Origin of the sequence: Vulcanococcus limneticus LL, from assembly GCF_943369875.1 — a bacterium.
GTDB lineage: Bacteria > Cyanobacteriota > Cyanobacteriia > PCC-6307 > Cyanobiaceae > Vulcanococcus > Vulcanococcus limneticus_A.
Genome location: NZ_CALROT020000005.1, coordinates 53,979 through 107,494, shown reverse-complemented (window position 1 = coordinate 107,494; position 53,516 = coordinate 53,979). Strand labels below are relative to the sequence as shown.

The window sequence follows — 53,516 nt, the reverse complement described above, 5'->3', positions numbered from 1 at the left end:
TAGGTAAATAGTATTTCTCCAGGCATCAAGTCAGTACACTTTACGGAGTACCTGGCGCCCGGGAAAATACCTACTGCAGGGCCGCAGACTTCTAGCGACTCCGAGACGCCCCTAGAACGTATGATCAGCGGCGATTCATGTCCGGCCGAGACATAGCTCAAGCGCCTGAGGCCGTAATCATAGGCTCCTAGGAACATGGTGGCAAACATTGCCGATTGCCCGTGCTTTGCTGCCATATAGTCGTTGACCTGAGTAATAGACTTCTGGATTACTGTTGAGGATCCGGACTCTCCATGATCCCTGGTCTCTTCTAGGAGCGAATAATGCAGGAGGCTCTGAAATACAGACATAAATAGTGCCGACCCGATTCCCTTGTCGCAGACATCGGCGATGACAATATATGTCACGTCCCCAATGCTGATCGCGTCATACCAGTCAGCACCGACTTCATAGGCTGGATCAAAGTCTGCGGCCAATTCAACACGGCTCGTGGAGGGCAGTGTCTGGATGACGAACTCCTGCTGGATATCTGCTGCGATCTGTATCTGCTTATCGGTGACGGCATGGGCGAGCTTCTCGTTCAGCAGGCTCCTCAGGCTTCTGCCTGTCTGATTAATGTCAGCATAGAGTTCGCCAATCTCGTCACTGCGATCAGAGGCTATTTCAGCGTTGAAATTGCCAAAGCTGAATTCCCGCACGGCTGCAGCCGCTACTTGAACTGGTTTGGCGGCGTTGCGACAAACAATGATGATCACCAGTGTGATCAGTCCCAAAACGACAAGTTGTCGCGTTGCGCTCTGGATAACTTGTCGATATACCTTGTCTAGGGTCGATGCTTTATCGCTGACTGCAACGATGCTCCAGTTGGCATTTATGCTTCTTGAGAAAGTTAAAAACCAGTGCTTCTTCGACTCAATCTCTCGGAACTGACCTATTCTCGTTGACTGCTGGCCAGCCTTGATAAATGGACCCCAAGGGCCATTGGCAATCTCGCTGAGGCTTAGGGTCGAGATGCTGTCATTGATCGTGCTTAGCGGAAAGATTACATGACCATCTCTGCTGACCATCAGCACGTCAAGGCCTGTGAAGTCGTTGTTCTGCAGTGAAAGATCGTTCCAGTTCTCATTGGCGCTCTCAGCCCCTGCACTGGATCCTTTGTCTTCGCTCAGGCGTTTCGCTTCAGCGTCCATTCCTGAATCCCTGCCTGTATCGCCTAGTTGGATCACATTGGTGAGGACGCCAACTGGTTTCGCAGATGGCGTTGATAGCGGATTGGTGCCGACTGCAAATACAGGTGTGCTCTTGACGTAACAGGCTGAGCCCGTCAGGCAGTCGTTGAATATCCCCCATGCTGGTTTGCCCTGCATTGACTTCTGAAAGTAGGGTCTAGCCAAGATGTGTGTCCGTGCTGCTGGCCGCCTGATTCCTGTGGAGGCGATCAGCTCACCGTCGCGCGTCCAGAGCCGGAACGAGCGTTCTGGAAATACTCTTGAGATCCGATCGAAGATCATCTGGGTCTCCTGCTGATCCAGGCGTCTGACCGATGGTGTGAATGCAATGACTTCCAGTAGATCTTTAATGCTCTGCTGCCATCTTGTCAATGCAGAGGAGGCAAGTGTTCCCTCTGCACGAAGCCTCTGCTGTGTCGAGGTGATGGCGTAGTCCCGATCTCTGAGTACGCTATTGATATTGAACGGAATCAGGATGGCCCCCATGCCAAGCCAGATGCTGATGATCAGCTGGGCTCGCAGAGACTTGGGTCGATGGAACGTCTTGAGAAGATTAATCTTGCTGAGCCAGCTCTTCGTGGTCATTGCGAGCGTGATGGCTTGGATGATGATGTCGAATGCGATCCTGGAAGTTCCGTTCGCATTCTAATGGGTGCTGAGAATCCTGGTTCTGCAGTCTTCGGGAAGCTGAGCATTCCGGCGGGCGCGTCTATGCTGGGCCTGGATCTTCTTGGGCATTGACGTCAAATGGGTTTGCTCCCTGGGGTGATTGTGGCTTCTGGCTTCAGGGGGCGTTCCGGTCTGAGATGTTGTGCATCGGCAGCTAGTACTCCCGATTGTGCGTTGACCTGTCCAATCCTGATGCCTCCCCTAGCCCTACTTCTCCATGGCCTGCGGTTTATCATTCGCTTTGATCATTCAGGTTGCCCCGCTTTCGTGTCGCCTGTGCAGAGCGTCTGCTCGGATGCTCTGCGCAGTCTGGGCCCCGCGCTTTTGTGTGTTTTGGGGGCCGTATTAATCTCGACCCCGTGGTGTCGCTAGCCGTGTGGCTGAGGTAATCAGCCCGAATCAGTCAAGCAGGCTGACTCTCCCACTCTTGATATCAAAAAAGGCGCTCTTGATCGTCACCTTGCCGTTGGCCTGTGCCTCCTTGAGCACAGCACTGCGCTTGGTGAGCTGGGCGGCGGCAAAACGTGCATTGCCCTCAATCGCTTGGGTGAGATCGTCGCCGCTCTTCAGTGAGGCGCGGATTGGCTTCAGCAGATCTTCCAGCAGCGGCGTCAGTGGTTCGCTGGCCATGGCCGCTTTGACGGCGCCGCAGCCGCTATGTCCCAGCACCAAAATCAGGGGCACTTCAAGCACGGCCACGGCATATTCGAGTGAAGCGATTCCATCGTCGTAGGCGTTGTTGCCGGCCACGCGCACCTGGAACAGCTCACCTGAACCGGCTGAAAAGATCCATTCCGGGGCCACCCTGGCGTCGGCGCAGCTGACCAAGGCCGCCCAGGGTCGCTGTCCCTCTGCCAGCGCCATCCGATCAATCTGGCACCCCTCCTCAAACATCGAGACTTTGAGGGCCATGCGTTTCTTCGGGCTGACTCCCTCGCCTAGGGCCTGCCAGGCCTTGCTGAACCGCTTGTTCCGCTCCAGCAGGCCCTGCAGGGCATCGCCTGGTGGTGTGCAGGCATCAAGGCTTGTCTTCAGGCTGGGTGCCATGGCGTCCGCGGCGCTGGCGCCACCGGCCAGCAGCTTGGGAACCGCGAGCGCGCCGGCTGCCATACCGGCAGTCTGAAGCAGAAGACGACGTGAGAGTGGCATCCGGGTTGGACCGAGGATTCAGGGAATTATGAGTGGCATTTCGTTGCCTCTCCTGTTGAACCTAGATGCCCGTGTTGCTCCAGCGCTCGTCTTGGCAACTTAAGTCATCATTCTGGAATCGGCTGGGAAGTCCTTCGCTGTGTGTGCTCTGCCGACTGACGTCTGTGCATCCTCGATCCCTTCTTATGGCTGAGCCTCCTCTGTTCTACTGCCCTCTCCTTTCCCTTGGTGTCAGCTTTCGCCCGTCCGGCAGTCTTCCGGATGCGACGTCGTTCTTCCGTTCGACGGGCACTGATCTGGCCTGTTGTGTTCCACTCCAGACAGGTTCATGCGGGTCACAGGTCGCCTGGATCTCACCCCGCTGGATGCGATTGAGACTCGTCAGAGGCTGTGCGGCCTTTGGTCGCTTCGCCCCAGCGGCCGCTGCACCCCAGCAGGATCAGCAGCCAGAGGCAACTGATCCAAGTCCACAGCGGAGGCCTGGCTGATGACCCGATGCCGTATCTGGCTGATCGCTCTGCCCTCTCCCAAGGCTCCTGGCTACGACGTCGCGTCGGTCGCCCGCGTCGTCCAGCTGGAGCGACTGCTCGTCTGCTTCTTGCCCTGCCGTTGTTGCAGGACCGAAGGGCTCCTGTCGCCGTCCCCCCACAGGCCCCGAGCCAGGTGTACGCCGCTACAGATCCGGCCCCTTCGCCTGCCTAGAACCCGCCGAAATTCCGGCACTGCCATGACATCGGAACAGGCCGCCCAACTGATCGACGACACCCTGGATCTGGTGCACCAGCGCCTGCAGGCGCTGGAGGCGGGCGAGGAGCCCCGGGCCCACCGCGCCCTGGCCGAGGAGTTCCGCGAGTGGCGCCACCCCGCCGGCGGCCACATCGACCTGCTGGTCTGCCCCGGATTCCCGGCCGCCTGAGCCCACACTGGGGCCTGAGCCGCCGCCTGCCGCCTTGATCGACGACACCATCGCCGCCGTGGCGACGGCCGTGGCCGCTGGGGCCGGCAGCGTGGCGATCGTGCGGATTTCGGGTCCCCAGGCCGAGGCCATCGGCCGGCGGCTGTTCGCGGCACCCGGCCCGCAGCCCTGGGAGAGCCACCGGGTGCTCTACGGCCATGTGGTGGATCCGGCCAGCGGCGAGCGGGTCGACGAGGCGTTGCTGCTGCTGATGCGGGCCCCCCGCAGCTTCACCCGCGAGGACGTGGTGGAACTCCACTGCCACGGCGGCCTGATCTGCGTGCAGCGGGTGCTGGAGCTGGTGCTGGCGGCCGGGGCGCGGCGGGCCGGCGCCGGTGAGTTCAGCCAGCGGGCCTTCCTCACCGGCCGCCTCGATCTCACCCGCGCCGAGGCGGTGAGCGAGCTGGTGACGGCCCGCAGCCGCCGGGCGGCCCAGCTGGCGATGGCCGGCCTCGATGGCGGCCTGCAGCGCCGCATCGGCGGCCTGCGCGAGCGGCTGCTGGACCAGCTGGCGGAGCTGGAGGCCCGCGTCGATTTCGAGGAGGATCTGCCGCCCCTGGATGCCGCGGCGGTGGTGACGGAGCTGGAGGCGGTGCGGGGCTCCCTGCTGCAGCTGGTGGCCGACGCACAACGGGGGCAACTGCTGCGCGAGGGCCTGAAGGTGGCGATCGTGGGCCGCCCCAACGTGGGCAAGTCGAGCCTGCTGAACCGGCTCAGCCGCACGGAGCGGGCGATCGTGACCGACCTGCCCGGCACCACCCGCGACCTGGTGGAGAGCGAGCTGGTGATCCAGGGTGTGCCGCTTACCCTGCTCGACACCGCCGGCATCCGCGCCACCGACGACCGGGTGGAGCAGCTGGGCATCGCCCGCAGCCGCGCCGCCCTGGCCGCCGCCGATGTGGCGCTGCTGCTGTTCGATCTGGAGGCCGGCTGGACCGCCGCCGACCAGGAGCTGCGCAAGCAGGTGCCCCCGGACGTGCCCCTGCTGGTGGTGGGCAACAAGGCGGATCTCGCGGCGGGCCCGCCGCGCGCGGGGGCCACGGCCGGGCCCGCCCACCCCGCCGATGTCTGCATCAGTGCCCTCTCGGGCGCGGGCCAGGAGCAGCTGGAGCAGGCGCTGCTGCGCCGCTGCGGCCACGGCGGCGACCAGGGCCTGCAGGTGGCCCTCAACCGCCGCCAGCGCGACCTCGCCGCCACGGCCGCCGAGGCCCTGGCCCGCAGCCTCGAGGCCGCCCAGCAGCAGCTCCCCTGGGACTTCTGGACCATCGACCTGCGCGCCGCCGTGCGGGCCCTCGGTGAGATCACCGGCGAGGAGGTGAGCGAGGCGGTGCTGGATCGCGTGTTCTCGCGCTTCTGCATCGGCAAGTAACCCTCGCCGATACTGCCTCCACCGAGGGGCACCCATGGCCAACGCACAGAGCCGCACTCCAGGCCCGGCCGCTCGAGGGCTCCGCGGCCTCGGTGGCTGCCGCCCCCGTCGCTCCAAAGCCCTGCTGGGTCTGATGGCGCTGCTGGCCCTCGGGGCCGGGCCGGCCGCGGCGGTGGAGAACCTCAACACCTCCTTGGAGGAGATCTGCCAGCCGCTGCTGGAGCTGAACACCAAGCTCGGGGCCTCGGCGGCGCCGGGCTCGCCCGCCGGGGGCCTGATGCAGACCGAGCTCTCGCTCTCCGCCGCCCAGTACGGCGCCCTCTGGTCGCTGCTCAAGCTCACGCCCACCCCGGGCTGCAGCCGTCTCTACTGATCCAATGCCCCCGTCCTGCGCCGCCGGCCTGCTGGCCCACCCCGGTCTTGAGGCCCAGCTCCGCGCCTGGCTGAGCGAAGACATCGGCCGCGGCGACCTCACCGCCCCCGCCCTGCAGGGGCGCAGCGGCCGGGCCCTCTGGATCGCCAAGCAGGCGGGCCTGTTCTGTGGCGGCGTGCTGGTGGAGCCCCTGTTCCGGCTGCTGGATCCGGCGGTAGTTGTCACCGTGCTGGTGGCCGACGGCGAGCCGGTGGTGGCGGGCCAACGGCTGCTGGAACTGGAGGGATCGGCGGCGGCCCTGGTGGCGGGCGAGCGCACGGCGTTGAACCTGGCCATGCGCCTCTCCGGCATCGCCAGCGCCACCGCCGAGCTGGTGGCGCGGCTGGCCGGCACGGGCGTCGCCCTGGCCGACACCCGCAAGACCACGCCGGGCCTGCGCCTGCTGGAGAAGTACGCCGTGCGATGCGGCGGCGGCATCAACCACCGCCTCGGCCTCGATGACGCGGCGATGCTCAAGGAGAACCACCTGGCCTGGGCCGGCGGCGTGGCCCCAGCGATCGCGGCCGTGCGGGCCTCGGCCCCCTGGCCGGCCCGCGTGATCGTGGAGGCCGAGACGGCCGCCGAGGCCGAGGCCGCCGTGGCGGCCGGCGCCGACGGGGTGCTGCTGGATGAGTTCGACCCCGCGGTGCTGCACCAGCTGGTGCCCCGCCTGCGCGCGCTCGCCGCCGGCCGCGGCGCCCGACCGGATGCCCGCGGTGGGGGCCGGGTGGTGCTGGAGGCCTCCGGCGTGCGGCCCGAGCAGCTGGCGGCCTACGCCGCCACCGGCCTTGATCTGATCTCCACCAGCGCCCCGGTCACCCGCAGCGCCTGGCTGGATCTGAGCATGCGCTTCGAGGCCTGAGCCCGGCTCAATCCACCCGAAAGGTCACGGCCATCACGGCGGTGATGTCCTTCTCGATGGTGGTGGTGTCGTAGGAGCCCGTGTCACTCGTCTCGGTGGAATCGGGCACGGTGATCTGGAAGGAGCCGGTGTCGGCGTTGGTGATCGCGCCGATGCCGCTGCCCGCCTCGCGGGCGATGGCCTGGGCCCGCGCCCGCGCATCGCGGGTGGCCTTGGCCAGCATCTGCACCCGCTTCTCCGCCAGCTTCGTGAAGGTGTAGGCGGGGCGGTTGATCGTGAGGGGCACCCCCTGGCCGATCAGCACGCCGATCGTCCCGGCGATGCGGTGCACCTTCTCCACGTCGCGGCTGGCCACCTTCACCGCCTGGCGCGCGGTCCAGCTGGTGGAGCGCAGCTCGCCGGTGCGGGGATCGCGCACCTCCTCCTTCTCCGTGCCCACCGCGTCGAGCTCCAGTTCGCCGGCGGCGATGCCCTGGACCTTGAGGAAGGTCACCACCTGCTGCACCAGCGGCTGCAGGGCCTGGTAGGCCGCCTGCTGGCTGGCGCCCCCCTGACGCACCTCCACCGACCAGTCGGCGGAGTCGCTGCGGATCCGCTCGGTACTGGCGCCGGTCACGGTGATCGTGTCGTTGGCCTGGCGGATGCCCTTCACCAGCACGGCGCTGGAGGCGAGCAGGCCGGCCGCCAGCACCGCCATGGCGAACACCAGCGGCGGCGTGCGGCGCAGCAGCGCCCAGCTGCGCCCGGGCAGGGAGGAGAGCGTGGGCATCGCCGGCGGCCCCGGGGCCAGAACCATGGCCGCAAGCTAGGAACGCGGCCTGCCGGCGTCAGGCAGGGTGCAGTGGCTGGGCCGCCGCGGGATCCGGCCGGCGGCCCTTGTGTCCTCCGCCTCGGCGCCGTGAGCAGCCGGAGGCGTGAAGAAACTCCGGGCCCGGGCTCCCAGAGTCGGCGTTGCTTCACAAACTGAGCGCAGCCTCCGCCGCGCCTGCCTTGCCGCGACCTGCCGTGCTGCGCTCCCCTCGGGTGACCTCCCCCTGGCGTCGGGTCATTCCCACCGCCCTCGGGTTGCTGGCGGTCCTGGCGCCGGTGGCCCAGGCCCGGGCCGAGGGCGTGGTGGATCGGGTGGCCCGCAGCGGCCAGCTGGTGCTGATCGGGGATCCCGGCCTGGCCCCGATGCTCAGCCGCGACGCCCAGGGGCAGCCCCAGGGCTACGGGGTCGAGGTGGCCCGCCGGGTGGCCGCCGAGCTCAGCGCGGCCGTGGGCCGGCCGGTGAGCCTGCGCTTTGAGCCCGTGACCGATCCGGCGGCCCTCGGGCAGCGGATCGCCCAGGGCAAGGCGGATCTGGCCTGCGGTGTTCCCTTCTCCTGGGAGCGCGACATGACCGTCGACTACTCCCTGCCGATCGGTCTCTCGGGCCTGCGCCTGCTGGCCCCGGCTGGTCGCTTCGACGGTGCCCCGGAGGCCCTGGCCGGCCGCTCCATCGGCGTCGTGCGCGACTCCCTGGCCGAGACCGAGCTGCGGGGCATGCAGCCCGCCGCCCGGGCGGTGCCCTTCGCCAACCTGCCGGCGGCCGTCTCCGCCCTGCAGGCCGGCCGGGTGGAGGGGGTGATCGGCGACTCCTCGCTGCTGGCGGGTCTGGTGCGGGCCCAGGGGGCCACCGGTCTGGCGCTCACGCCGGAGGACCCCTACGAGCGCTACGCGGTGGCCTGTCTGGTGCCCGAGAACGATTCGGCCTTCCGCAACCTGGTGAATCTGGCCATCGCCCGCTTCCTGCAGAACTATCTCGACGGGCAGCCGGAGGCGGTGGCCGCCATCGACCGCTGGCTCGGCCCCGGCAGCGCCCTCCAGCTGCCCCAGGAGCGGATCCGCACCTACTTCGAAACGGTGCTGCTGGGGGTGGAGGCGCTCCGGCCCCTGCCGGCGCCGGCGCCCAGCGGCCGCCCCGCCCCCTGAGCTCCGGGCCCTCCGGGGCCCGCCGTCTGTCCCCTCCGTCCTCCGTTCCCCCGCCCGACTCCGGCCCCGCTGCGATGGCGTTCTTCTCCCGCTCCCGCCTGTTCGGCATCCTGCTGATCTCGGCCTCCCTGCCCTTCGACCCCGGCGTGGCGCTGGCCCTGGGGGCGGCGGGCGCCCAGGCGGCCAACCCCGACGCGGCCCAGCCGCCGCCCGACGGGGCCGATGCCAGCCTCGAGGAGCGGCTGCGCCGCATCGCCGCCGCCGTGCGGGAGCGCCAGGGGGAGACGGCGGAAGCGCCCCCCCACGGCCTGCCGGATGACGCCCAGGCCGTGGTGTTCGTGAACGGACCCGGCCTCGGCTGGGCCAACGGCGGCTTCCGCAACGGCGGCTTCTACAACGGCGGTTTCCGGAACGGCGGCTTCTACAACGGCGGCTTCCGCAATGGCGGCTTCCGCAACGGTGGTTGGCGTAACGGCGGCTGGCGCAACCGCTGGTGACGGCCGTGCCCACGCCCAATCCGGACGGGGACACGGCGGCGGGATTCGGCCCCGTGCGGCTGCTGGTGCTGCAGCCCACCCCCTTCTGCAACCTCGACTGCGACTACTGCTACCTGCCCACTCGCGACGACCGCAGCCGGCTGTCGTTCGAGGTGCTGGAGGCCGCCCTGGCGCGGGTGCTCGACAGCCCCTACCTGGATGGGGGCTTCGAGCTGCTCTGGCATGCGGGCGAACCGCTCACCATGCCGATCGCCTTCTACGACGCCGCCACCGCCCGCATCCGGCAGGCCCTGGAGCGTCGCGGCCTGCCGCCCCAGACGGTGCGCCAGTCGCTGCAGACCAATGCCACGGTGATCGACGCCGCCTGGTGCGACTGCTTTGAGCGCAACGACATCCACGTGGGGGTGAGCATGGACGGCCCGGCCTTCCTGCACGACGCCCATCGCCGCACCCGCACCGGCCGGCCCACCCACGCCGCGGTGATGCGCGGCATCGACTGGCTGCAGCGCCGCGCCATCCCGTTCCAGGTGATCTGCGTGCTCACGGCCGATGCCCTCGATCACGCCGACGCGCTGTTCGACTTCTTCGTGGACCACGGCATCACGGACGTGGGCTTCAACATGGAGGAGACCGAGGGCGAGAACGCCGCCTCCAGCCTGGAGCGCCCCGATGGCGAGGGCCGCTACCGGGCCTTCCTGGAGCGCTTCTGGCAGCGGTCGATGGCCGCTCCCGAGGCCCTGCGGCTGCGGGAGTTCGAGGGCATCACCGCCCTGGCCTGCAGCGACCAGCGGATGGCCGCCACCGACATGAACACCCCCTTCGTGATCGTGAACGTGGATGCCCGCGGCAACGTCTCCACCTTCGATCCGGAGTTGCTCTCGGTGCAGACCGACGACTACGGCGACTTCAGCTTCGGCAACGTGCTGCAGCACAGCCTGCGGGATCTGGCCGACAGCGACAAGTTCCAGCGGGTGCGGGCCCAGATCGACGCCGGAGTGGAGCGCTGCCGCCGGGAGTGTGCCTACTTCGGCCTCTGCGGCGGCGGTGCCGGCAGCAACAAGTACTGGGAAGCGGGCACGTTCGACTGCAGCGAAACCCAGGCCTGCCGCTACCGCATCCAGATCGTGGCCGATGTGGTGCTGGCCGGCATGGAGCAGGCGCTGGGCCTGGCGGCCTGAGGGTCCCGCACCGCCATCAGTTGATCCTCTTGAGGTGCAGGGCCTCGGTGCTCCCCTGGTGGCCCTGGTCGTAGGGGCTGGCCACGAAGCGGCCCCGCCAGCCGGGCGGCAGCTCCGCCAGCAGCGCCTCGGCGTAGGGATGGCGGCGGGCGTTGAGGGCGATGGTGTGGGCGGGATAGAGGCGCACCTGGCGGCTGCTCACCCGGCACAGCTCCGCCAGGGCCCGGCGATGCCAGGCCAGATCCAGCCCGGCACCGCTCATCAGCCCGCCGTCGGCCAGGGGGGCGTAGCTGAACAGCAGATGGCCGCTGAGCACCAGATCGAATTGGGCATCGGCGAAGGGGAGCTCCGGCAGGGCCGCCGCGCGGTAGCGATCCGGATGGTCACGGCGGTCGGCGAGAAAGGCCTCCAGGGCCTCGAGGTGCTCCCGGCGGCATGCCTCCAGATCGAAGTCGGGCCGCAGGTCGCCGCTGCTGGCCTGCACGGCCATGGTGTGCTCCAGATCCGCCAGGGCGCGCTGCTCGAGGGCGGAGGGGGGCAGGGCGTAGAGCGGATCCACCGCCGTCACGTCGCAGCCCTCCCGGCGCAGGCGAGCCGCGAGGGAGCCCGGACCGCCGGGGCAGTCGAGCACGGAACACCCACGCCACTCCTGCAGCTCAGCGCCGAGGTTGAACATGGCCAGGGCCTGCTCGCCCAGCCGCCCGTAGAAGACGACGCTCTCGAATTCCATGGCGTGGCGCTTCCATGACGTGCCGCACCCTGCGGGCACCGTCCCGGCAACCCCACTCTGCGCCTGCACCGTGACGAACCGTGGGGCACCGCCGCGGGGCGGGCCGCACCCCGCCCTCAGGGCGACGGGGGATGATCAGAGCTGCGCCTGCGTCGTGGGCGCCCCGCCGCCTCCCCTCGCCGCCCCATGCTCCGCCTCGCCCAAGCCCTGGACGCTCAGCTGCGCGCGGCGATGGAGCGGGCCTTCCCGGCGGCGGCCCAGGCGGCCGGCCAACCCCTCGACCCCCAGCTGGCGCCGGCGAGCAAGCCGGAATTCGGCGATTTCCAGGCCAACGGCGCCCTGCCCCTCGCCAAGCCCCTGGGGCAGCCGCCGCGGGCGATCGCCACGGCGATCGTGGAGCAGCTGGCGGCCGATCCAGCCTTCGCCGAGCTCTGCGAGCCGCCCCAGATCGCCGGCCCCGGCTTCATCAACCTCACCCTGCGGCCCGAGCGGCTGGCGGCGGAGGTGCAGGCGCGGCTGGGGGATCCGCGCCTGGGGGTGCCCAGCGTGGCCCAGGAGACCCAGGCGGCCGGGGGATCCGGCTCGGCGCTGGCCCCGGTGATCGTGGACTTCTCCAGCCCCAACATCGCCAAGGAGATGCACGTGGGGCACCTGCGCTCCACGATCATCGGCGACTCCCTGGCTCGGGTGCTGGAGTTCCGCGGCCACCCGGTGCTGCGCCTCAACCACGTGGGCGACTGGGGCACCCAGTTCGGGATGCTGATCACCCACCTCAAGCAGGTGGCGCCCGAGGCCCTCACCACCGCCGATGCGGTGGACCTCGGCGATCTGGTGGCCTTCTACCGCCAAGCCAAGGCCCGCTTCGACGAGGACGAGGCCTTCCAGACCACCTCCCGAGAGGAGGTGGTGAAGCTGCAGGGCGGCGACCCGGTGAGCCGCAGGGCCTGGCAGCTGCTGTGCGACCAGAGCCGCCGCGAATTCCAGAAGATCTACGACCGGCTCGACATCCGCCTCAGCGAGCGCGGCGAGTCGTTCTACAACCCCTACCTGGAGGGAGTCGTGACCGACCTCGACGCCTCCGGCCTGCTGGTGACCGACGACGGTGCCCGCTGCGTGTTCCTCGAGGGGGTGAGCGGCAAGGACGGCAAGCCCCTGCCGGTGATCGTGCAGAAGAGCGATGGCGGCTTCAACTACGCCACCACCGACCTGGCGGCGATCCGCTACCGCTTCGGCGCCGCCCCCGAGGGCGATGGCGCCCGCCGCGTGATCTACGTGACCGATGCCGGCCAGGCCAACCACTTCGCCGGGGTGTTCCAGGTGGCCCGCCGCGCCGGCTGGATCCCCGAAGGGGGCCGGCTCGAGCACGTGCCCTTCGGCCTTGTGCAGGGCGAAGACGGCAAGAAGCTCAAGACCCGCGCCGGCGACACCGTGCGCCTGCGGGATCTGCTGGATGAGGCGGTGGAGCGCGCCGAGGCCGACCTGCGCCGCCGCCTGGCCGAGGAGGAGCGCACGGAGGACGAGGCCTTCATCCAGCAGGTGGCCACCACCGTGGGCCTGGCGGCCGTGAAGTATGCCGACCTGAGTCAGAACCGGATCACCAACTACCAGTTCAGCTTTGATCGGATGCTGGCGCTGCAGGGCAATACGGCGCCCTACCTGCTCTACGCCGTGGTGCGCATCGCCGGCATCGCCCGCAAGGGCGGGGATCTTGGGGCTGCCACCGGTGGAGCTGCCGCCGCTGGGGCTGGCGCGGCTGGAGCCCTTGCCGGGGCTGGCGTCGGCCCTGAAGCCCTCCACTTCACCGAGCCCCAGGAATGGGCCCTGGTGCGGGAGCTGCTCAAGCTCGATGCGGTGATCGCCGAGGTGGAGGAGGAGCTGCTGCCCAATCGTCTCTGCACCTACCTGTTCGAGCTCAGCCAGGTGTTCAACCGCTTCTACGACCAGGTGCCGGTGCTCAAGGCCGACGAGCCGGCCCGCGCCTCCCGCCTGGCCCTCTGCCGCTTTACCGCCGACACGCTGCGGCTCGGCCTCGGCCTGCTCGGCATCCCCACCCTGGAGCGGATGTGATGGTCAGCCCGAGCGATCCCAACGCCAGGCCGTTCCCGCCGGCCCGTCCGGAGGTGGAGGGGCTGCAGGCCTACAGCGCGCCCCTGGAGGGGCGACGCGGCCTGCTGCGGCTGGACTTCAACGAGAACACGGTGGGCCCCAGCCCGACGGTGGTGGCGGCGATCCGCGCCATCCCGGCCGACCACTACGCCATCTACCCCGAATACGACGGCCTGCGGGAGGCGGTGGCGGCGGCGCTCCACAGCGAGGCGGCCCAGTGGGCGGGTGCTGCCGGGGCCCCCGCCCCGCTCCAGCCGGACCAGATCGGCCTGTTCAACGGGGTGGATGCCGCGATCCACGCCCTGTTCCACGCCTACGGCGCCCCGGGCGATCGGCTGCTCACCACCGCCCCCACCTTCGGCTACTACGCCCCCTGCGCCCGCATGCAGGGCATGGCGATCGAGGCGATTCCCTACCGCCTGCCCGATTTCGCCTTCCCCCTGGAGGAGGTCCGTTCGGCTCTGCTGGGCCCCGGCGGCGATGGCCGCCCCACCAGCGCCTGGACGCCGCCGCGGATCCTTCTGCTCTGCAACCCCAACAATCCCACCGGCACGCGCCTGGCGGCCGAGCGGATCCTGGAGCTGGCGGCCGCGGCGCCCCACACCCTGGTAGTGGTGGATGAGCTCTACGAGGCCTTCACCGGCGACAGCGTGCTGCCGCCCCTGTTGACCCGGCCAGCAGGCGATGCCGGCGCCAGCGATCCCTTCGCGGCCCTGCCCAACCTGCTGGTGCTGCGCTCCCTGGCCAAGACCGCCGGCCTGGCGGGCCTGCGCATCGGCTTTGCCATTGGCCCGGCCGCCGTGGTGGATCGCATCAGCCGCGTCACCGGCCCCTACGACATCAACAGCTTCGCCGTGACGGCCGCCCAGGCCGCCTTGGCGGACCAGGCCTATGTGGATGGCTATGTGGCCGAGGTGCTGCGGGCGCGCGACTGGCTGCTGGCCCAGCTGCGGGCCGCCGGTGTGCGGCACCACGCCGACGGGGGCAACTACCTGCTGATCTGGCCCCAGGCTGCCGTCGACGACGTGGAGGCCCGCCTGCGGCAGGCCGGCATCCTGGTGCGCTCGATGGCGGGCAAGCCGTTGATCGATGGTTCCCTGCGGGTGAGCCTGGGCACCACGGAACAGATGCGCCAGTTCTGGGCGGCCTATGCCGCGATCGAGGGTCTGGCGGCTCCCGCCAGCTAGCGCGCCGTTACGGCCTGCTGCTGCGGGGCCCGGATCCGGCCGGTGCGGGCGCTGATGGCGCGGCTGCGCTCCTGGTAGCGGTGCACCACCGGCAGCCGCTCGGCTTCGTAGGCCGCCAGGGCCCCCTGGGGGGCGCCGCTGCCGGCCAGGTGGCGGGCCAGGCTCACGGCGTCTTCAAGGCCGGCGGTCATGCCGCGGGCCTGGGAGGAGCTCATGGCGTGGCCGGCATCGCCGATCAGGGCCACCCGGCCGGCCACCAGCTGCGGCAGCGGTTCGATGTCGAACGACCAGTTGGCCACCACCCGCTCGGGCGGGGTGGCGCGGATCAGGGCCGCCAGATCCGCCGGGACCTTGGCCAGGGCCTGCTCGGGCACCGGCTCCTGCAGCAGCCGGCGCTGCTCGGCCCTGCTGGTGGGCAGGGGCTCCTCCTGGAAGAAGCCCCAGTGGGTGATCGGCGGGCCTCCCGCAGCGGGATCCTCCGGCCCCAGATCGAAGGCGTTGGCGTAGACGCCGCGGCCCCGGGCCACCACCAAGAAGTCGCCGGGGCCGAGCACCCGGCCATCGGCCACCACCCCGCGCCAGACCCGATCGCCGAGGTAGTGGAGCCGGCGCTGGGGCGCCAGCAGCGGCGCCACCCGCGAGAACACGCCATCGGCGCCGATCAGCAGATCGCCCCGCCAGTGTTGGCCGTTGCTGAAGCGCGCCTCCACGCCGTCCCCATCCTGCTGCCAGTGCTCCAGCTCGGTGCCGCCGCGGAAGCTGCCGGGGTCGGCGTGGCGCCAGAGGGCCTCGAGGATCGCCTGGCGGCGGATCAGCAGCGAGGGCAGCTCGCCCGGTTCCCGCTCGGCCGGACTGGTCTCGATCAGGTCGCCGCGCAGGTTGCGGATCACGAACTGCTCCACCGGCCGGCCGCCGGCCAGCAGGGCGTCGAGCAGGCCGGGGATGCCGGCGGCGGCGATCGCCTCCACCCCCGAGCGCACCAGCAGGATGCCGCAGCCCTCGCTGCGCAGCCGGGGCGAGCGCTCGAACAGCTCCACCTGGTGGCCCTGTCGCTGCAGGAGCAGCGTGAGCAGCAGGCCGGAGCTGCCGGCCCCCACCACGGCGATGCGCAGGGACTGGGCCGGTTGGGGGCGATCAGCGCTCACAGCAGGCCACGCGCGGGGGCACGACCCTAGGCAGGGCGGCTGGGTGGCTCTGTGCCTGCCGACACGGCTCCGGACGCGGTGTCGATCGGCTGGGTGGTCGGTCCCTGATCAGCGCACCGCCGGGATCAGCGCAGCACGAGCACCTTGGGCCCGTCGTCGAGCTTGCCGGGCAGGCTGACGCTGCGGCCGGAGCGCTGCACCGGCGTGCCGCCCAGGGCCTGCAGGAACGGCTCCACGCTGCCTTGGTCGCAGTTGGCGGGGGCCTTGCCGCTCACGTACTGCACCGGGATCACGCGACGCGGCTCCAGCTCCTTGACGACTGCCGCCGCCTCGGCGCCGTCGTACACCTTGGCGCCGCCGCCCACGCCGATGATCAGCACGTCGGGGCGGCCCAGCAGCACCCGGTCCTCGGGGCGCAGGCTGGCGGCGGTGCCGCCGAGGTGCGCGAATTCCAGCCCACCCTGCTTCCAGCGCCAGAGGGTGGCGTTGCCGAAGCGGCGGCCGCCGACCCGGTCGTGGGGGGCGGCGATGCCCTCGATCCTCAGGCCGGCGATCCGGTAGGAGCCGGGGCTGGCCAGCAGGCGGCCGCTGGCCACGTTGGCGCCCTCATCCAGCAGGCGGCTGCTGGCCAGGATCACGTTGGCGCTCACCCGAGGTTCGGCCAGGCCCGCGGCGCAGCCCACGGCCTTGAAGGGATTGAGCAGCACCGAGGCACCGCCGCCCTGGATCAGCAGGGCGCTGTGGCCGTAGCTGGTGATCGTCACCCCCGAGTCGGCGCGGCCCGCCGGCACCGATCCCGCCAGCAGGCTGGCCCCCAGAGCGGCTCCGGCCGCCAGGCCCGGGAGCCGGCCCCGCGTCAGGACACTCCGGCGGGACACCAGGGGGCGAAGCGACAGGGCCATGGCGAAGGCGCCGGCGGGCGGAGGTGGCGCGAACCTAGCAGCGTTGCCCGGCCTAGGCCGCCGCGGTCACGGGGGGGCGCTGGGCGGCAGCCTCGCGCAGGAAGTTGGCCAGCAGCCGGTGGCCCTCCTGGGTCAGCACGCTCTCGGGGTGGAACTGCACCCCCTGCAGGTGGGGATAGTCGCGGTGGCGCAGGCCCATCACCGTGCCGTCCTCCAGCCAGGCGGTGATCTCCAGGCAGGCCGGCAGGCTCTCCCGCTCGGCGATCAGGCTGTGGTAGCGGGTGGCGGTGAGGGGGTTGGGCAGGCCGGCGAACACCCCCTGGCCGCCGTGGTGCACGGGGGAGGTCTTGCCGTGCATCAGCTCCTTGGCGCGCACCACCTTGCCGCCGTACACCTGGGCGATCGACTGGTGGCCCAGGCACACCCCCAGGGTCGGGATGGTGGGGCTCAGCTCCCGCAGCACCTCCAGGCACACCCCCGACTGATCGGGGTCGCCGGGGCCGGGGGAGATCAGGATGGCGTCCGGGGCCAGGGCGCGGATCTGCTCCAGGGTCAGGGCGTCATTGCGCTCCACCCGCAGCTCGGACGCGATCGGGTGCTCCCCCGCCAGCTCCCCGAGGTACTGCACCAGGTTGAAGGTGAAGCTGTCGTAGTTGTCGAGAACGAGAAGCATCAGGCCCGGCCGCGGGATCTGGATTCAGCCAGGCCTCCATTCAAACGCGCCGCCCCGCAGTGCCGCCCTGCAGGTCCGCCCTGAGGTGCCGCCGGCTCAGAGACCCAGCCGCGCCAGCAGAGCCGGCACCAGCAGCAGGGCGGCGATCAGCAGCGAGGCCAGGGCGGCCACCAGCACGGCCGCAGCGGCGCAGTCCTTGGCGATGCGGGCCAGGGGGTGGAAGCGGCGGCCGATGGCCAGGTCCACCACGGCCTCGGTGGCGGTGTTGAGCAGCTCCAGCACCAGCACCGCCGTCACGGTGAGCACCAGCACCGCGAGCCGATCCAGGCTCAGGCCCAGCCACAGCCCCAGGCCGAAGGTCACCGCGCCGGTGACCACATGAATGCGGAAGTTGCGCTGGCTGCGGAAGCCGTAGGCCAGGCCCTGCGCCGCATAGCGGAAGCTGGCCGGCAGATCGCCCGCCACCTGCCAGGCGCCGAGGCGCCGCACCTTGGCCGCCGGCCGCTCCGCTCCTTCCACATCCAACTCCAGGGGCAGCTCCGTGCCGGCGGCGCGCCGTCGCCGCGGCGGAGGTGGAGTCTGGGGGACGAGCATGGCCACGGCGCCCGGATCAGAGTCCGGCTGCACCCTACCGCCGTTATCCGGGGGGGAAACCCCCTGGACCTCGCCGGCTCAGCCGGCGGCCAGCAGCTGCTCCTGGCGCGCCAGCATCGCCGCCAGGCTGGCGTCGTCCGGGTGATCCCAGCCCAGCAGGTGCAGCAGGCCGTGGCTGGCCAGGAACAGCAGCTCCCGCTCCAGGCCGTGGCCGTGCTCCGGAGCCTGGCGGGCGGCGGTCTGCAGGGAGATGACGATGTCGCCCAGCTCCAGGGGCTCGGCGTGGGCCTCCTCCTCCTCCCCGTCGTCCCCGTCGGCCCAGTCGGGCATCGGCATCGGCGGGGCGCCCTCCAGGCCGTCGTCCTGGGCGGCGAAGGCGAGCACGTCGGTGGGGCCCTGCTTCTGGCGCCAGTCGGCGTTGAGGGCGGCGATCTCGGCGTCGCCCACCAGGCTCAGACCGAGGCTGTAGGCCGGTGCCTGCAGCTCCGCGGGCAGCTCGGCGGCCAGCTGGTCCAGCCAGGCGCTGAGGCGCCCGTGCCAGAGCTCGGCGCCCTCCAGGGGATCGGCCCAGGTGCCGGCGGCCTGCAGCAGCTCCGGCTCCAGCTCCCCGTCGGCTGAGAACGCCAGGTCCAGATCCGCGCTGGCGGCCGGGCCCGGGGGTTGAGGGCTGGAGTCGATCGGTTGGTTCCGCTCGGCGGCCATGGCTCAGCCCCCCGGCAGCTGCGGCCGGCCCAGCCAGGCCACCAGCACGATGAAGCCGAGGAAGCCCGCGGCCGTGAGGCCCAGGTGGAACAGGCTCTGCTTCCCTTTGCGCACCATGTTGCGCATGGCGAGCTTGGTGAAGCTGGGGTTCTCGCCCTGGGCCGGCTGGCCGGCTGCGGGGTCGGATCCGGGGCCGGGCGCGCTGGTTGGGCGATCCGTGGGCTCAGTCATCGGCCGCGGCTCCTACCTCAACGCCGGCATGCAGCAGGCTCTGGATGAAGGGGTCGAGGTCGCCGTCCATCACGCCCTGCACGTCGGTGGTCTCGTGCTGGGTGCGCAGGTCCTTCACCATCTGATAGGGGTGGAAGACGTAGTTGCGGATCTGGTTGCCCCAGGCTGCTTCCACGATGTCGCCGCGGATGTCGGCGATCTCGGCGGCCCGCTGCTCCTGGGCGATCACCAGCAGCTTGGCCATCAGCAGGGCCATGGCCTTCTCCTTGTTCTGGAGCTGGGAGCGCTCCTGGGTGCAGCGCACGAACAGGCCGGTGGGGATGTGCAGGATGCGCACGGCCGTTTCCACCTTGTTCACGTTCTGGCCGCCGGCACCGCCCGAGCGGGAGGTGGTGATCTCCAGGTCCTTTTCGGGGATGTCGAGCTTCACCTCCGCCTCGATGTTGGGCATCACCTCCACGCCGGCGAAGCTCGTCTGGCGCTTGTCGTTGGCGTTGAAGGGCGAGATGCGCACCAGCCGGTGGGTGCCCTTCTCGTTGCGCAGGTAGCCGTAGGCGTAGCGGCCCTCGATCTCGATCGTGCAGCTCTTGATGCCCGCTTCCTCGCCCTCACTGAGCTCGTCCACGGTCACCTTCATGCCGTGGTCCTCGGCCCAGCGCGTGTACATGCGCATCAGCATCAGCGCCCAGTCCTGGGCGTCGGTGCCGCCGGCGCCGGCGTTGATCGAGATCACGGCGCCCTCCTTGTCGTAGGGGCCGCTGAGCAGGCGCTCCAGCTCCCAGCGATCCAGATCGGCCCGCAGCTTCTGCAGGGCCGCGTTGGATTCGCCCAGCAGCTCGTCGTCGGGCTCGAGGCCGTAGAGCTCGAGGGTGGCCTCGCCGTCGGCCACGGCGGTCTGCCACTGGGCCAGCTGCTCGAGCTGGGCCTTCACCTCATCGAGCTGGCGCATCTTGGCCTGGGCCTGCTTCTGGTCATCCCAGAAGTCGGGCTGGGAGGCGAGCTGCTCGAGGTCCTGCTGGCGGGCTTTCAGGGCAGGGACGTCAAAGACAGTCCTGGGCGTTGCCCAGGCGGTCAGTGAGCTCGGAGAGGTCGCGCTTGAAGTCGGTGAGGTCGAGCACCGGTGGGGCTTGAACGGTGGTCTGACCGTACTCAACGGCGTTGCTCCCGTGACAGTGATGGGCGCGGCCTGGCCCCGACGGCCCAACCCCTAACAATTGGGGCTGCCTCTGCCTGCTGCAATGGCATCCCTGTTCCCCAACGGCATCGCCAGCTACCTCGGAGGTGGACTGGTGATGGGTGCGGGACTGGCCCTGCTCTACCTCACCCTGGGGGTGAAGGCTGGTGCCAGCTCCTGTCTGAGCTCCACGCTCACCTACGTCACGCCGCTCACGGCCGAGCGCAGCTCCCGCGACTGGCGGTTGGCCATGGCCCTGGGCACGGTGGCGGGTGCCTGCCTCTGGGCCCTGCTGCACCAGGGCTTCTTCCACACGGCCGTGGCCCCCTGGCGGCTGGCCCTCGGCGGGGTGCTGGTGGGCTACGGCAGCCGGCTCTCCTCCGGCTGCACCTCCGGCCATGGCCTGATCGGCCTGGCCTCCGGCTCCCGGGCCTCGCTGCAGGCGGTGCTCGTGTTCATGGCCGTGGCGATCGCCACGGCCCAGGTGCTCTGGCACAGCGGGGTGCGGCCATGATCCGCCTGCTCTGCGCCCTCGCCGGCGGGGTGGTGTTCGGCTTCGGCCTGGCCTTCAGCGGCATGGCCCGGCCGGAGGTGGTGCTCAGCTTCCTGCAGCTGCGCGATCTGGGGCTGCTGCTGGTGATGGCGGCGGCGCTCGCGGTGCTGGTGCCGGTGTTCCTGCTGGCGCCGCGCCTGCGGCCGCGCACCGTGCTGGGGGAGGCCTTCTCCGCCGAGGTGAAGCCCTTCCACCGCGGCCTGATCCCCGGGGCGGTGCTGTTCGGCCTGGGCTGGGGACTCACCGGGGTCTGTCCCGGCGCCGCCGTGGCCAGCCTGGGGCTGGGCAATGGGCCGATCCTGATCGCCCTGGCCGGGATGCTGCTGGGGGCCTGGCTGCAGGGCCGGCGGGCGGCCTGATCGGGGGGGAGCGGGGTCCCAGCTTGCGCTGTCTAGGATCCGCCAACCTGTTCAGAGGCCCCGATGGCGGCGATGGTCGAGATCTACATCTGGCGGGCCTGCCCGTTCTGCGTCCGCGCCAAGGCCCTGCTCGACCGCAAGGGGGTGGCCTACACCGAATACGCCATCGACGGCGATGAGCGGGCCCGCGCGGCCATGGCCGAGAGGAGCGGCGGGCGCCGCAGCCTGCCCCAGACCTTCATCAACGGTCAGCACGTGGGCGGCTGCGACGACCTCTACGCCCTGGAGCGCTCCGGTCAGCTCGATGCCCTGCTGGGGGCCGCGGCTTGAGCCCGAACCCAACCGCCAGCGGGCTCGGCAGCCTGGGTGACAGCGGCCGGGAGCCCCAGCTCTTCGTGGTGGATCCGATCGCCCGGCTCCGCCCCACCAAGGACTCCAGCGTGGCCCTCATGCAGGCGGCCCAGCGGGCCGGCCAGCAGGTGTGGGTGGCCACGCCTGCTGATCTCTCCGTGACCGGCCTGGAGCCCGGCCACGAGCCCCTGGTGTGGGCCCAGCCCGTGGAGCTCGCGGACATCCGGCCCACCCCCGAGGGCTGGCACGTGCCGGAGCCCTGGGTGGTGCTGGGGGAGCCCCGCTGGCTGCCCCTGGGCCACTTCCCGCGGGTGTGGATGCGCAAGGACCCCCCCGTGGATGAGGCCTACCTCTATGCCACCCACCTGCTGGAGCTGGCCGCTTTCCAGGGGGTGCGGGTGCTCAACCACCCCGCCGCCCTGCGCAGCTGGAACGAGAAGCTCGGCGCCCTGCGCTACAGCCACCTGATGGCGCCGACGCTGGTGAGCGCCCAGGTGGAGCAGCTGGCGGCCTTCGCCCGCGACCACGGCGACGTGGTGCTCAAGCCCCTGGGCGGCCGCGCCGGCCAGGGGGTGGTGCGCAGCCACGGCGGCGCCCCCGGCCTCAAGGCCCTGCTGGAGCTGGTGACCCAGCAGCAACAGCTGCCGGTGATGGTGCAGGCGTTCCTGCCGGCGGTCACCGCCGGCGACAAGCGCATCCTGCTGGTGAACGGCGAGCCGTTGGGCGCCGTGAACCGCCGGCCGGCCGCCGGCGAGTTCCGCAGCAACCTGGCGGTGGGGGGCGAACCCGAGCCCACCGAGCTCACCGACCAGGAGCGCCGGATCTGCGCCGAGCTGGCGCCGGCCCTGCGGGCCGAGGGCCTGTTCTTCGTGGGCATCGACGTGATCGATGGCCGCCTCAGCGAGATCAACGTGACCAGCCCCACCGGCGTGCGCGAGATCGAGCGGCTGGGCGGCATCCCCCTGGCGGACCTCACCATGGCCCGGCTGCTGGAGGCCTGAGCTCCGCTCAGCTGCGCCCTGCGCTCAGCGGCTCTGGGCCAGGGCCTCGCGGAGCACCTGGTGGGCGTGGCTGTAGCCCTCGTCATGGATCTCCCGGTAGCGCTTCCACTCCAGGAAGGGGAAGCGGCCGATGTCCGGGTGCAGCATCACGTCCGCCAGTCGCTCCTGGGCCTGGGTCTCGGCATGGGAGGCGCAGAGCATCGAATCGATGATCGTGCGGCCCAGCGACGGGCGCTCGCGGCTCCCTGGGCCCGGCTGGGGCAGGGAGCCCAGGGAGATGGCGATGATCCGCCCGTCGCTCTCCCGCCGGGCCTCGCAGACGGGCAGGTTGTTGAGGATGCCGCCATCCACGTGCAGCTGGCCCTGGCTGTCCTCCACGGGCGGAAAGATGCCCGGCACCGACATGCTGGCGATCACGGCGTTAGGGATGTCGCCCTGGCTCCAGGCGTGCAGCCGCTTGCTGGAGAGGTTGGCGGAGAAGCAGCGCAGCGGCAGCCAGCTGTCCTGGATCTGGGTGGCGCCGAAGAAGCGCTGCAGCTCCCGGCGTGAGTTGGCCAGGGTGAACAGGGAGTCGCGGGGCAGGGTGAGGCCGTAGGGCCGGGCCTTGATGATCACCCGCTCCAGGTTGGCGAAGATCTCCTGGGCCGGGTGCTCGAAGGCCGCCAGGGACGCCACCAGGGCGCCGATGCTGACGCCCATCACCATGTCGATGTCGTCCAGACCCAGCTCCTCCATGGCGCGGATGGCGCCGATGTGGGCAAAGCCCCTGGATCCGCCGCCCCCCAGCACCAGCACGTTCTGGCGCCGCAGGGCAGCCCGGGCCAGCCGCTCCAGGTGCTGGGGCCGCTCCGGCTGCAGGTTGAGCACCTGGGCGTAGCGCCGCTGGGTGGCCCAGGGCCGGGAGCTGGGGGTGCGTTGCTCCCGGGGCCAGAGCCGCACCAGCAGGGCGTTCTCGTCGAGCGTCTCGGGCAGGCTGAGGCTGGTGGCCTGGCCGTCGCCGAGGATCAGCAGCCGGTCGATCAGCAGCTGGTTGCGGCGGCTGAGCAGGCCGGGATCGTCGCTGAGCACCACCGTGAGCTCCCCGGAGCGGGTGGCGTCGGCCAGCAGCGCATGCAGGCGCTGCTCCTCGCCGGCCCCGAGCCGCTCCAGCCGGGCCCCCTGGCCCTGGCCGTCGCTCCGGGCCAGCCGCTGCAGGGGTTCGCTCAGCTGCTCCAGTGCTGCGCGGGTCAGCGGCGAGCCGGGGCTGGCGTCGTGGATCAGCACCGCATCGAGGGGTGCCCGCCGCGGGTCGCGGCCCAGGGAGGCGGCCTCCGCCAGGGAGGCCAGCACCCGGGCCTGGAGCGTGGCCTGGTCCTGGAGCAGCCCCAGCAGCTGGTCCCGATCCAGCTGGAGGTAGTCCACCGGGGTGAGGGCCACGGCGGAGGCGGAGCGCGGCTCGCCGCAGATCGGTCCGTACTCCCCCACCAGTTCACCAGGCACCACCTTGCGGAAGAACGGCGTGGAGGCGTTCAGGGGACCGGTGTGCAGGCCGAGCACGCCGCGGAGGAGCACGTAGCTCACCTCCCCGGCGTCGCCCTGCTGGAACAGCACCTCCCCTTCCCGCAGCGATCCGGTGCGCGGCTGCAGCTGGGTGAGGCGCTGCGGATCGAGCCCCGCGAACAGGCTGGAGCCGCTGAAGGCCTCCGCAAGCAGGGTGTCGAGCTGCATGTCTGGCCTTATGCGCTACCCGTTCCGGGCGTTGGTCCCTGCGGGGATCATGCCGGCCTCAGCGGTTGGCTGCCGGTCGCAGCGGTGGCCGCGCGGGCTCCTGGGGCAGGTTCAGTTGCTGCTGCAGCACCCCCAGCTTGAGGGCCACCTCCTGCAGCTCCCGCTCCGGCACCGAGCCCTGCACCAGCCCGGCGCCGGCGGTGAGTTCGAGCTGGCGGCCGTGCAGGCTGCCGCTGCGGATCGCCACCCGCAGTTCGGCGTCCCCCTCGCTGTCGATCCAGCCGATCGGGGCGGCGTAGTGGCCGCGCTCGAAGGGCTCCAGGCTGCGCAGGGCCGCCATGGCCTCCCGCCGCGGCAGCCCCGCCACCGCCGGCGTGGGATGCAGGGCGCCGGCGAGGGCCAGGGGCTGCTGGCCGGCCAGGGCCGCCGTGATCGGCGTGTGCAGATGCACCAGCTGGCCGTGGCGGGCCAGGCGCGGATGGCGGGGCCGGCGCGGATCGAGGCCGGCCTCGCGCAGCACCTGGGTGATGGCCTCCACCACCAGCTCGTGTTCGTGGCGGTCCTTGCTGGAGCCGGGCAGCAGCTCGGCGGCGGGGCCGATCGGGGCGGTGCCGGCCAGGGCGTCGCTGCGCAGCTGGCCCTGGCGCACGGTGAGCAGCCGCTCCGGGGAGGCCCCCAGCAGGGCGGCGCCGTCGGCAAGCTGCCAGAGGAAGCGACAGCTGCCGGGCTGGCGTTCGCGCAGGTGGGCCAGCAGACGCAGGGGGTCGAGGGGGGCATCCAGCAGCAGCTGCTGCCGCACCGCCAGCACCAGCTTGCGCAGGGCGCCGGCCTCCACCAGCTCCAGCCCCCGCTCCACGGCCGTGCGGTAGCCCTCCTGCCAGGGGGAGCGCTGGGCGATGGCGGGGCCCCGGTCCCGGCCGGCCCAGGCCTCGGGGTCGCCGGGCAGGGCCTCCAGGTGTCGGGCCTGCTCCCACAGCTCCTCGGCCACGCTGCGGGCGGTCACGTCGCCCCCCAGGCAGCGCTGCAGCCGCAGCCAGCAGTGGCGGCCCTGGCGGCTCAGCTGCCAGCGGGGCAGCACGGCCTGCACACCGGGCACGCCGCTGCCCTCCTGGAGTGGGCTGTCGAAGAAGGAGAAGGCCAGCAGCACCCGTGGCCGCGCCAGGGGCGGACAGGGCTGCGGTGCCGCCAGCCGGCTCAGGCTCACGGCGCTGAAGCGCTGGGCCAGCTCAAAGCGGCGCGGGCCGCTTAGCTCCAGGCTGTGGGTCTTGCCGCTGGCCGCCAGGCAGAGGCCCGGGGCGCCGTCCCAGAGGAAGCGGAAGCGGTGGCCGCCCTCCAGGTGGGGCAGCAGGGCCAGCGGGTCCCGGCTGGCCAGGGGGATCGCCAGGCTCAGCACGCCCTCGTCCTCCAGCTGGCGGGCCCCCTGGAGCGCCGCTGCCAGCAGGTCCGCGAAGGAGGCGGCCCCGCTCTCCGGGGCGCTGCCTGGGCTGCTGGGGGTGACGCTGGGTGGAGCCTGCACCGAGGCGGAGGCGAGGCGGCTGCTCAAATGTATGGGCCTTCTCCCGCCGCCAGGCGCCGGCAGCCATGTCCGAGCCCCAGGTCGTCGCAAGCCTTCACGCCCCCCCGGGGCTGAATGGCGCCGCCCCGGCTCCGGACCGCCGCCGCCTCTGGAAGGCGGCCATCAAGTGGCCGATGTATGCGGTGGCGGTGATGCCGGTGCTGCTGGCCGCCGGCTGGCGGGTGGGCCAGGGGCTGGCGGTGCGGCTCGATCAGCTGCTGCTGTTCCTGCTGGCGGCGGTGCTGCTGCTGGCCTGGGAAAACCTGGCCAACGATGTGTTTGATGCCGATACGGGCGTGGATGCCCAGGGCAAGCCCCATTCCCTGGTGAACCTCACCGGCCGGCGTGACCGGGTGGCGGCCCTGGCCAACGGCGCCCTGCTGCTGGGCCTGGCCCTGATGGCCCTGGTGGCCCTGCGCAGCAGCCCGGCGGTGCTGGCCCTGGTGCTGGCCTGCTGCGGCATCGGCTACGCCTACCAGGGTCCGCCGTTCCGCCTGGGCTACCGCGGCCTGGGGGAACCGCTGTGCTGGATCGCCTTCGGGCCCTTGGCCACGGCCGCCGGCCTGCTGGCCCTGGCACCGCCCGCCGAGGCCGGTGGCGGCTGGCTGGCGGCGGTGCCCTGGCGCACGGCGATCGAGCTGGGCAGCGGTCCTGCCCTGGCCACCACCCTGGTGCTGTTCTGCTCCCACTTCCACCAGGTGGAGGAGGACGCGGCCCACGGCAAGCGCTCGCCCGTGGTGCGGCTCGGCACCGGCACGGCCGCCGGCCTGGTGCCCTGGTTCGTGGCCGGCACCCTCTCCTTTCAGTGGGCGCCGGTGCTGGTGGGCCAGTGGCCGCTCACGGCCCTGCTGGGGGTGGCGGGGCTGCCGGCGGGCCAGGCCCTGATCCGGCTGTTGCGGGAGCACCACCGCGATCCGCAGCGGATCAGCGGCAGCAAATTTCTGGCCCTGCGCTTCCAGGCCCTCAACGGCCTGGGCCTGGCCCTGGGCCTGGCCCTGGGGCCGCTGCTGGCCCCCTGGCTCGGGGGCGTCCCCGGCGGCCGCTGAGCGCGGTGGCGGCGGATGCCCTGCGGCTGGCGGCGCCCGGCGGCAGCCGAGAGGCGCTGCTGCAGCTGGCCTGGCGGCCCTTCCAGTTCCCCCTGCCGCGGGCGCTGGTCACGGCCCAGGGGGCGCTGGCCTGGCGGCGCGGCTGGCTGCTGCGCCTGGAGGACGGGACGGGCGCTGTGGGCTGGGGCGAGGCGGCACCGCTGGAGTGGGCTGAGACGCGGGGCGCCGGCGTGGATCGGCGTGGGGCCAACGCGCTGGCCCAGGAGCCTGGAGCGGTCAACGCACCGGCCCATGCCGCCTGCGCGGCGGCGATCGAGGGACTGGGCGCCCTGGTGTCCCGCCAGGAGCTGGAGGCCCGGCTGCCCACCCTGCCGCCGGAGCTGAGCTTCGCACTGGGCCTGGCCCTGGCGGAGCTCGATGGCCTGGGCTCGCCCGCCAGCGGCGGCTGGCGGGCGGCACCGCCGGCGGCCGAGCTGCTGCCGGCCGGTGAGGCGGTGCTGCCGGTGCTGGAGGACGTTCTGGCGGCCCGCCAAGCGCCGGCGGCGCTCCCCCCCTCGCCCCTCACCGTGAAGTGGAAGGTGGCCGCCACCGACGACGGCCTGGAGCGCCGCCTGCTGGAGCAGCTGCTGGCCGGGCTGCCCGCCGGGGCGCGCCTGCGCCTCGATGCCAATGGCGGCTGGGATCGCGCCACCGCCGGGGCCTGGGCCGATCGCCTGGCCGGCGACCCGCGGCTGGAGTGGCTGGAGCAGCCCCTCGCCCCCGCCGATCAGGCGGGCCTGGAGGCGTTGGCGGCGCGGCTGCCGGTGGCCCTCGATGAGTCGCTGCGGCAGTGGCCCGCGTTGATGGCGTCCTGGCCGGGCTGGCAGGTGCGGCGGCCGGTGCTGGAGGGGGATCCCCGGCCCCTGCTGGCGGAGCTGGCCGCGGGCCGGCCGCGGCTGATGCTGAGCACGGCCTTCGAGACCGGGGTGGGCCGCCGGCTGCTGGGTCATCTGGCGGCCCTGCAGGCCGAGGGCCCCACGCCCACCGCCCCCGGCCTGGCGCCGGGCTGGCGGCCGGAGGGGCTGCTGTTCAGCGCCGATCCCCAGCGGGCCTGGGAGGCGCTGGCGTGAGCGGCGGCGTGTGGGAGCTGGGGTCCGGCCGGGTGCTGCTGCCCTGCGGCCCCGACCCGGCGGCCACGGCGGCGCAACTGGAAGCCCTGCTCGCGCAACGGCGGGTGGTGGGCCTGGCCGGTCCCCAGGAGGAGCGGGAGCTGGCGGAGGCCCTGCGGCCGGAGCCTCCGCGGCGGGGCGGGCCTGCGCCAGAACCGGCGGAAGCCTGGGCCGCCGGGCCCTTGGCCGCGGCGATGGCCGGCCCGGCGGTGGTGGTGGGCAGCGGCGGCAGCAGCGGTGCCCGCCGCTGGGTGCTGCAGACCCTCGCGAGCCTGGAGGCGGCGGTGGAGGCGCTGGCGGCCTGGCTGGAGGGCCTCGACCTGGATCCGGCTGCGGCGCTGATCCTCAACCCCCTGCCCCTGCATCACGTGAGCGGCCTGCTGCCGCTGCTGCGGGCGCGGCGGTGGGGGGCCGAGCTGCGCTGGCTGGAGCCGGCCCTGCTGCGCGACCCGGCCCGCCTGGCCTTGGCCCAGCCCCTCGATCCGGGGCGGCCCGCCCTGATCTCCCTGGTGCCCACCCAGCTGCAGCGCCTGGTGGACCACCCCGATGGCCTGGCCTGGCTGGCCCGCTGTGCCGTGATCTGGGTGGGCGGCGCGGCGCTGCCCTCGGCCCTGGCGGAGCGCTGCCGGGCCGCCGGCCTGCGGATCTCGCCCTGCTACGGCAGCAGCGAGACCGGGGCCATGGTCTGCGCCCTGGAGCCGGAGCGCTTCCTGGCCGGGGACCCCGGCGTGGGCCGGCCCCTGGGCCATGCCGAGCTGGCGATCGCCCCCGGCGATGGCGCCGTGCGGATCCAGGCGGCGAGCCTGGCGGCCGGTAGCTGGACGGCCGGACAGCTGCAGCCGCTGCCCCTGGAGGATGGCTGGTGGTGCAGCGGCGACCGGGGCCGCCTCGGCCCGGCCGGTCTGGAGCTGCTGGGCCGCCTGGATGGGGCCATCAGCAGTGGCGGCGACACCGTGTTCCCGGAGCAGGTGGAGGCGCGGCTGCGGCAGCTGGCGGAGCAGGCGGGGTTGCCGCTGCGGGCCCTGCTGCTGCTGCCCGAATCCGATCCGCTCTGGGGCGAGCGCCTGGTGGGGCTCTACCGGCCAGCAACGGCCCCTGGCAGCGCCGCCGGAGCGGACCAGGCCGTGCCGGCGACGCTGGCGGAGCAGCTGCGGCAGCTAGCGCTGCAGCTCCCCCCCAGCCAGCGGCCGCGGCGCTGGCTGTCCTGCGCCGAGCTGGCCCCCACGGCCCTGGGCAAGTGGCAGCGGGGCCGCTGGCGCACCTGGCTGATGCAGCAGCCGATCACAAACCCGTGACAGCGCCCCGGGACCTGGCTACAAGCGGGAGACCGCGTTTCTGGCCATGACCGACAGCAACCTGACCGAAATCAGCAACAAGAAGCTGGCCGCTGGTCTGCTGGGGATTTTTCTGGGATACTTCGGGGCTCACAAATTCTTGCTGGGTTACACCAAAGCTGGTGTGATCATGCTTGTGGTTACCCTCGTCACCTGTGGCTTTGGTGGCTTCGTGATGGGCGTGATCGGCCTGGTCGAGGGGATCATCTACCTCACCAAGACCCCCGAGGAGTTCCAGGCCACCTACGTGGACGGCAAGAAGGAGTGGTTCTGATGCAGGGTCCCCTGCAGCGGCGCAGCGGCAGCCAGCGGCCGGGATTGCTGGCGATCCTGGTGCTGGGGGCGCTGGTGAGTGCCAGTTGCTTTGCGGCCATCCCCGCGGGGGAGCTGCATCCGCTGGCGCTGCTGGCCAGCCTGCTGCCGCTGCAGCTGGCGGCCCTGCTCTGGGGTCTGATCCACCGCCGCGACTGACGACCTGGGGAGAGCCGGGCGCCACGGCGGCTTCCGGCTCCAGCGAGCGCTGCGGCCCCGCACCCTCAGAGGGGCCGGGGACCCTGGCCCAGGCTGGAGGCCTCCAGCCAGCGCTCGATCGGCTCCGGCAGGTCGCAGCGGCGGCGGGTTTCGGTCTCGATGGCGAGGTGGCTGGTGAGGCCCTCGGCCACCAGGCGTTCGCCCGCGGCTGGGCCATCAACGGTCTGGCGGGGATCCGCTGAACCTGCGGGCCCGGGGTTGGCGCAGCGGAAGCGGTAGCGGATCTCGAAGCGGCCGCGCTCGAGCCGCTGCGGCTCCAGGGCGATGGCCAGGGCGTCGCCGCAGATCAGCGGGCGCCGGAACTCGGCGCTGCAGTGCACGATCGGCAGCGCCACCGCCAGGTGGCCCCCAGGTGTGGGGAACACGGCCGCCGCGGCGATGCCGAAGCGCTCGAGGCTCTCCTCGTAGGCCTCGTGACACCAGCGCAGCAGCTGGTGGAAGTGCATCACGCCGGCGGCGTCCGTGTCGCCGAAGCGCACGCGGCGCTGCAGCGCCAGCCAGGTGCTGGGGTCGAGGACGGCCATCGGGGCTCAGGACGATCGCTGGGCGAACTCTGGCGCGGACCGCGAGTGTCGCGCCAGCCCGGATGGGCCGAGCGCAGCCGTGGGCGTCACAGGTTGGTCGCTGGCGTGGCTGTCCTCTGTAGCTGGTTGTCTTGCTGGCCTCGTTTGGTGCCCCTACATTCCGCCGAGTGCGCCCGATCCGCCTTGGCCTCCCCTGCCGCCACCGAGCAGCCCAGCCTGGAGAGGGCCTGGCAGGCCTTCCTGGCCCATCTGCCCACGATCCTGCTCACCTGGGTGGCCACCGCCGTGATCAGTGGGGCCGGCCTGGTGGTGTATCTGGCGATCACCTTCGCGGGCATCGCCATCAGCGGCGGTGACAGCAGCAATGAAACCGCCGCCACCATCGCCGGCCTGGTGGGGCAACTGGGCCAGCTGCCCTTCACGCTGCTCTCGAGCCTGGTGGGGGTGCTGTTCGTGGCGGTGCCGGCCCTCCACTACGCCACGGGCGAGACGATCGGCGTGGAACAGGCCTTCCGCATCCTGTTCCGGCGTCCCTGGCGCTATCTGCTGGCGGGTCTGCTGTTTTCCCTGGTGGCCACGCTGGGGTTCGTGCTCTGCATCCTGCCCGGCATCGCCGTGGCGCTGGTGGGGCCCGTGTACGTGAACAGGATCTTCAACGGCGATGGGCCGGTGGTGCAGACCTTCGTGGACTCCTTCCAGGCCGTGTACCGCTCCCCGAAGGGCTGGGAGTTCGTGGGCATCCAGGTGCTGGCCTTCCTGGTGGTGATCGTGGTGGCGGTCTGCACCTGCGGGCTGGGGGCCCTGGTGGCCGTGCCCGTCTCGACGTTCTATATCCAGAACGCCGCCTACTACAAGGGTGTGCTCACCTGAGGGGGGCTGCGGTGCCGGGCTTGGCCCTGGCGCCCTGCCATTCCGCTGCCCTGGTCAACCGCTGGGGAAGGCGGGCCGCCCCAGCCCGTAGGTCAGCCCCATCCGCAGGCCCCAGTAGGCCAGCAGGCCCAGGCTGAGGGCCACCACGTGCCAGGCCTGCAGTCCCTGCGGATAGAGCCGCCGCCGCCGGATCGCCTGCACCGACCACACCAGCAGCGCCGCCGCCGCCAGCGGGCCGAAGGCATGCAGGGTTAGAGCCTCGCCGAAGTCGCCCCGCAGGCTGGCGGCCGTGGCGCGGGTGAGAAAGCAGGTGGGGCAGGGAAGGCCGGTGAGGGCCCGCAGCGGACAGGCGAAGCCCGGCAGCCCGGGATGGCCGCCCTTCAGCCAGAGGTAGCCCGTGAGGCTGGCCGGCAGCAGAAAGCCTGCCTGCTGGAGACGGGTGAGGAGGCGCTTCGCGGCCGATGCTCCACGCGCTTGCCCCACTGCAGGCTTCAGGGATCCAGCCACTTCATCGGGCCCGGCCGTTCATCGGTCCACCGAGCCCATGATCACGTCGATCGAGCCGAGGATCGCCATGATGTCGGCCACCTTGGCCCCCTTGAGGATGTGGGGCAGGATCTGCAGGTTGTTGGAATCGGCGGCGCGGATCTTGAAGCGCCAGGGGGTCACGTCGTCGTTGCCCTGGATGAACACGCCGATCTCGCCCTTGCCCGATTCCAGGCGCGTGTAGAGCTCGCCGGAGGGAATCTTGAAGGTGGGTGCCACCTTCTTAGCCACGTACTGGTAGTCGAAGCCATACCAGTCGCTCTTCTTGCCCTCGGCCAGGCGGCGGGCCTCCAGGTTCTCGGTGGGGCCGCCGGGGATCATCTGGCAGGCCTGGCGCACGATCTTCAGCGACTGGCGCATCTCCTCGATCCGCACCCGGTAGCGGGCGTAGCAGTCGCCCTCCTTCTGCCAGGCCACCTCCCACTCGAAGTCGTCGTAGCACTCGTAGTGGTCCACCTTGCGCAGATCCCAGGGCACGCCGGAGGCCCGCAGCATCGGGCCCGAGAGGCTCCAGTTGATCGCCTGCTCCCGCGTGACCACGCCCAGGCCCTCGATGCGGCGGCGGAAGATCGGGTTGTTGGTGATCAGCTTCTCGTATTCATCGATCTTGGGGCCGAACCAGTCGCAGAAGTCGAGGCACTTCTCCAGCCAGCCGTAGGGCAGGTCGGCCGCCACCCCGCCGATGCGGAAGTAGTTGTTGTTGATCAGGCGCTGACCGGTGGCCGCTTCCCACAGGTCGTAGATCATCTCCCGCTCGCGGAAGATGTAGAAGAAGGGAGTCTGGGCACCCACATCCGCCAGGAAGGGGCCAAGCCAGAGCAGGTGGTTGGCGATGCGGTTGAGCTCCAGCATCAGCACGCGGATGTAGCTGGCGCGTTTCGGCACCGGCACATCGGCCAGGCGTTCCGGCGCGTTCACCACGATCGCCTCGTAGAACATGCCGGCCGCATAGTCCATGCGGCTCACGTAGGGCACGAACATCACATTCGTGCGGTTCTCGGCGATCTTCTCCATGCCGCGGTGGAGGTAGCCGATCACCGGCTCGCAGTCCACCACGTCCTCGCCGTCAAGGGTCACCACCAGCCGCAGCACCCCGTGCATCGACGGGTGATGGGGGCCGAAGTTGACCACCATCGGCTCCGTGCGCGTCTCCAGCTGCGTCATGGGGCCGTGGGCTGCGAATCGTTGGCGGGATCTTAGGAAGGACGCCATGCCCGATTCGGCGACCATCCCGTTTGAGCACCAACCGGTGCTGGCCGATCCGCTGCTGGAGGCCTTCGCCGCCCTGCCGGAGGCGGCCGGCCCCAGCCCCCTGCTGATCGACTGCACCCTCGGCGGCGGCGGCCACAGCGCCCTGCTGCTGGAGCTCCATCCGGGCCTGCGCCTGATCGGCCTCGACCAGGACCCCACGGCCCGGGCCGCCGCCGCCGCCCGGCTGGAGCCCTTCGGCGCGCGGGTGTCGATCGTGGCCACGAACTTCGCCGCCTTCACGCCGCCGGAGCCCGCCGCCCTGGTGCTGGCGGATCTGGGGGTGAGCAGCCCCCAGCTGGACGTGGCGGCCCGCGGCTTCAGCTTCCGCGCCGACGGCCCGCTGGACATGCGGATGAACCCCGAGGCCGGCGAGACCGCCGCGGAGCTGATCGCCCGGCTGGAGGAGGCCGAGCTGGCGGATCTGATCTATGCCTACGGCGAGGAGCGCCTGTCGCGGCGGATCGCCCGCAAGATCAAGGCCCACCTGGCCGAGCAGGGCCCCTTCGCCGGCACCGCCGCCCTGGCCTACCTGGTGGCCGGCTGCTACCCGCCGGCGGCCCGCCGCGGCCGCATCCACCCCGCCACCCGCACCTTCCAGGCCCTGCGCATTGCCGTGAACGACGAGCTGGGGGTGCTCGACCGCCTGCTGGCCGTCGCCCCCGACTGGCTGTTGCCGGGCGGCCTGGTGGGCGTGATCAGCTTCCATTCGCTGGAAGACAGGCGCGTCAAGACGGCCTTCGCCAGCGATGAGCGCCTGCAGCGGGTGACCCGCAAGCCCCTGGTGGCGGACGAGGCCGAGCAGGCCGCCAACCCCCGCAGCCGTTCGGCCAAGCTGCGGGTGGCCCGCCGCCGCCCGGCCGAGTCCGGCGCCTCCGCCTGATGACCGCCTGATGGACGCCCTCCTCGATCCCCTGCGCCAGGCCCTGGCCGGCATCAGCCGCACCGACCTGATCTGGTGGCTGGCGCTGGCGATCCAGCTGGTGGCGATCCCCGGCACCCTGTTTCCGGTGCTGCCCGGCCTGGCGCTGCTGCCGGTCGGTGCCGGCCTGTGGTGCTGGGCGGTGGGCTGGAGCGCCGGCTGGCCGGCCCTGGCCCTAGCGGTGCTGATCCTGCTGCTGGGCTGGGGCGCCGACGCCCTCGGCCTGGTGCTGGGGGCGGCCCGGTTCAAGGCCAGCCGCTGGGCCTACATCGGCGCCGGCCTCGGCCTCGTGGTGGGGCTGCTGGGGCTGCTGCCGGCCCTGCCGGTGGGCGGCCCGCTGCTGGGGGCCCTGGTGGGGCCCCTGGCGGGCGCGGCTCTCGGCGAGCTGGTGGCGGAGCTCGGCGCCGGCCGTACGCGCGGCTTCGAGACACTGCGCCGCTCCCTGGTGGTGGGCCTGGCGGTGGTGAGCGGCATGCTCGTGAGCCGGCTGGCCCAGGTGCTGCTGGCCGTGATCGGGGTGGTGGGCTTCGTGGTGCTGAGCGTGTGGGCGCCGGGCTGAGGGGCCTGCCCCGGCCCTTCAGCCCCGCAGCTCCCCGACCGTGGCGCTGAGCACCGCCAGGGCCGTGTCGATGTCGGCGGGGCTGGTGCCGCGCCCCAGCCCGAAGCGGATCGAGGCCGCCGCCTCGGCGCGGCTGCGGCCCAGGGCCGCCAGCACGTGGGAGGGGCTGCCGGCGCTGCAGGCCGAGCCGCTGCTCACCGCCAGCCGGCGGCGCAGGGCGCGGTGCAGGGCCGTGCCGTCCACGCCGGCCACGGTGACGTTGAGGTTGTGGGCCAGCCGCGGCGCCAGGGCGCCGTTGAGCTGGATGTCCCCCAGCGCCTCCAGCCCGGCCCAGAGCCGATCCCGCAGCGCACCAAGCCTGGCGGCCCGGGGCTGCTGATCCGCCTGGGCCAGGGCCAGGGCCTCCGCCAGCCCCACGATCAGCGGCACCGGCAGGGTGCCGGCCCGCAGGCCCCCCTCCTGGCCGCCGCCGTGCTGCTGGGGCGCCAGCCGCACCCCCGGGGCGACCAGCAGGGCGCCGATGCCCTTGGGGCCGTAGAGCTTGTGGCCGCTGAGGCTGAGCAGGTCGATGCCGAGGGCGGCGGGCTGCAGGGGGATCTGGCCCACGGCCTGGGCGGCGTCGCAGTGGAAGTAGATGCCGCGGGCCCGGCAGAGGGCGCCGATGGCGGCCAGGGGCTGGAGCACGCCGATCTCGTTGTTGGCGGCCATCACGCTCACCAGCAGCGTGTCGGGCTCGAGGGCCGCCTCCAGGGCCGCCGGATCCACCAGGCCGTCGCCGCCCACGGCCAGTTCCGTGAGCCGGAAGCCGTGGCCGGCGAGGTAGCGCAGGGGATCGAGCACGGCCCGGTGCTCGCTGGCCAGGGTGAGCAGGTGGCGGCGCCGCCCACCGGCGTTCAGCTCGGCTTCGGCCAGGCCCTTGAGGGCCAGGTTGTTGGCCTCGGTGGCGCCGCTGGTGAACACCACGGCCCAGCCGTCGCTGCCTGCGGCGGGCGTGCCCTCCCCCAGGGTCAGCCTCAGCTCTGTCGCGAGGCGGCCGCGGGCCTGTTCCACCGCCGCGGCCGCCAGCAGGCCGGGCCGGTGCAGCCGGCTGGCGGGGTTGGCGAACTGGTCGCTCCACCAGGGCGCCATCGCCGCCAGCACCGCCGGGTCGCAGGGGGTGGTGGCCTGGTGGTCGAGGTAGATGGGTGCGGTGGGGTCGGGCGGGGTCAGCGGTCTTGGCGGCGGCGGCCTGGGGACCCATGCTGGCAAGCACGCCCGCTCTGGCGCTTCCCCCTCCGCCTCGCCATGGCCCGCCCGCTCCCCCTCGCCCTCGCCATAGCCCTGGCGGCTGCCCTGCCCCTGGCCGGCCGGCCGGCCCACGCCGCCGAGGGCGAGATGGTGGCGCCCGCCACGGCCCGCCCGACGGGGCTTGTGGTGCTCGAGGAGCGCCCCACCATGGCGGGCCCGGAGGTCATCGGGGTGTTTTCGGTGAGCCGCGACCCGTCGGACCCGGCGGTGCGCCAGATCAAGGTGTGGCTGGAGAAGCCCAACGACCTGCGGGTGCGCACCGAGACCCTGCGCTGCAGCCCGGCGGCGCCGATGCGGATCACCAGCAACGGCCGCCAGTTCATCCTGCGGGAGCTCAATCCCGGCGGCATCATCACCCCCGCCAACCGGCTCGACCACCAGATCTGGTGGGCCGCCTGCTTCCCGGAGCACGCCGGCAAGGACCCCGCCGGCCTGGCGGCCGTGGCCCGTCAGCTGGGCTTTTCGGGCCAGCGCCAGGAGCGGCAGGAGGTGCTGCCCGGAAACGCTCGATAGATTGCGGGCATCGCCCCTGCCGCCTGCGGGCCCATGAGCCTCGACCCCGATCTCCAGCCCGCCGCCGAGGCCCCGGAGGCGCCGCCGCCGGCCCCGCCGCGGCTGCTGCTGGTGGACGACGAGCCCGGCCTGCGCACCGCCGTGCAGACCTACCTGGAGGACGAGGGCTTCGATGTGACCACGGCCGTGGACGGCGAGGACGGCTGGACCAAGGCCCAGGAGCTGCTGCCCGATGTGGTGCTCAGCGACGTGATGATGCCCCGCCTGGATGGCTATGGGCTGCTCAAGCGCCTGCGGGCCGACGAGCGGCTGGGGGGCACGCCGGTGATCTTCCTCACCGCCAAGGGCATGACGGCCGATCGGATCGAGGGCTTCCACGCCGGCGTGGACGACTACATCCCCAAGCCCTTCGATCCGGATGAGCTGGTGGCGCGGGTGCGCAACGTGGTGCGCCGCCAGGAGCGGCTGCTGGCCGAGGCCGCCCGCTACGCCGATGCCGACATCGGCCAGATGGCCAAGCAGATCACCGAGATCCGCTCGCTGCTCCAGGGCGGCGGCACCAAGAAGGCCGCCGGCCCCGTGCGGCACGACTTCACCCCCCGCGAGGCCTCGGTGCTGCAGCTGGTGGCCGAGGGAATGATGAACAAGGAGATCGCCCGGCGGCTGGAAACGTCGATCCGCAACGTGGAGAAGTACGTGAGCCGGCTGTTCACCAAGACCGGCACCGCCAGTCGCACCGAACTGGTGCGCTACGCCCTCGAACACGGCCTGGTGGAGTGAGCCTGATTGGCTGAGCCTGGGCCGCCGCCGCTCTGGCTGCCGGCGGCGTTCAACAGCGGCTGGACCTACCGCGACCGGGTGCGCACGGCTGATCTGGAGGCCACTGCTGGTGATAGCCCGCTCTGGGTGAGCGCGTTCTACGCCGCGCGCTACCGCCATTCAGGCCAGGGGGTGTGGCGCGAACGGCTGGCCGCCGGCGAGATCCGTCGGAACGGCCAGCAGCTCCGGGCCGATGGGGCCCTCGCCGCCGGAGATGGGCTGGCCTGGCATCGGCCCCCCTGGCAGGAGGCCGCCGTACCGGGAGCCTGGTCCGTCGTGTTCGACGACGGCGACCTGCACGTGCTCGACAAGCCGAGCGGCCTGCCGGTGCTGCCCGCCGGTGGCTGGCTGGAGCACACGCTGCTGCGGCTGCTGGAGCGACGCCACGGCGACGATGCCGCTGGCATCCCCAGGCCCGTGCATCGGCTGGGCCGCTTCACCAGCGGGCTGCTGGTGTGCGCCCGCCGTCCGGCGACGCGGGCCTGGCTGAGCGCCCGGCTGCGGGAGAGCACGGCGGCGCACCCCGAAGGGGCCGGCCCGGCCGCGGCGCAGGGCTGCCGCAAGCTCTACCGCGCCCTGGTGGTGCCTGGGGTGCTGCCCCTGGCGCCGGGCGCGTCGCTGCCGATTGCGGTGCCGATCGGCCGCCGCCCCCATCCGCAGCTCGGAGAGCTGTGGTGCGCCGCCGATGGCTCCGAGAGCGGCGATCGGGCGGCCCACAGCACCCTCACCCTGCTGGAGCGGGGCGCGCGGGCGGATCTGGTGCAGGTGGCCATCGCCAGCGGGCGGCCGCACCAGATCCGCATCCACTGCGCGGCGATCGGGGCTCCGCTGCTGGGGGATCCGCTCTATGGGCCCGGGGGCCTGGCGCGGGCCGAGGCCCTGCCGGGTGACGGGGGCTACCGGCTGCAGGCCTGGCGCCTTGAGCTGGAGCATCCCGACGGTGGCCGGCTGGAGCTGGAGGTGCCGGAGGCGCTGGGGCTCTGAGGGCTTGAGCAGGGAACCCTGGAGGGGGTGAATGGCGAGCGTCATCCGTGCCCAGCGATCTAAGGCCTCCCGGCTTGATTCAGCGCTACCGGGAGGAGCTGCAGGTGCGGCACGACGCCCGCCGCACGGTGAAGACCGACGAACAGTGGCTCAGGCGGTTCCTGCGCTTTCAGGCACGGCGCCATCCCAGGGAGATGGGCCGCGCTGAGGTGAACGCCTTCCTCAGCCATCTGGCGGTGGACCTGAAGGTGAGTGTGACGTGGACCCTGGACCGGTTTCCAGGGTCCACGTCACAGAGCAGGGCGTGGATTTCAAGAGTCTCCCTGGCCTCAGGATACGGCGGATGGTTCCAACGATCGCTTGTTTGCGCAACAGATGAATGCCCGCCGATGGTCTTGATCGTCGGGCGATCAGATCTCGGTGGCCCTTAAAGCCCATCTAAATATTCAGGGGATGACTCTTCACCAGAGAGTACTCGTGAACATCGCCTTGATTCCTGTGCCCAGATCCACTCATGTAAGGCTTGCTTGGCGCGATCAGGCGCATCCAGGTCTACAGGCTGCCTACCTCAATAGGTGGTCGCAAGTGTGCCGAAAAGACAGCAAGGTAGGGTTTTCAGGGCTCGCTGCCAGGGATCCGATGCGTGCTCCACTTGCTTTCGTTGCCGCTGGCCTGCTGGTCATCAGCCCCCCGGCTGGGGTTGGCGTGGCCCAGACCGCGATCGAGAGCCAACGGGTCACGTTTCGAGCCGGCGCCGATTCCACCCTGCTTCAAGGCCAGCTCAAGGGCGACCAGACCATCGACTACAGCCTGCGGGCCGGCGCCGGTCAGACCCTGACGGTGGAGCTCAAGGGCTCCAACCCGCAGAACTATGTCAACGTGATGGCGGCCGAGACCGACACCGCCCTGTTCATCGGCAGCAGCTCCGGCAACCGCTTCCGTGGCCTCCTGCCGAGCGATGGCGACGTCAGGGTGAGGGTGTACCTGATGCGTCCTGCGGCGCGCCGCAATGAAACCAGCCGCTACAGCCTTCGCATCGGCATCAGCGGCGCTCCCCTTGCCCCTGTGCCGTCGTCCCGCGATGCCGTGATCCCCGGCACTCCGTATCACGCCTCGGCGGAGGTGTCCTGTGGGTCCGGGGGCAGCGGTCAGGCCGCCAGGTGTCAGGCCTTCGTGATCCGCAGGGCCAACAACAGCGGCACGGTGGTGGTCACGAACCCGGCGGGTCAGAAGCGTCAGTTCCTGTTCGTGAAGGGCCAGGCGGTGGCTTCGGATCAACCCGAGACGCTGTCGGTGCAGCGGCGAGGCGATGTTTCGGTGCTCTCTCTGGGGGAGAACTCGGAGCGCTATGAGATTGTCGATGCCCTGGTGGTGGGGGGCTGAGCCCGCGGCCTGATTCGATGCATGCCGCGATGCATCGTGCGGGTGCTTGATGGCCCCACGGTTGTGGTCAGCCTGCGGCACGATCGTTGGTGGTCGGCTCTATGAAGCGCCATCTGACCTCTGGCTTGGGCATGGCCACGATGCAAGACGACCACCTGGAGAGGTGCGTGGGCCGTTTCGATAGGTGTTGGTTGCCGGGTCTTTGACGTGTCCTTTCCCAACAGGACATCATGACGGCGTGGTTGCCCAACGCTTCATTCGAGAGGTCGTAGGCCTCCAGCATGCCCACTGCATCGAGAGCTGCGCCTGCGTCACGATGTCGATCCCATTGGGTCAGGCTGATCGAGAGGCCGATTGATACGGTTGGCTTAGGGACTCTCTGGATTCTGGGCGGCCATGAATGAACTGAGTCAGGCTGCCGCGATGGCCGGCACGGTGGCGTTTGCCGCCACCGCCGTCATCGCCATGGCGCCGCGGGGTATTGATCTGCTCACGGCCATGGTGATGGGCTTGCTGACGGCCATCGGTGGCGGCACGGTTCGCGATCTGATCCTGGGGCAACCTGTCTTCTGGTCGAAGGATATCTCCTACCTCTGGATCTCACTGCTGGCCAGCATCATCACCTTCTGGGGCTATCGCTTGATGTCCAGGCGGCGGGTGGTTGCCTTGCTGCTTTATCTGGATGCCGTGGGAATTGCCCTGTTCGCGATCCAGGGTGCCGCCAAGGCCTGGTCGCTGGGTTTCGGCTTGCCCTTGGCACCGATCCTCCTGGGGATCATCACCGCGATCGGTGGTGGCCTGATCCGGGACATGTTGGCTGGGCGCGACAACCTGCTGATGCGGCGGGAGCTGTATGCGATCCCGGTGAGTGCCGGATGTGTGGCCTATGGCGTGTTGATGACGGCAACACCAGGGAGTCAGAATCTGATCGCCCTGCTGTGCATGGCCTTCATCTTCCTCTTTCGCGCCGGGGCCATCCGCTGGAAGCTGGAGGTGCCCGACTGGTTCCGGCTCTCCGACAACCAGTCCCACGGTTGAAGCGGAAGCTGCCGGCCATCGCTGCAAGCCGATGCTCTGCGAGGATCGATGCCCTCCCAACGATGGATTCATCCCATGTGCACTGGAATCCGTCTGACGGCGCACAATGGCGATGTGGTCTATGCGCGGACGCTCGAATTCGACACTCCGCTGCCGTCCACGTTGGGCTATGTGCCGCGTGGCCAATGCTTCGTGGGCACGACGCCCACGGGCCAGGACGGACTGCGCTGGAACAACCGTCACGCCTATGCCGGCGCCATGGGCACCTTCCCCATGGGTGGTCAGTTGGTGGAGGGCGGTGCCGACATGCTCAATGAGCATGGGCTGGTCTGCGGATGCTTCAACCTGCCGGGCTACACGGACTTTCCACCGGTCACGGAGGAGAACCGGACCCGCGTGATCGGTTCATGGCAGGCACCTGCGTTCGTGTGCGGCATGTATGCCACAACGGCAGAAGCCCGGAGCGGCATTGAGCGTGGGGATTTCATCGTGGGCGCCGTGCCATTCCCCTTCCCTGGCAAGCCGGGCCAATTTCCGCAGCACCTGCGCATCGGCGATGCCTCAGGCGACACGATTGTTGTGGAATGGCATGCGGCCGATCAGCCTCCCACGATCTACGACGCTGAAGGTGGGGTTGTGGCCAATCCTCCCGGCCTACTCCTGTCACCAGGCCAACATCAGGAGATTTCAGCACCTCAGCCCCTACAACCCGGCCGGCCCCTTTCAGTCGGGATCTCAGGACTACAAGCAGACCATGGGGGATGGTTGTCTGGGCATGCCGGGAGGAAGCAGCTGCGCCGACCGCTTAGTGCGGGCCTACCTCTACTCCAGAGATGCGTATCCCGGCCAGGATGGCCCGGAGGCCGTGTGGATCGCCTGGCACATCATGAACTGTTTTGATCTGGCGCCCGGGATCCTGCGAAACGTCGAGGCTGATACGAATTCAGAGATCAGTGAATACACGCTCTGGAGCGCCGTGGCTGACACCAGCAATCGCGTTTACTACTTCCGCAGCTACGGAGACAACGCGATCTATACGATTGATCTGCACTCACTCGACCCCACGGGGAAACGGCGCCTGGAGAGTTCCGCGCCAGATGGAACCACGCGTCGCACCATCGCGCTCTTTGGGGATTGAGGGCCGCGGGCCGTGGCCCTTCGGCTGTCATCTCGGCCGCTCCTGTCGATCCTCCCCAGCAGAGTGCGGTGGGCGCCAGCGCCTGTGTCGGGTCAGCATCCCCGTGGTGTCGCTGTCCTTGACATCCACAGGCCAGAACGGTGGCACCACCCGCCTCAAGGCATTGTGAAGCGCCGCTTGGCATCCGCAGCGGGGCTGGTCAGCTTGGATCCAGGCGCCCTCTGGCGCCGCTGGCAGGAGAGCTCCCATGCCCGACGCGGTATCCCAGGGAACCCGGATCCACTACACCGATCACGGTCAGGGTGAGCCGGCGTTTCTCTTCCTTCCCGGTTGGTGTGGCAGCTGCGCCGTGTTCGATCAGCTTGCTGCCGCCTGTGCCCTCGGCCGGCGCACCCTGGCGCTCGACTGGCGCGGCCATGGTCAGTCCGGCCGACCGGCCGGCGACTTCGGGGTGGATGCCCTGGTGGAGGATGCTCTGGCGGTGCTGGCGGCCAGTGGGGTGACGCGCGTCGTGCCCGTGGCGCTCTCCCATGCCGGCTGGGTCGCGATCGAACTGCGACGGCGGCTCGGCGAGCGGGTGCCGCAGCTGGTGCTGCTCGACTGGATCGTCCTGGAGCCCCCGCCACCCTTCCTGGATGTGCTGCAGGCGCTCCAGGATCCAGCCCAGTGGAGCCAGGCCCGCGACCAGCTCTTTGCCCTCTGGCTGCATGGATTGGAGATTCCCGCCCTCTCCCGGTATCTCCAGGACGACATGGGCTCCTATGGCTCGGCGATGTGGGCGCGGGCTGGCCGTGAGATCAGCGCCGCCTACGCCCGGGCGGGCAGTCCATCCCAGGCCCTGGCCGAGCTGACTCCTGCCGTGCCGGTGCTGCATCTCTATGCCCAGCCGGACGATCCCGCCTACCTCAGCGCCCAGCAGGCGTTGGCGGCGGCCCATCCCTGGTTCCACGTGGTGAAGCTGGACGCGGGCAGCCACTTCCCCATGCTGGAGGTTCCGGAGGCCATGGCCGCCCAGATGGAGTCGTTTGTGGGCAAGCCCGCGGCGCCATCGCCGGCCTCCCCTTGAGGAGCCGGCCGGTGCGCTGGTTCCGGCTGGTTCAGGCCGCCTTCTCGAAGGCCAGCAGCCGCGAGAAGTAGAAGGGCGCCTGGTTGAGGCTGCGGCGCTTGAGCACGAAGCCCGCCTCGGCGGCCGCCGCCACGATCCCCGATTCCCGCAGGGTGTAGGCGCGGGTGGTCTTGCTGGGGCCGGGGAACAGCTGGCCGATGCCCTTGAGCAGCGCCAGCAGCGGCGTGTAGGGGGCAAAGCTCACGATCAGGTGCCGCTCGGCCATGGCGGCCAGGTGGCGCACCATGTCTTCCGCCGGGGCCTGGGGGTAGTGGATGAACACGTCCAGGCAGATCACCGTGTCGTAGCGGCCGCTGAGGCTCTCCAGGTCGGTGGCGGTGAAGTGCAGCTGGTCGCCGGGGATGCCGGCCTCGGTGGCACGGCGCTGGGCCTCCGTGACCATGGCCTCCGACAGGTCGGACGCCTCCACGTGGCCGGCACCCAGCTGGGCCAGGGGCAGGCTGAGGCTGCCGACCCCGCAGCCGGCGTCGCAGAAGCTCCGGTTGGGCAGGTCGCCCTGCTCCCGCAGCCAATCCAGCACGTTGTCCACCGTCTTCTGGTGGCCGATGCGGATGTTGCGCTGGACGCGGTTCACCTCCTCGCTCTCGCTGTAGATGCGGTTCCAGCGCTCGAAACCGGTGCTGTTGAAGTAGGCCTGCACCTCGGCCTTCTCTGCCGCCTTGGCGTCCAGGGCCTGGCTGGGGTCCAGCAGCTGCTCGGGGGGCATCGGGAGGGAGCCTGACGGGTGGGATGTGGCGCGGATCCTAGGCAGCGCCCCCTGCGGGCCCGACGCGTCGGCTTCAGGCGGAGCGGCGCCAGCGCAGCGCCCCGGCCGGTCCGCTCCAGCGCAGGGTTTCGGCCAAGGGCAGCCCCAGCAGCAGCTCCGGCAGGGGCCGATCGTCGCCCAGCACCCGCCGGGGGTGCAGCGTGGCGGCGGCGATCGCCCGCTCCGCCTCGCCGCTCCAGCCCGCCAGCCGGCAGGCGGCCTCCAGCAGCGGCAGGGTGACCCCCGCCAGGGTGCCGTCCTCCAGCCGGCAGCTGCCCTCAGCCACCGTCAGGGGCCGATCGTCCCAGCGGTAGGTGCCATCGGGCAGGCCATAGGGGGCCAGGGCATCGCTCACCAGCACCAGCTGCTCCGGCGCCAGGCGCTGCAGCAGCACCGCCATGGTGGGCGCCACGTGCACGCCGTCGGCGATCAGGCCCAGGGCCACGTCGCCCCGCAGCGCCGCGGCGGCCACCGGTCCGGGGGCGCGCCGGTGCATGTCGGGCATGGCGTTGAAGCTGTGGGTGAGCATCGTCACGCCGGCCTCGAAGGCCGCCGTGGCCTGGGCCTCATCGGCGGCGCTGTGGCCCAGGCTCACGAGGATCCCCAGCTCCCGCAGCGCCTCGATCACCTCCCCGGCGCCGGGCAGCTCCGGCGCCAGGGTCATCAGCTCGATCTCCGCCTCGTAGCCGCCGATCCGCTCCAGCAGCGCCTCCCGGCTCGGGGCCGCCAGGTGCTGGGCCGGGTGGGCTCCCCGCCGCGTCGGCTCCAGGAAGGGCCCCTCCAGGTGGGCCCCCAGCAGCTGGCAGCGCCCCGGCCGGTGCTCGGCGCGGGCCTGGCGCAGCACCGCCAGGGCCTGGCGCAGGGGGGCCACGCCGCAGGTCACAAGGGTGGGGCTGATCGCCTCCACCCCGTCGGCCCAGAGCCGCCCGAGCAGCTCCAGCAGCCTGGGCCGATCGGCCGGCGTCAGCTCCGGAAAGGCCAGGCCCAGGCCGCCGTTGATCTGCAGGTCCACGGCGGCGGGGCTGAGCCAGTCGCCCTGCCAGTTCTCGCCGGCGGCGGCGCTGCCCGGCGCCAGGGGCTCCACCGCGGCGATCTGGTCGGCGCCATCGAGGCCCACCCGCCAGCGGCGGGACGGGTGGTGGGTGGCGTCGGGCAGGCGGAGGTTGCTGAGCCAGCGCATGGCAGGGGGCACCGGGCGGGGGAGGAAACGGCGCCGGGGCGGGAGAATGGCATCCTCGCCGCCTCCGTGGGGATTCCGGTCATGGCCGCCAGCAAGCCTGCCCCCAGCACACCCGCCGCCAGCCGCCATCCGGCCCCAGGGGGGGCGCGGGTGGCCGTGGTCATGGGCAGCGACTCGGACCTGCCCACCCTTCAGCCCGCCGTGGAGCTGCTCCACGACTTCGGCATCGCGGTGGAGGTGCGGGTGCTCTCGGCCCACCGCACCCCCCTGGAGATGGTGGACTTTGCCCAGCAGGCCGCCGGCCGCGGCCTTCAGGTGGTGATCGCCGGCGCCGGCGGTGCCGCCCACCTGCCGGGCATGGTGGCCGCCCTCACGCCCCTGCCGGTGATCGGTGTGCCGGTGCAGAGCAAGGCCCTCTCGGGGGTGGATTCGCTGCACTCGATCGTGCAGATGCCCGCCGGCATCCCGGTGGCCACCGTGGCCATCGGCAACGGCACCAACGCCGGCCTGCTGGCGGCCCAGATCCTGGCGCTTGCCGATCCGGCCCTGGCCGAGCGGCTCGCCACCTACCGCCAGAGCCTGCACGACCAGGTGGTGGCCAAGGACGCGCGCCTCCAGGAGCTGGGCAGCAGCGTCTACCTGGAGCGCATGGCCGGAGGCTGGGGCTGAGCTCCAGGCCGCAGGACCGGCCGGCTGGGGCTCGGTAGGGTGCCGCCAGGGCGGGCCCCCGGGCCGCCACCGCAGCCGCCCCCGGCGCTCCCCTCCATGGCCGTCTCCCCCTCCCAGCCCCGCGCCGGGCTCGCACCGCTGCTGCGCCTGGCCCTGCTGCCGGCGCTGCTGGTGTATCTGGTGGCCCTGGGGCTGAGCCATGCCGCCGGCATCGACGCCGAGCTGGTGCTGCGCGACCTGGCCCAGACCTGCCAGCACCCGCTGGGGGTGGGGCTGCTCTCCAACCTGGGCTACCTGCTCTGGACGGCGGCGGCGGCGATCGCCCTCTTCGGCGCCCTCTCCGGCGTGACCGGGGCCCGGGGGCGCCACCGGCAGCTGCTGCTGCTGGGCGGCGGCTTCTCGCTGCTGCTCGCCCTCGACGACATGTTCCTGCTGCACGACCGCTACGTCGGCTCCACCTTTCTGTATGCGCTCTATGCGGTGTTCGCCGTGGCGCTGCTGCTGCGCTACCGCAGCCTCGTGCCGGCGCTGGGGGGGCTGTCCTTCCCCGTGGCGGTGGCCCTGCTGGGCGGCTCGGTGATCCTGGATGCACTCCAGGAGGCGCTGCCCTTCGGCTACAACGCCGTGCAGCTGGTGGAGGAGGGCTTCAAGTTCCTCGGCATCGCCGCCTGGCTGTTCTTCTGGTGGCAGGCCGCGGCCGGCGCCAGCAGACTGAGCGCCAACCCCTGAGTCCTTTCCCCTCGGAGCCGCACGGCGGACCATGCTCGAACGCCTGGTGCTCCCCCCCTGGCTGCGGCTGAGCCTGGCGCTGCCGCTGCTGGTGCTCAACCTCTGGGTGCTGCGCCAGCTGCTGCTGCCCCTGGCGCCCTTCCCGGCCCTGTTCCTGGGGGCGGCCCTGATCGCCTTCCTGCTCGATCTGCCCACCCGCTGGCTGGTGGGCCGCGGCCTGCCCCGCAGCCTGGCGGTGCTGCTGGTGGTGGGCCTGGGGATGGGGCTGCTGGTGCTGGCGGGCCTGTGGCTGGTGCCGCGGCTGGTGCAGCAGCTCGGCGAGCTGATCAACGCCCTGCCCTCCTGGCTGGCGGAGGGGCAGCAGTGGCTGGATCGTCTTGAGCAGTGGGCCACCCAGCGGGGTCTGCCCACCGAGATCGGCGACCTCAGCAGCAGCCTGCTCACCCGCGCCAGTCAGGTGGCCAGCCAGGTGAGCCAGCGCCTGCTGGGCCTGCTGGGGGCCACGGTGGGGATCACGGTCAACACCGTGATCGTGCTGGTGCTGGCGATCTTCCTGCTGCTGGGCGGCGAGTCGATCGTGGCGGGCCTGGCCCGCTGGCTTCCCGACCAGTGGCGCGGGCTGATCCTCTCGACCCTCGGGCGCACCTTCCGCGGCTACTTCGCCGGCCAGGTGCTGCTGGCCCTGATCCTCAGCGGCGCCCAGATGGTGGTGTTCACGCTGCTGGGCATCCCCTACGGGGTGCTCTTTGCCGTGCTGATCGGCTTCACCACCCTGGTGCCCTACGCCAGCGCCCTCACGATCGTGCTGGTGAGCCTGCTGCTGGCCCTGGAGGAGCCGCGCACCGGTCTGGAGGTGCTGGCTGCGGCCATCAGCGTGGGCCAGGTGGTGGACCAGGTGATCCAGCCCCGGCTGATGGGCAGCATCGTGGGCCTGCAGCCGGCCTGGCTGCTGGTGTGCCTGCCGATCGGCGCCCGCTTCGGCAGCCTGATGGGCCTGGGCGACCTGCTGGGCCTGTTGCTGGCGGTGCCGGTGGCCAGCTGCCTCAAGACCCTGCTCGACGAGCTGGCCCGCCGTTGGGAGCTGCCGGCAGCGGGCCGCTAGGGCGCCGCCGCTCAGCCCTCGCCGGCGGCGGGCACCACCCCCTGGGCCTCCAGGTAGCTCAGCACCTGGGCCACGCAGTCATCCAGGTTCTGGCTGCCCGTATCGATCCGCAGTTCGGGCTGCTCGGGGGCCTCGTAGGGGCTGGAGATGCCGGTGAAGTCCTTGATCTCACCGGCGCGGGCCTTGGCGTAGAGCCCCTTGGTGTCGCGGTGCTCGCACACGTCGAGATCGGCGGCGCAGTGGACCTCGATGAAGTCGCCCGCCTCCACCAGGGCCCGGGCCCGCTCCCGGTCGGAGCGGAACGGCGACACGAAGGCGGTGAGCACCACCACGCCCGCATCCAGGAACAGCTTGGCCACCTCGCCGATGCGGCGGATGTTCTCCTCCCGGTCGGCGTCGGAGAAGCCCAGGTCCTTGCAGAGGCCGTGGCGCACGTTGTCGCCGTCGAGCACATAGCAGGCCAGACCCTGCTCGAACAGGGCCGAGTTCACGGCGTTGGCCAGGGTGCTCTTGCCGGCGCCGCTCAGGCCGGTGAACCAGAGGATGGCGCTGCGGTGCCCGCGCTGGTGGGCCCTGGCCTGGCGCGTCACGGTGGAGTGGTGCCAGACGATGTTGGTGGAGGCGCCCTGGTTGGTGAGTTCGCCGTAGGGGACCGAGGGGGCGGCCATCGCGTTCTGGTGTGGGCAGGGATGGGCCCAGTATCGTCCGCTGCCCGTGGGAGCCCGCCTCAGCTCCGGCCGGAGAGCAGCAGTCGCCAGGCCTCCAGGGCCATCACGCCCACCCAGGCCAGGATGCACAGGCTGACGCCGGCCGCGGCGATGTCCTTGGTGGCGCCGATCTGCGGTGCCCGTTCCGGCTGGACGTAGTCACACAGCTCTTCGATGGCGGTGTTCAGCAGCTCGGCTGCCAGCACCAGGGCCGTGGCCAGCAACAGCAGGCCGAAGTCCACCCAGGCGCGCTGGGCGAAGGCCACCGCCAGCAGCACCACGGACAACACGAGCTTGTAGGCCACGGCCGTGTCGCGCATGGCCAGGCGCAGCCCATGCAGGGCCACGCGGCATTTGCGCAGGGGGGAGTAGGGCCGAGGCTGGTTCACGGGCATCGGCCCATGCTGCCGCAGGGCCACGGCCTCCGCCCCAACGGGATGCCCGCTTCTACCCCCCGGCCTGCTTCGGCCGGTAGCCGGCCTTCTCCAGCGCCGCCAGGGCCGGCGCCACCTGGTCGCCCTGCAGTTCGATCACCCCATCCTTCACGGTGCCGCCGGTCCCGGCGGCGGCCTTGAGCTGCTTGAGCAGGGCCTTGAGCTCCGCCTCGGGGGCCTCCAGGCCGGTGATGGCGGTCACGAGCTTGCCGCCCTTGCCGGCCTTGGTGCGCTGGACCCGCACCCGCTGCTGGCCCCGCGGGGTGGCTGCGTTGGCCCCGCCGCCAGGGCCGGCCGGGGCCCGCTGCAGGCTCTCCGGTCTGCTGAATTCCTGCCAACTGCCCTTGGCCATCGCCCGTTGCTCCGCTACACCACTTCAGCGCAGAGGCCGCTCTGCCAGCGGTCCACTCCAGCACCCCAGAACCCCTGACAGCCGTCCGCCCGGGCCTCGCCCCAGGCTCCCGCCATGGATCTGCCTCCCCTCCAGTTCGAGATGGTGCGCCTGGGACTCAAGGGTGAGCCGGCCCAGCAGCTCTGCCGGCCGGCGCCGGAGCGGGAGGAGAGCCTGGGGGCGTCCTTCAGCGGCAGCCCGCCCTGCCGCGACGAGGCCTCGCGCCTCCGCATCGACATGCCGCCCGGCTGGCCGGTGACGCCCCCGCCACCGCCTCCCCAGCCCTCCAGAGCCGCCCGCCCGGCCCCCCAGCCCCGGTGAGCCCCTGCCCGCTTCCTACGCTGGCGGCATCTCGCTCCGCCGCCGGTGACCAGCACCGTTCCCCCTGTGTCCTCCGCCAGCGGCGTTGATCCCGCTGCCCTGGAGCTCTCGGCCCGCCCCAACAGCCTGGGCCGCTACGGCCAGTTCGGCGGCCAGTACGTGCCTGAAACCCTGATCCCGGCCCTGGCGGAGCTGGAGCGGGCGGCCGCCGAGGCCTGGGCGGATTCCGCCTTCACCGAGCGGCTCAACCACCTGCTCAAGAACTACGTGGGCCGGCCCAGCCCCCTGTATGAGGCGGAGCGGCTCACGGAGCACTACCGCCGCCCCGAGGGCGGTCCGCGCATCTGGCTGAAGCGCGAGGACCTCAACCACACCGGCGCCCACAAGATCAACAACGCCCTGGGCCAGGCGCTGCTGGCCCTGCGCATGGGCAAGAAGCGGATCATCGCCGAGACCGGCGCCGGCCAGCACGGCGTGGCCACCGCCACCGTGTGCGCCCGCTTCGGCCTGGAGTGTGTGGTCTACATGGGTGCCGAGGACATGCGCCGCCAGGCCCTCAACGTGTTCCGCATGCGGCTGCTGGGGGCCCGGGTGCAGCCCGTGACCGCCGGCACCGCCACCCTCAAGGACGCCACCAGCGAGGCCATCCGCGACTGGGTGACCAACGTGGAGACCACCCACTACATCCTCGGCTCGGTGGCCGGGCCCCACCCCTTCCCGATGCTGGTGCGCGACTTCCACGCCGTGATCGGCGAGGAGGCCAGGCAGCAGTGCCAGGAGGCCTTCGGCCGCCTGCCGGACGTGCTGGTGGCCTGCGTGGGCGGCGGCTCCAACGCCATGGGCCTGTTCCACCCCTTCGTGCAGGACACCGCCGTGCGTCTGGTCGGGGTGGAGGCCGCCGGCGATGGCGTGGCCAGCGGCCGCCATGCCGCCACGATCACCGAGGGCCGGGTGGGGGTGCTGCACGGTGCCATGAGCCTGCTGCTGCAGGACGAGGAGGGCCAGGTGCAGGAGGCCCACTCGATCAGCGCCGGCCTCGACTATCCGGGGGTCGGCCCCGAGCACAGCTACCTCAAGACCATCGGCCGGGCGGAATACGGCGCCGTGACCGATGCCGAGGCCCTGGATGCCCTGCAGCTGCTCTGCCGCCTGGAGGGGATCATCCCGGCCCTGGAGACGGCCCACGCCTTCGCCTGGCTGGAGAAGCTCTGCCCCACCCTGGCCCCCGGCACCGAGGTGGTGGTGAACCTCTCCGGCCGCGGCGACAAGGACGTCAACACCGTGGCCGACAGGCTCGGGGACCAGCTGACGGGCTGAGGCGGCGGGCCCCGCTCGGGCCGGAGCCGTTCGGCCCGGGCGGCTCCGCTCAGGTCAGCAGCCGCTCCAGCACCGTGGCCACGGAGCGCACCGCCGAGCGGGCCGTGGCATAGGCCATGCGCATCGGCCCCACCAGGGCCACCTGGCCCACCCCGCCACTGCCCGTGCTGTAGCTCGACTGCACCACGGCGCAGCAGCGCAGCGCCGGGTGGGGATGCTCGGCGCCGATCCACACCCCGCCCAGGTCGGCGGCGCCCCGGGCCTGCAGGAGTTGCTGGGGGTCTTCCTCCACCAGCTGCAGCAGCGGCCGCAGGCTCTCGGTGCGGCTGAATTCCGGCTGGCGCAGCAGGCCCCCCAGCCCCAGGGCCACGGCGCCCCCCAGGTCCAGGGGCCGGAGCTGCCGGTGGCTCTCGAGCCCCTGGCGCAGCAGCTCGCCGCTGCCGCGCAGCTGGGGCGGCAGGCTGCCCCAGTCGATGGCGCTGCCCCCAGCCCCGGGACCGCCCTCCAGCTGGCCGGCCGCCCAGCGCTCCAGCGCCGGCAGCTCGCCGCTGATGCCGGCGGGCAGGCGTAGGTTGAGACTGCTGGTGGTGGCGCTGTCCTCCACCAGAAACACCAGCAGCCGGTCGCCGCTGGGCACCAGCCGCAGGGCCTGCAGGTCCGGAGCCTGGCGCTGGGGGCGGGTGATCAGGCTCAGCAGACCCGTGAGGTCCGCCAGGCGGCGGGCCAGGTGCAGCAGCAGGTCGTCGAGGGCGGCCCACTGCAGGCTCAGGCCCGTGAGTTCCCGCTCCAGCTGGCTGGCCGCGGCGCCGGGGGCCGGCAGCAGGCAGTCCACGTAGTGGCGATAGCCCTGCTGGCTCGGCACCCGGCCGGCGGAGGTGTGGGGCTGGGTGAGCAGACCCTTCTGCTCCAGGGCCCCCATGGCCGAGCGCACGGTGGCGGGGCTGGCCTCCAGCCCGAAGCGCTTCACCAGGGTCTGGCTGCCCACGGGCTCGGTGGTGTCCACGTAGTGGCGCACCGTGGCCTGCAGCACCTGCTGTTGGCGGCGGGGCAGGGGTTGCACGGGGCGCTGCCTCTCGGGGTGGGGTGGATCGTAGGGGCTGCGGACGGTGGCTGCTATTCGGCCCCCAGGCGCGGGGGCTTCCGTGGCGCGCCCTTCAGCAGCGCGACCTCAGTAGCGGGGCACGGCGGGATCCACCTCCACGCTCCAGGCGTCGATGCCGCCGTGCAGGTTCCACACCCGTTCGTAGCCCTGGGTCTCCATCAGCCAGCTGCCGAACTGCCAGCTGCGCACACCCGCATGGCAGAGCACCACCAGGTCTTGCTCCCGATCCAGCAGGCTGTCGAGCCGGTCCAGCCACTCGGCCGAGCGGCTCAGGGGCAGGTGAATCACGGGCAGGGTCAGGGCCGCCAGCTCCAGCTCGGCGTCCTCGCGCACATCCACCAGCTGGAGCGGCTCGCCGGCCTCCAGGCGGCGGTGCAGGTCGCTGGCGCGCAGGCTGGTGGGGGTGGGCATCGCGGGGGAGGGGGAATCGGCGCGGGGGCGGGCGCCGCGGCGTCGGGCGCATCGCCCCATGCTGGCGACTGCAACGTTGGGCTGGCTGGAGGGCGCGCTGGCGTGCCAAAGCCCGGGGCCATGCATAAAGATGACGTCGTTGCTGCGTGCGTCGCATGAAGGCCCGCCCCTTCCTGGCGGCCGTCCTGACGGCAGCCCTGGTGCTGCTGGGGCTGGGGGCCGGGGCCTGGTGGCTGATCCTGGAACGCAGCCCGCTGGCCCTGCAGCACCGGCCCCTGGCCCTGCCCCTGGCGGCCCGCTTCGTGCCGCGCAGCGCCCCGCTCACCCTGCACTGGCTGGTGGGCCCCGAGGCGGCGGGCTCCTATGCCCGGGCCGTTGCCCCGCCGCGCCAGCGCCGTGCCGCCGCGGCGGCCGTCGATCGCCTGCGCGATGGGGCCTTTGCCGCCGCCGGCCTCGACTACGCCAGTGAGCTCTCCCCCTGGCTCGGCGGCGAGGTGAGCCTGGCCCTGCTCACCCCCCCGGATCAGGCCGGCGAGCCCGGCTGGGTGCTGGCCCTGCGCAGCCGCGACAACGAGGGCGCCCGCCGCTTCCTGCAGCGCTTCTGGCAGACCCGCAGCCTGGCCGGCACCGACCTGCAGGTCAGCCGCTACCGGGGCATGGGCCTGATCAGCGGCCGCGGTGCCCTGGTGGGCCAGAGCCCCCGCCCCCTGGCCACGGCCCTGATCCACGACGATCTGGTGCTGATCGCCTCTGGCCGCGGCGTGCTCGAGCAGGCCCTGGACGTGTCGCAGATCGACGAGCTCAACCAGGCCGCCAGCCCGCCGCTGCGGCAGGCCGTGGCGCGGCTCGGCCAGGGCGTGGCCCTGCTCACCGCCCGGCCCGCGGCCCTGGAGCGCTGGCTGGGCCTGCCGGCCGACCCCCAGCTGGCCTCCCCCGCCAGTGAACTGGTGGCGGCCCTCTCCCCCTCTGCTCGGGGCCTGGCGGTGGATGCCCTGGTGCAGCTGAGGGCCCCCCTGGCCCGCCGGCCGCTGGTCGGTGGCGAGGCCCTGCTGCACCAGCTGAACGGCCCGGTCGCCAGCCTGGCCCTGTTGCAGGATCCGGCGGCCCTGCTGGGGGCGGCCGCGTCCACGCCGGCCTCTGCTGCTGACTCCCCCGCCTTGGCGGCGGCGGCCGAGGCTCAGCCGCTGCAGCCGATTCAGGCGGGCGAATCCGTTCCGCCGGCGGAGGAGGTCCCGTCGGGCGCGAAGACGGCGGATCCCGTTGCGGTTGCTGCGGAGGATCCCAGCCCCGCCCCTGCGCCCACCAGGTCAGCGCCTGCCACGCGCGAACCCACAGCCCCGTCCGAGCCCACTGCCATCGCCCCCGACCCCTGGCGCACCCTGCTCGGCCCCGCGCTGGCCCGGGCCCTGGCGGCGGAGGCCGGCCCGCTGCCGGCTCTCGTGGCCGGCGCCGATCGGGGGCCGCTGCTCTGGGCCCGCCAGGAGGACGGCTGGCTGCTGGGCACCCGCGCCGACAACCCCGCCCCCGAGGCCCTGCAGGCCGATCTGACGCGCCAGGGCTTCTCGGCCGCCCCCCTGACCCTCAAGGGCCAAACACTGGAGGCCTGGACGCAGCTGGAATCCCGGCCGGTGCGCGGCAACCCCGACCAGCTCCAGGCCCGCCTGGCCGGGGCCCGCAGTCCCCAGGGTGACCTGGCCTGGTGGGGCCAGGGGCTGGCGGTGCTCGGCCAGCAGCGCGACGGCCATGGCCAGCCCCGCCGTCGCCTCGACCAGCTGCAGGCGCTCGGCACGCCCCAGGCCCCCGTGCAGTGGGCGATGGATGGGGCCACGGCCCGCGGCCTGCTGGCCCGCTGGCAGCCCTGGCGTCTGCTGGCCACCCTGGCGTCCACGCCCCTGACCGAGCAGCTGGAGGGGGCGGCCCTGAGCCTGGACGCCGACGCTCCCGCCGCGGGGGCCCCCGCGGCTGGAGCCTCACCCCGCGGTGCCCTGCGGCTCCATGCCCTGCTGGAGCTGGGCTGAGGTGGCCAGGGCCCATCGCCGCGAACTGCTGCTGCTGCGCCACGGCATCGCCGAAGAGCGCCGCGAGGGCCTCGATGACGGCTCCCGCCCACTGACGGATGCCGGCCGGGCGCGCACGGCCCTGGTGCTGC

At 71.7% G+C, this 53,516-nt stretch carries 60 protein-coding genes and 1 pseudogene (2 of these 61 cut by a window edge); 37 read left to right on the top strand and 24 right to left on the bottom strand.

Translation table 11 applies throughout. The features are described 5' to 3' along the window. Positions 1-1,814 carry the 5' portion of a SpoIIE family protein phosphatase gene (locus ACLV7J_RS07630; RefSeq protein WP_411868501.1) on the bottom strand. 205 nt of this gene lie to the left of the window's left edge, so only the first 1,814 of its 2,019 coding nucleotides appear in the window; its start codon is at positions 1,812-1,814; its stop codon lies beyond the left edge, outside the window. A 483-nt stretch (positions 1,815-2,297) separates the two neighbouring features. Continuing rightward, positions 2,298-3,008, bottom strand: a complete 711-nt coding sequence (locus ACLV7J_RS07625) for a carbonic anhydrase (RefSeq protein WP_411868500.1) — start codon at positions 3,006-3,008, stop codon at positions 2,298-2,300. A gap of 766 nt (positions 3,009-3,774) precedes the next feature. Between ACLV7J_RS07625 and ACLV7J_RS07620 the strand changes: the two genes are divergently transcribed. The 4 genes from ACLV7J_RS07620 to nadC are packed head-to-tail and all read left to right on the top strand — an operon-like array spanning position 3,775 to position 6,645. Continuing rightward, the gene (locus ACLV7J_RS07620; protein WP_411868499.1) at positions 3,775-3,963 is read left to right on the top strand and encodes a hypothetical protein; all 189 of its coding nucleotides are present in this window, start codon (positions 3,775-3,777) and stop codon (positions 3,961-3,963) included. 34 nt (positions 3,964-3,997) lie between these two features. Beyond that, entirely contained in the window at positions 3,998-5,371 is a 1,374-nt protein-coding gene (gene mnmE, locus ACLV7J_RS07615; RefSeq protein WP_411868498.1) for a tRNA uridine-5-carboxymethylaminomethyl(34) synthesis GTPase MnmE, read from the top strand. Positions 5,372-5,405: 34 nt separating this feature from the next. After that, on the top strand, positions 5,406-5,744 hold the full coding sequence (locus ACLV7J_RS07610; protein ID WP_411868497.1) for a hypothetical protein: 339 nt from the start codon (positions 5,406-5,408) through the stop codon (positions 5,742-5,744). A gap of 4 nt (positions 5,745-5,748) precedes the next feature. Beyond that, a complete protein-coding gene (gene nadC, locus ACLV7J_RS07605) occupies positions 5,749-6,645 on the top strand; it encodes a carboxylating nicotinate-nucleotide diphosphorylase (protein ID WP_411868496.1) in 897 nt (298 codons plus the stop codon). 7 nt (positions 6,646-6,652) lie between these two features. Here nadC and ACLV7J_RS07600 read toward each other — a convergent pair whose 3' ends face one another. After that, the gene (locus ACLV7J_RS07600) at positions 6,653-7,441 is read right to left on the bottom strand and encodes an SIMPL domain-containing protein (protein WP_411868495.1); all 789 of its coding nucleotides are present in this window, start codon (positions 7,439-7,441) and stop codon (positions 6,653-6,655) included. 209 nt (positions 7,442-7,650) lie between these two features. Between ACLV7J_RS07600 and grrP the strand changes: the two genes are divergently transcribed. The 3 genes from grrP (at position 7,651) to grrM (ending at position 10,273) form a co-directional block, all read left to right on the top strand. Continuing rightward, positions 7,651-8,598: an extracellular substrate binding-like orphan protein GrrP gene (grrP, locus tag ACLV7J_RS07595; protein ID WP_411868494.1), complete on the top strand. Its 948-nt coding sequence runs from the start codon at positions 7,651-7,653 to the stop codon at positions 8,596-8,598. 74 nt (positions 8,599-8,672) lie between these two features. Then, positions 8,673-9,095, top strand: coding sequence for a GrrA/OscA1 family cyclophane-containing rSAM-modified RiPP (grrA, locus tag ACLV7J_RS07590; RefSeq protein ID WP_411868493.1), 423 nt, complete (start codon positions 8,673-8,675; stop codon positions 9,093-9,095). 5 nt (positions 9,096-9,100) lie between these two features. Then, positions 9,101-10,273 (top strand): cyclophane-forming radical SAM/SPASM peptide maturase GrrM/OscB, encoded by a 1,173-nt coding sequence (gene grrM, locus ACLV7J_RS07585; RefSeq protein ID WP_411868492.1) that lies wholly within the window; start codon positions 9,101-9,103, stop codon positions 10,271-10,273. 16 nt (positions 10,274-10,289) lie between these two features. On the opposite strand, the gene ACLV7J_RS07580 is transcribed toward grrM, so the two are convergent. Beyond that, complete coding sequence (locus ACLV7J_RS07580) at positions 10,290-11,003, bottom strand: hypothetical protein (RefSeq protein WP_411868491.1); 714 nt, start codon at positions 11,001-11,003, stop codon at positions 10,290-10,292. A 186-nt stretch (positions 11,004-11,189) separates the two neighbouring features. On the opposite strand from ACLV7J_RS07580, the gene argS reads away from it, so the two are divergent. After that, entirely contained in the window at positions 11,190-13,070 is a 1,881-nt protein-coding gene (gene argS, locus ACLV7J_RS07575; protein WP_411868490.1) for an arginine--tRNA ligase, read from the top strand. Next, positions 13,070-14,296 (top strand): pyridoxal phosphate-dependent aminotransferase, encoded by a 1,227-nt coding sequence (locus tag ACLV7J_RS07570; protein WP_411868489.1) that lies wholly within the window; start codon positions 13,070-13,072, stop codon positions 14,294-14,296. Before argS ends, ACLV7J_RS07570 begins: the two co-directional genes overlap by 1 nt. Here the strand turns inward: ACLV7J_RS07570 and ACLV7J_RS07565 are convergent. The 7 genes from ACLV7J_RS07565 to prfB form a co-directional block, all read right to left on the bottom strand. After that, positions 14,293-15,441 (bottom strand): FAD-dependent oxidoreductase, encoded by a 1,149-nt coding sequence (locus tag ACLV7J_RS07565; protein ID WP_411868488.1) that lies wholly within the window; start codon positions 15,439-15,441, stop codon positions 14,293-14,295. The two genes, ACLV7J_RS07570 and ACLV7J_RS07565, sit on opposite strands and share 4 nt — an antisense overlap. A 125-nt stretch (positions 15,442-15,566) precedes the next feature. Then, entirely contained in the window at positions 15,567-16,343 is a 777-nt protein-coding gene (locus ACLV7J_RS07560) for an MBL fold metallo-hydrolase (protein ID WP_411868487.1), read from the bottom strand. 52 nt (positions 16,344-16,395) lie between these two features. Continuing rightward, positions 16,396-17,016 carry an anthranilate synthase component II gene (locus ACLV7J_RS07555; protein ID WP_411868486.1) on the bottom strand — a complete coding sequence of 207 codons (621 nt, stop codon included), beginning with the start codon at positions 17,014-17,016 and terminating at the stop codon, positions 16,396-16,398. A gap of 96 nt (positions 17,017-17,112) precedes the next feature. After that, positions 17,113-17,610: a diacylglycerol kinase family protein gene (locus tag ACLV7J_RS07550; protein ID WP_411868485.1), complete on the bottom strand. Its 498-nt coding sequence runs from the start codon at positions 17,608-17,610 to the stop codon at positions 17,113-17,115. 78 nt (positions 17,611-17,688) lie between these two features. Beyond that, positions 17,689-18,312, bottom strand: coding sequence for an rRNA maturation RNase YbeY (gene ybeY, locus ACLV7J_RS07545; protein ID WP_411868484.1), 624 nt, complete (start codon positions 18,310-18,312; stop codon positions 17,689-17,691). A 3-nt stretch (positions 18,313-18,315) separates the two neighbouring features. Next, complete coding sequence (locus ACLV7J_RS07540) at positions 18,316-18,543, bottom strand: DUF3285 domain-containing protein (RefSeq protein WP_411868483.1); 228 nt, start codon at positions 18,541-18,543, stop codon at positions 18,316-18,318. Then, positions 18,536-19,661, bottom strand: a protein-coding gene (prfB, locus tag ACLV7J_RS07535) for a peptide chain release factor 2 (RefSeq protein WP_411868482.1) whose coding sequence is annotated in 2 segments (ribosomal slippage) — positions 18,536-19,585 and positions 19,587-19,661 — 1,125 coding nt in all. Because the reading frame shifts where the segments join, the coding sequence is not laid out codon by codon here. The genes ACLV7J_RS07540 and prfB overlap by 8 nt, the downstream gene beginning before the upstream one ends. Positions 19,662-19,781: 120 nt before the next feature. On the opposite strand from prfB, the gene ACLV7J_RS07530 reads away from it, so the two are divergent. From ACLV7J_RS07530 to gshB, 4 genes are all read left to right on the top strand, one after another. After that, positions 19,782-20,231: a YeeE/YedE family protein gene (locus tag ACLV7J_RS07530; protein ID WP_411868481.1), complete on the top strand. Its 450-nt coding sequence runs from the start codon at positions 19,782-19,784 to the stop codon at positions 20,229-20,231. Continuing rightward, complete coding sequence (locus ACLV7J_RS07525; protein WP_411868480.1) at positions 20,228-20,629, top strand: DUF6691 family protein; 402 nt, start codon at positions 20,228-20,230, stop codon at positions 20,627-20,629. The genes ACLV7J_RS07530 and ACLV7J_RS07525 overlap by 4 nt, the downstream gene beginning before the upstream one ends. A 63-nt stretch (positions 20,630-20,692) precedes the next feature. Next, positions 20,693-20,959, top strand: coding sequence for a glutaredoxin 3 (gene grxC, locus ACLV7J_RS07520; protein ID WP_411868479.1), 267 nt, complete (start codon positions 20,693-20,695; stop codon positions 20,957-20,959). After that, positions 20,956-21,981 carry a glutathione synthase gene (gene gshB / locus ACLV7J_RS07515; RefSeq protein WP_411868478.1) on the top strand — a complete coding sequence of 342 codons (1,026 nt, stop codon included), beginning with the start codon at positions 20,956-20,958 and terminating at the stop codon, positions 21,979-21,981. Before grxC ends, gshB begins: the two co-directional genes overlap by 4 nt. 24 nt (positions 21,982-22,005) lie before the next feature. Here gshB and ACLV7J_RS07510 read toward each other — a convergent pair whose 3' ends face one another. Continuing rightward, positions 22,006-23,688, bottom strand: coding sequence for a patatin-like phospholipase family protein (locus ACLV7J_RS07510; RefSeq protein ID WP_411868477.1), 1,683 nt, complete (start codon positions 23,686-23,688; stop codon positions 22,006-22,008). Between the two features lie 58 nt (positions 23,689-23,746). After that, positions 23,747-25,231: an isochorismate synthase MenF gene (locus ACLV7J_RS07505; protein WP_411868476.1), complete on the bottom strand. Its 1,485-nt coding sequence runs from the start codon at positions 25,229-25,231 to the stop codon at positions 23,747-23,749. Between the two features lie 38 nt (positions 25,232-25,269). Between ACLV7J_RS07505 and menA the strand changes: the two genes are divergently transcribed. From menA to ACLV7J_RS07480, 5 genes are read left to right on the top strand one after another with little or no spacing between them, the layout of a single operon-like run. Then, positions 25,270-26,289 (top strand): 2-carboxy-1,4-naphthoquinone phytyltransferase, encoded by a 1,020-nt coding sequence (menA, locus tag ACLV7J_RS07500; RefSeq protein ID WP_411868475.1) that lies wholly within the window; start codon positions 25,270-25,272, stop codon positions 26,287-26,289. A 5-nt stretch (positions 26,290-26,294) separates the two neighbouring features. Continuing rightward, complete coding sequence (locus ACLV7J_RS07495) at positions 26,295-27,398, top strand: o-succinylbenzoate synthase (protein ID WP_411868474.1); 1,104 nt, start codon at positions 26,295-26,297, stop codon at positions 27,396-27,398. Continuing rightward, a complete protein-coding gene (locus ACLV7J_RS07490; protein ID WP_411868473.1) occupies positions 27,395-28,732 on the top strand; it encodes an AMP-binding protein in 1,338 nt (445 codons plus the stop codon). Before ACLV7J_RS07495 ends, ACLV7J_RS07490 begins: the two co-directional genes overlap by 4 nt. 46 nt (positions 28,733-28,778) lie before the next feature. Next, positions 28,779-29,045 carry a TM2 domain-containing protein gene (locus ACLV7J_RS07485; protein WP_411868472.1) on the top strand — a complete coding sequence of 89 codons (267 nt, stop codon included), beginning with the start codon at positions 28,779-28,781 and terminating at the stop codon, positions 29,043-29,045. After that, complete coding sequence (locus ACLV7J_RS07480; RefSeq protein ID WP_411868471.1) at positions 29,045-29,242, top strand: hypothetical protein; 198 nt, start codon at positions 29,045-29,047, stop codon at positions 29,240-29,242. The genes ACLV7J_RS07485 and ACLV7J_RS07480 overlap by 1 nt, the downstream gene beginning before the upstream one ends. A gap of 65 nt (positions 29,243-29,307) precedes the next feature. Here the strand turns inward: ACLV7J_RS07480 and ACLV7J_RS07475 are convergent, their stop codons facing one another. Beyond that, a complete protein-coding gene (locus ACLV7J_RS07475) occupies positions 29,308-29,826 on the bottom strand; it encodes an acyl-CoA thioesterase (RefSeq protein WP_411868470.1) in 519 nt (172 codons plus the stop codon). 183 nt (positions 29,827-30,009) lie between these two features. On the opposite strand from ACLV7J_RS07475, the gene ACLV7J_RS07470 reads away from it, so the two are divergent. Continuing rightward, on the top strand, positions 30,010-30,696 hold the full coding sequence (locus tag ACLV7J_RS07470; RefSeq protein WP_411868469.1) for a hypothetical protein: 687 nt from the start codon (positions 30,010-30,012) through the stop codon (positions 30,694-30,696). Between the two features lie 54 nt (positions 30,697-30,750). Here the strand turns inward: ACLV7J_RS07470 and ACLV7J_RS07465 are convergent, their stop codons facing one another. Next, a complete protein-coding gene (locus ACLV7J_RS07465; protein WP_411868468.1) occupies positions 30,751-31,179 on the bottom strand; it encodes a DUF2752 domain-containing protein in 429 nt (142 codons plus the stop codon). A 42-nt stretch (positions 31,180-31,221) separates the two neighbouring features. Beyond that, complete coding sequence (locus ACLV7J_RS07460) at positions 31,222-32,406, bottom strand: NAD(P)H-quinone oxidoreductase subunit H (RefSeq protein WP_411868467.1); 1,185 nt, start codon at positions 32,404-32,406, stop codon at positions 31,222-31,224. Between the two features lie 46 nt (positions 32,407-32,452). Between ACLV7J_RS07460 and rsmH the strand changes: the two genes are divergently transcribed. Together rsmH and ACLV7J_RS07450 are read left to right on the top strand one after the other, a co-directional pair. Then, positions 32,453-33,373, top strand: a complete 921-nt coding sequence (rsmH, locus tag ACLV7J_RS07455) for a 16S rRNA (cytosine(1402)-N(4))-methyltransferase RsmH (protein ID WP_411868466.1) — start codon at positions 32,453-32,455, stop codon at positions 33,371-33,373. Positions 33,374-33,383: 10 nt separating this feature from the next. Beyond that, complete coding sequence (locus ACLV7J_RS07450) at positions 33,384-33,971, top strand: DUF456 family protein (RefSeq protein ID WP_411868465.1); 588 nt, start codon at positions 33,384-33,386, stop codon at positions 33,969-33,971. An 18-nt stretch (positions 33,972-33,989) separates the two neighbouring features. On the opposite strand, the gene ACLV7J_RS07445 is transcribed toward ACLV7J_RS07450, so the two are convergent. Next, positions 33,990-35,180, bottom strand: coding sequence for a cysteine desulfurase family protein (locus tag ACLV7J_RS07445; RefSeq protein WP_411868594.1), 1,191 nt, complete (start codon positions 35,178-35,180; stop codon positions 33,990-33,992). 75 nt (positions 35,181-35,255) lie between these two features. On the opposite strand from ACLV7J_RS07445, the gene ACLV7J_RS07440 reads away from it, so the two are divergent. The 9 genes and pseudogenes from ACLV7J_RS07440 to ACLV7J_RS07400 all read left to right on the top strand — a co-directional run bounded on the left by ACLV7J_RS07440 (position 35,256) and on the right by ACLV7J_RS07400 (position 42,199). Then, positions 35,256-35,771: a hypothetical protein gene (locus tag ACLV7J_RS07440; protein WP_411868464.1), complete on the top strand. Its 516-nt coding sequence runs from the start codon at positions 35,256-35,258 to the stop codon at positions 35,769-35,771. A 33-nt stretch (positions 35,772-35,804) separates the two neighbouring features. Continuing rightward, a complete protein-coding gene (locus ACLV7J_RS07435; protein WP_411868463.1) occupies positions 35,805-36,551 on the top strand; it encodes a response regulator in 747 nt (248 codons plus the stop codon). A gap of 6 nt (positions 36,552-36,557) precedes the next feature. Beyond that, positions 36,558-37,574 (top strand): RluA family pseudouridine synthase, encoded by a 1,017-nt coding sequence (locus ACLV7J_RS07430; RefSeq protein WP_411868462.1) that lies wholly within the window; start codon positions 36,558-36,560, stop codon positions 37,572-37,574. A 47-nt stretch (positions 37,575-37,621) separates the two neighbouring features. Next, a complete protein-coding gene (locus tag ACLV7J_RS07425) occupies positions 37,622-38,005 on the top strand; it encodes a site-specific integrase (protein WP_411868461.1) in 384 nt (127 codons plus the stop codon). 274 nt (positions 38,006-38,279) lie between these two features. After that, positions 38,280-38,957, top strand: a complete 678-nt coding sequence (locus tag ACLV7J_RS07420) for a hypothetical protein (protein WP_411868460.1) — start codon at positions 38,280-38,282, stop codon at positions 38,955-38,957. Positions 38,958-39,353: 396 nt separating this feature from the next. Continuing rightward, positions 39,354-39,995, top strand: coding sequence for a trimeric intracellular cation channel family protein (locus ACLV7J_RS07415; RefSeq protein WP_411868459.1), 642 nt, complete (start codon positions 39,354-39,356; stop codon positions 39,993-39,995). A 48-nt stretch (positions 39,996-40,043) separates the two neighbouring features. After that, a pseudogene (locus tag ACLV7J_RS07410) lies at positions 40,044-40,589 on the top strand (linear amide C-N hydrolase); the annotation flags it as partial. 4 nt (positions 40,590-40,593) lie between these two features. Further along, entirely contained in the window at positions 40,594-41,133 is a 540-nt protein-coding gene (locus tag ACLV7J_RS07405; RefSeq protein ID WP_411868593.1) for a linear amide C-N hydrolase, read from the top strand. 247 nt (positions 41,134-41,380) lie between these two features. Then, positions 41,381-42,199: an alpha/beta fold hydrolase gene (locus tag ACLV7J_RS07400; RefSeq protein WP_411868458.1), complete on the top strand. Its 819-nt coding sequence runs from the start codon at positions 41,381-41,383 to the stop codon at positions 42,197-42,199. Between the two features lie 31 nt (positions 42,200-42,230). Here the strand turns inward: ACLV7J_RS07400 and bchM are convergent, their stop codons facing one another. Together bchM and ACLV7J_RS07390 are read right to left on the bottom strand one after the other, a co-directional pair. Further along, positions 42,231-42,965: a magnesium protoporphyrin IX methyltransferase gene (bchM, locus tag ACLV7J_RS07395; protein WP_411868457.1), complete on the bottom strand. Its 735-nt coding sequence runs from the start codon at positions 42,963-42,965 to the stop codon at positions 42,231-42,233. Between the two features lie 73 nt (positions 42,966-43,038). Next, positions 43,039-44,184: an N-acetylglucosamine-6-phosphate deacetylase gene (locus ACLV7J_RS07390; RefSeq protein ID WP_411868456.1), complete on the bottom strand. Its 1,146-nt coding sequence runs from the start codon at positions 44,182-44,184 to the stop codon at positions 43,039-43,041. A gap of 150 nt (positions 44,185-44,334) precedes the next feature. Between ACLV7J_RS07390 and purE the strand changes: the two genes are divergently transcribed. From purE to ACLV7J_RS07375, 3 genes are all read left to right on the top strand, one after another. Next, complete coding sequence (gene purE / locus ACLV7J_RS07385) at positions 44,335-44,853, top strand: 5-(carboxyamino)imidazole ribonucleotide mutase (protein ID WP_411868592.1); 519 nt, start codon at positions 44,335-44,337, stop codon at positions 44,851-44,853. A gap of 96 nt (positions 44,854-44,949) precedes the next feature. Continuing rightward, on the top strand, positions 44,950-45,582 hold the full coding sequence (locus tag ACLV7J_RS07380; protein WP_411868455.1) for an oxidoreductase: 633 nt from the start codon (positions 44,950-44,952) through the stop codon (positions 45,580-45,582). 31 nt (positions 45,583-45,613) lie between these two features. Beyond that, positions 45,614-46,684 (top strand): AI-2E family transporter, encoded by a 1,071-nt coding sequence (locus ACLV7J_RS07375; protein WP_411868454.1) that lies wholly within the window; start codon positions 45,614-45,616, stop codon positions 46,682-46,684. A gap of 11 nt (positions 46,685-46,695) precedes the next feature. Here ACLV7J_RS07375 and cysC read toward each other — a convergent pair whose 3' ends face one another. From cysC to ACLV7J_RS07360, 3 genes are read right to left on the bottom strand one after another with little or no spacing between them, the layout of a single operon-like run. Continuing rightward, the gene (cysC, locus tag ACLV7J_RS07370; RefSeq protein WP_411868453.1) at positions 46,696-47,352 is read right to left on the bottom strand and encodes an adenylyl-sulfate kinase; all 657 of its coding nucleotides are present in this window, start codon (positions 47,350-47,352) and stop codon (positions 46,696-46,698) included. Between the two features lie 59 nt (positions 47,353-47,411). Then, positions 47,412-47,810, bottom strand: coding sequence for a diacylglycerol kinase (locus tag ACLV7J_RS07365; protein WP_411868452.1), 399 nt, complete (start codon positions 47,808-47,810; stop codon positions 47,412-47,414). 28 nt (positions 47,811-47,838) lie between these two features. Continuing rightward, positions 47,839-48,177 carry a translation initiation factor gene (locus ACLV7J_RS07360; RefSeq protein WP_411868451.1) on the bottom strand — a complete coding sequence of 113 codons (339 nt, stop codon included), beginning with the start codon at positions 48,175-48,177 and terminating at the stop codon, positions 47,839-47,841. A gap of 114 nt (positions 48,178-48,291) precedes the next feature. On the opposite strand from ACLV7J_RS07360, the gene ACLV7J_RS07355 reads away from it, so the two are divergent. Continuing rightward, positions 48,292-48,537: a hypothetical protein gene (locus ACLV7J_RS07355; protein ID WP_411868450.1), complete on the top strand. Its 246-nt coding sequence runs from the start codon at positions 48,292-48,294 to the stop codon at positions 48,535-48,537. Between the two features lie 45 nt (positions 48,538-48,582). Continuing rightward, positions 48,583-49,854: a tryptophan synthase subunit beta gene (gene trpB, locus ACLV7J_RS07350; protein ID WP_411868449.1), complete on the top strand. Its 1,272-nt coding sequence runs from the start codon at positions 48,583-48,585 to the stop codon at positions 49,852-49,854. Between the two features lie 49 nt (positions 49,855-49,903). Here trpB and ACLV7J_RS07345 read toward each other — a convergent pair whose 3' ends face one another. Both ACLV7J_RS07345 and ACLV7J_RS07340 read right to left on the bottom strand, forming a co-directional pair. After that, positions 49,904-50,914, bottom strand: a complete 1,011-nt coding sequence (locus ACLV7J_RS07345; RefSeq protein ID WP_411868448.1) for an HrcA family transcriptional regulator — start codon at positions 50,912-50,914, stop codon at positions 49,904-49,906. A gap of 108 nt (positions 50,915-51,022) precedes the next feature. Next, positions 51,023-51,367, bottom strand: coding sequence for a rhodanese-like domain-containing protein (locus ACLV7J_RS07340; protein WP_411868447.1), 345 nt, complete (start codon positions 51,365-51,367; stop codon positions 51,023-51,025). Positions 51,368-51,522: 155 nt separating this feature from the next. Between ACLV7J_RS07340 and ACLV7J_RS07335 the strand changes: the two genes are divergently transcribed. Together ACLV7J_RS07335 and ACLV7J_RS07330 are read left to right on the top strand one after the other, a co-directional pair. Beyond that, entirely contained in the window at positions 51,523-53,385 is a 1,863-nt protein-coding gene (locus tag ACLV7J_RS07335) for a DUF3352 domain-containing protein (protein ID WP_411868446.1), read from the top strand. Then, positions 53,363-53,516: the 5' portion of a SixA phosphatase family protein gene (locus tag ACLV7J_RS07330; RefSeq protein WP_411868445.1), read on the top strand. It continues 419 nt past the right edge of the window; the window shows 154 of its 573 coding nt (coding positions 1-154); the start codon lies at positions 53,363-53,365; its stop codon lies beyond the right edge, outside the window. The genes ACLV7J_RS07335 and ACLV7J_RS07330 overlap by 23 nt, the downstream gene beginning before the upstream one ends.

Coding starts and splice junctions, on each gene's coding strand:
- ACLV7J_RS07625 (WP_411868500.1), bottom strand. CDS start 3,008: ATGGCAGCCGGCGCGCTCGCGGTTCCCAAGCTGCTGGCCGGTGGCGCC.
- ybeY (WP_411868484.1), bottom strand. CDS start 18,312: ATGGCCGCCGAGCGGAACCAACCGATCGACTCCAGCCCTCAACCCCCG.
- ACLV7J_RS07620 (WP_411868499.1), top strand. CDS start 3,775: ATGACATCGGAACAGGCCGCCCAACTGATCGACGACACCCTGGATCTG.
- ACLV7J_RS07560 (WP_411868487.1), bottom strand. CDS start 16,343: ATGGCCCTGTCGCTTCGCCCCCTGGTGTCCCGCCGGAGTGTCCTGACG.
- ACLV7J_RS07570 (WP_411868489.1), top strand. CDS start 13,070: ATGGTCAGCCCGAGCGATCCCAACGCCAGGCCGTTCCCGCCGGCCCGT.
- rsmH (WP_411868466.1), top strand. CDS start 32,453: ATGCCCGATTCGGCGACCATCCCGTTTGAGCACCAACCGGTGCTGGCC.
- grrA (WP_411868493.1), top strand. CDS start 8,673: ATGGCGTTCTTCTCCCGCTCCCGCCTGTTCGGCATCCTGCTGATCTCG.
- ACLV7J_RS07390 (WP_411868456.1), bottom strand. CDS start 44,184: ATGCGCTGGCTCAGCAACCTCCGCCTGCCCGACGCCACCCACCACCCG.
- ACLV7J_RS07580 (WP_411868491.1), bottom strand. CDS start 11,003: ATGGAATTCGAGAGCGTCGTCTTCTACGGGCGGCTGGGCGAGCAGGCC.
- ACLV7J_RS07555 (WP_411868486.1), bottom strand. CDS start 17,016: ATGCTTCTCGTTCTCGACAACTACGACAGCTTCACCTTCAACCTGGTG.
- ACLV7J_RS07440 (WP_411868464.1), top strand. CDS start 35,256: ATGGCCCGCCCGCTCCCCCTCGCCCTCGCCATAGCCCTGGCGGCTGCC.
- ACLV7J_RS07475 (WP_411868470.1), bottom strand. CDS start 29,826: ATGGCCGTCCTCGACCCCAGCACCTGGCTGGCGCTGCAGCGCCGCGTG.
- ACLV7J_RS07435 (WP_411868463.1), top strand. CDS start 35,805: ATGAGCCTCGACCCCGATCTCCAGCCCGCCGCCGAGGCCCCGGAGGCG.
- ACLV7J_RS07450 (WP_411868465.1), top strand. CDS start 33,384: ATGGACGCCCTCCTCGATCCCCTGCGCCAGGCCCTGGCCGGCATCAGC.
- ACLV7J_RS07380 (WP_411868455.1), top strand. CDS start 44,950: ATGGCCGTCTCCCCCTCCCAGCCCCGCGCCGGGCTCGCACCGCTGCTG.
- ACLV7J_RS07375 (WP_411868454.1), top strand. CDS start 45,614: ATGCTCGAACGCCTGGTGCTCCCCCCCTGGCTGCGGCTGAGCCTGGCG.
- ACLV7J_RS07540 (WP_411868483.1), bottom strand. CDS start 18,543: ATGACTGAGCCCACGGATCGCCCAACCAGCGCGCCCGGCCCCGGATCC.
- ACLV7J_RS07550 (WP_411868485.1), bottom strand. CDS start 17,610: ATGCTCGTCCCCCAGACTCCACCTCCGCCGCGGCGACGGCGCGCCGCC.
- ACLV7J_RS07335 (WP_411868446.1), top strand. CDS start 51,523: ATGAAGGCCCGCCCCTTCCTGGCGGCCGTCCTGACGGCAGCCCTGGTG.
- ACLV7J_RS07530 (WP_411868481.1), top strand. CDS start 19,782: ATGGCATCCCTGTTCCCCAACGGCATCGCCAGCTACCTCGGAGGTGGA.
- ACLV7J_RS07610 (WP_411868497.1), top strand. CDS start 5,406: ATGGCCAACGCACAGAGCCGCACTCCAGGCCCGGCCGCTCGAGGGCTC.
- cysC (WP_411868453.1), bottom strand. CDS start 47,352: ATGGCCGCCCCCTCGGTCCCCTACGGCGAACTCACCAACCAGGGCGCC.
- grxC (WP_411868479.1), top strand. CDS start 20,693: ATGGCGGCGATGGTCGAGATCTACATCTGGCGGGCCTGCCCGTTCTGC.
- menA (WP_411868475.1), top strand. CDS start 25,270: ATGTCCGAGCCCCAGGTCGTCGCAAGCCTTCACGCCCCCCCGGGGCTG.
- ACLV7J_RS07510 (WP_411868477.1), bottom strand. CDS start 23,688: ATGCAGCTCGACACCCTGCTTGCGGAGGCCTTCAGCGGCTCCAGCCTG.
- ACLV7J_RS07480 (WP_411868471.1), top strand. CDS start 29,045: ATGCAGGGTCCCCTGCAGCGGCGCAGCGGCAGCCAGCGGCCGGGATTG.
- ACLV7J_RS07600 (WP_411868495.1), bottom strand. CDS start 7,441: ATGGTTCTGGCCCCGGGGCCGCCGGCGATGCCCACGCTCTCCTCCCTG.
- ACLV7J_RS07400 (WP_411868458.1), top strand. CDS start 41,381: ATGCCCGACGCGGTATCCCAGGGAACCCGGATCCACTACACCGATCAC.
- bchM (WP_411868457.1), bottom strand. CDS start 42,965: ATGCCCCCCGAGCAGCTGCTGGACCCCAGCCAGGCCCTGGACGCCAAG.
- ACLV7J_RS07460 (WP_411868467.1), bottom strand. CDS start 32,406: ATGACGCAGCTGGAGACGCGCACGGAGCCGATGGTGGTCAACTTCGGC.
- argS (WP_411868490.1), top strand. CDS start 11,190: ATGCTCCGCCTCGCCCAAGCCCTGGACGCTCAGCTGCGCGCGGCGATG.
- ACLV7J_RS07525 (WP_411868480.1), top strand. CDS start 20,228: ATGATCCGCCTGCTCTGCGCCCTCGCCGGCGGGGTGGTGTTCGGCTTC.
- ACLV7J_RS07360 (WP_411868451.1), bottom strand. CDS start 48,177: ATGGCCAAGGGCAGTTGGCAGGAATTCAGCAGACCGGAGAGCCTGCAG.
- ACLV7J_RS07415 (WP_411868459.1), top strand. CDS start 39,354: ATGAATGAACTGAGTCAGGCTGCCGCGATGGCCGGCACGGTGGCGTTT.
- ACLV7J_RS07485 (WP_411868472.1), top strand. CDS start 28,779: ATGACCGACAGCAACCTGACCGAAATCAGCAACAAGAAGCTGGCCGCT.
- nadC (WP_411868496.1), top strand. CDS start 5,749: ATGCCCCCGTCCTGCGCCGCCGGCCTGCTGGCCCACCCCGGTCTTGAG.
- ACLV7J_RS07355 (WP_411868450.1), top strand. CDS start 48,292: ATGGATCTGCCTCCCCTCCAGTTCGAGATGGTGCGCCTGGGACTCAAG.
- ACLV7J_RS07340 (WP_411868447.1), bottom strand. CDS start 51,367: ATGCCCACCCCCACCAGCCTGCGCGCCAGCGACCTGCACCGCCGCCTG.